The organism is Streptosporangium sp. NPDC023615, assembly GCF_040640155.1.
In the GTDB taxonomy this organism is placed as follows: Bacteria; Actinomycetota; Actinomycetes; order Streptosporangiales; family Streptosporangiaceae; genus Streptosporangium.
The window spans coordinates 1-47,256 of the sequence record NZ_JBFABE010000034.1 but is presented as its reverse complement, the minus strand read 5'-3'; the positions used below and the strand labels follow the sequence as shown (position 1 = coordinate 47,256).

The 47,256-nt window shown below is 72.9% G+C and carries 40 protein-coding genes; 19 read left to right on the top strand and 21 right to left on the bottom strand.

The genetic code is table 11. The annotated features are described in order from the left end of the window. Window positions 1-251 precede the first annotated feature (251 nt). Window positions 252-737, top strand: a complete 486-nt coding sequence (locus AB0G16_RS22945; RefSeq protein ID WP_362808312.1) for a general stress protein — start codon at window positions 252-254, stop codon at window positions 735-737. A gap of 75 nt (window positions 738-812) precedes the next feature. On the opposite strand, the gene AB0G16_RS22940 is transcribed toward AB0G16_RS22945, so the two are convergent. After that, the gene (locus AB0G16_RS22940; RefSeq protein WP_362808309.1) at window positions 813-2,198 is read right to left on the bottom strand and encodes a helix-turn-helix transcriptional regulator; all 1,386 of its coding nucleotides are present in this window, start codon (window positions 2,196-2,198) and stop codon (window positions 813-815) included. Between the two features lie 251 nt (window positions 2,199-2,449). Then, the gene (locus AB0G16_RS22935) at window positions 2,450-3,190 is read right to left on the bottom strand and encodes a GntR family transcriptional regulator (protein ID WP_362808306.1); all 741 of its coding nucleotides are present in this window, start codon (window positions 3,188-3,190) and stop codon (window positions 2,450-2,452) included. A 192-nt stretch (window positions 3,191-3,382) separates the two neighbouring features. Here AB0G16_RS22935 and AB0G16_RS22930 point away from each other — a divergent pair, with 192 nt between their 5' ends. From AB0G16_RS22930 to AB0G16_RS22920, 3 genes are all read left to right on the top strand, one after another. Next, window positions 3,383-4,186 (top strand): inositol monophosphatase family protein, encoded by an 804-nt coding sequence (locus AB0G16_RS22930; RefSeq protein WP_362808303.1) that lies wholly within the window; start codon window positions 3,383-3,385, stop codon window positions 4,184-4,186. Window positions 4,187-4,322: 136 nt separating this feature from the next. Then, window positions 4,323-5,720: a lanthionine synthetase LanC family protein gene (locus tag AB0G16_RS22925; RefSeq protein ID WP_362808300.1), complete on the top strand. Its 1,398-nt coding sequence runs from the start codon at window positions 4,323-4,325 to the stop codon at window positions 5,718-5,720. Window positions 5,721-5,947: 227 nt separating this feature from the next. Further along, complete coding sequence (locus tag AB0G16_RS22920) at window positions 5,948-6,838, top strand: hypothetical protein (RefSeq protein WP_362808297.1); 891 nt, start codon at window positions 5,948-5,950, stop codon at window positions 6,836-6,838. 80 nt (window positions 6,839-6,918) lie between these two features. Here the strand turns inward: AB0G16_RS22920 and AB0G16_RS22915 are convergent, their stop codons facing one another. Next, window positions 6,919-7,905, bottom strand: coding sequence for a sulfotransferase (locus AB0G16_RS22915; RefSeq protein ID WP_362808294.1), 987 nt, complete (start codon window positions 7,903-7,905; stop codon window positions 6,919-6,921). Between the two features lie 630 nt (window positions 7,906-8,535). Further along, window positions 8,536-9,531 (bottom strand): ABC transporter substrate-binding protein, encoded by a 996-nt coding sequence (locus AB0G16_RS22910; RefSeq protein WP_362808291.1) that lies wholly within the window; start codon window positions 9,529-9,531, stop codon window positions 8,536-8,538. A gap of 415 nt (window positions 9,532-9,946) precedes the next feature. Between AB0G16_RS22910 and AB0G16_RS22905 the strand changes: the two genes are divergently transcribed. Further along, complete coding sequence (locus AB0G16_RS22905) at window positions 9,947-10,255, top strand: hypothetical protein (protein WP_362808288.1); 309 nt, start codon at window positions 9,947-9,949, stop codon at window positions 10,253-10,255. A gap of 229 nt (window positions 10,256-10,484) precedes the next feature. On the opposite strand, the gene AB0G16_RS22900 is transcribed toward AB0G16_RS22905, so the two are convergent. Next, on the bottom strand, window positions 10,485-11,144 hold the full coding sequence (locus tag AB0G16_RS22900) for a DUF305 domain-containing protein (RefSeq protein ID WP_362808284.1): 660 nt from the start codon (window positions 11,142-11,144) through the stop codon (window positions 10,485-10,487). 318 nt (window positions 11,145-11,462) lie between these two features. Then, a complete protein-coding gene (locus AB0G16_RS22895; RefSeq protein WP_362808281.1) occupies window positions 11,463-12,932 on the bottom strand; it encodes a DUF1996 domain-containing protein in 1,470 nt (489 codons plus the stop codon). A 504-nt stretch (window positions 12,933-13,436) separates the two neighbouring features. On the opposite strand from AB0G16_RS22895, the gene AB0G16_RS22890 reads away from it, so the two are divergent. Further along, window positions 13,437-15,404, top strand: coding sequence for a sigma-70 family RNA polymerase sigma factor (locus tag AB0G16_RS22890; RefSeq protein ID WP_362808394.1), 1,968 nt, complete (start codon window positions 13,437-13,439; stop codon window positions 15,402-15,404). A 199-nt stretch (window positions 15,405-15,603) separates the two neighbouring features. On the opposite strand, the gene AB0G16_RS22885 is transcribed toward AB0G16_RS22890, so the two are convergent. Further along, window positions 15,604-16,182, bottom strand: coding sequence for a DUF4396 domain-containing protein (locus AB0G16_RS22885; RefSeq protein WP_362808278.1), 579 nt, complete (start codon window positions 16,180-16,182; stop codon window positions 15,604-15,606). Window positions 16,183-16,599: 417 nt separating this feature from the next. On the opposite strand from AB0G16_RS22885, the gene AB0G16_RS22880 reads away from it, so the two are divergent. Both AB0G16_RS22880 and AB0G16_RS22875 read left to right on the top strand, forming a co-directional pair. Further along, a complete protein-coding gene (locus AB0G16_RS22880) occupies window positions 16,600-17,229 on the top strand; it encodes a YigZ family protein (RefSeq protein WP_362808276.1) in 630 nt (209 codons plus the stop codon). A 327-nt stretch (window positions 17,230-17,556) separates the two neighbouring features. Further along, on the top strand, window positions 17,557-18,192 hold the full coding sequence (locus AB0G16_RS22875) for a DedA family protein (RefSeq protein ID WP_362808273.1): 636 nt from the start codon (window positions 17,557-17,559) through the stop codon (window positions 18,190-18,192). 289 nt (window positions 18,193-18,481) lie between these two features. Here the strand turns inward: AB0G16_RS22875 and AB0G16_RS22870 are convergent, their stop codons facing one another. Both AB0G16_RS22870 and AB0G16_RS22865 read right to left on the bottom strand, forming a co-directional pair. After that, on the bottom strand, window positions 18,482-19,036 hold the full coding sequence (locus tag AB0G16_RS22870; protein ID WP_362808270.1) for a GNAT family N-acetyltransferase: 555 nt from the start codon (window positions 19,034-19,036) through the stop codon (window positions 18,482-18,484). Window positions 19,037-19,312: 276 nt separating this feature from the next. Beyond that, window positions 19,313-20,542 (bottom strand): isochorismate synthase, encoded by a 1,230-nt coding sequence (locus tag AB0G16_RS22865; RefSeq protein ID WP_362808267.1) that lies wholly within the window; start codon window positions 20,540-20,542, stop codon window positions 19,313-19,315. A gap of 209 nt (window positions 20,543-20,751) precedes the next feature. Between AB0G16_RS22865 and AB0G16_RS22860 the strand changes: the two genes are divergently transcribed. Next, window positions 20,752-21,657 carry a GDSL-type esterase/lipase family protein gene (locus AB0G16_RS22860; RefSeq protein WP_362808264.1) on the top strand — a complete coding sequence of 302 codons (906 nt, stop codon included), beginning with the start codon at window positions 20,752-20,754 and terminating at the stop codon, window positions 21,655-21,657. A gap of 70 nt (window positions 21,658-21,727) precedes the next feature. Here AB0G16_RS22860 and AB0G16_RS22855 read toward each other — a convergent pair whose 3' ends face one another. From AB0G16_RS22855 to AB0G16_RS22835, 5 genes are all read right to left on the bottom strand, one after another. Then, a complete protein-coding gene (locus AB0G16_RS22855) occupies window positions 21,728-22,333 on the bottom strand; it encodes a response regulator transcription factor (RefSeq protein ID WP_362808260.1) in 606 nt (201 codons plus the stop codon). 31 nt (window positions 22,334-22,364) lie between these two features. Further along, window positions 22,365-23,534, bottom strand: a complete 1,170-nt coding sequence (locus AB0G16_RS22850) for a histidine kinase (RefSeq protein WP_362808257.1) — start codon at window positions 23,532-23,534, stop codon at window positions 22,365-22,367. Between the two features lie 22 nt (window positions 23,535-23,556). Next, window positions 23,557-24,282: an ABC transporter permease gene (locus AB0G16_RS22845; protein ID WP_362808254.1), complete on the bottom strand. Its 726-nt coding sequence runs from the start codon at window positions 24,280-24,282 to the stop codon at window positions 23,557-23,559. Beyond that, window positions 24,282-25,241, bottom strand: a complete 960-nt coding sequence (locus AB0G16_RS22840; protein WP_362808250.1) for an ABC transporter ATP-binding protein — start codon at window positions 25,239-25,241, stop codon at window positions 24,282-24,284. The genes AB0G16_RS22845 and AB0G16_RS22840 overlap by 1 nt, the downstream gene beginning before the upstream one ends. A 232-nt stretch (window positions 25,242-25,473) precedes the next feature. Beyond that, window positions 25,474-26,229, bottom strand: a complete 756-nt coding sequence (locus AB0G16_RS22835) for an alpha/beta hydrolase (protein ID WP_362808247.1) — start codon at window positions 26,227-26,229, stop codon at window positions 25,474-25,476. Window positions 26,230-26,309: 80 nt separating this feature from the next. Here AB0G16_RS22835 and AB0G16_RS22830 point away from each other — a divergent pair, with 80 nt between their 5' ends. Next, window positions 26,310-27,272 (top strand): YafY family protein, encoded by a 963-nt coding sequence (locus AB0G16_RS22830; protein ID WP_362808244.1) that lies wholly within the window; start codon window positions 26,310-26,312, stop codon window positions 27,270-27,272. 72 nt (window positions 27,273-27,344) lie between these two features. On the opposite strand, the gene AB0G16_RS22825 is transcribed toward AB0G16_RS22830, so the two are convergent. Together AB0G16_RS22825 and AB0G16_RS22820 are read right to left on the bottom strand one after the other, a co-directional pair. Then, entirely contained in the window at window positions 27,345-28,085 is a 741-nt protein-coding gene (locus AB0G16_RS22825; RefSeq protein ID WP_362808241.1) for a class I SAM-dependent methyltransferase, read from the bottom strand. Then, the gene (locus AB0G16_RS22820; protein ID WP_362808238.1) at window positions 28,063-29,607 is read right to left on the bottom strand and encodes an aminotransferase class III-fold pyridoxal phosphate-dependent enzyme; all 1,545 of its coding nucleotides are present in this window, start codon (window positions 29,605-29,607) and stop codon (window positions 28,063-28,065) included. Before AB0G16_RS22820 ends, AB0G16_RS22825 begins: the two co-directional genes overlap by 23 nt. 147 nt (window positions 29,608-29,754) lie before the next feature. Here AB0G16_RS22820 and AB0G16_RS22815 point away from each other — a divergent pair, with 147 nt between their 5' ends. The 3 genes from AB0G16_RS22815 (at window position 29,755) to AB0G16_RS22805 (ending at window position 34,386) form a co-directional block, all read left to right on the top strand. Then, the gene (locus tag AB0G16_RS22815) at window positions 29,755-31,116 is read left to right on the top strand and encodes an FAD-dependent monooxygenase (RefSeq protein WP_362808235.1); all 1,362 of its coding nucleotides are present in this window, start codon (window positions 29,755-29,757) and stop codon (window positions 31,114-31,116) included. Window positions 31,117-31,127: 11 nt separating this feature from the next. Then, on the top strand, window positions 31,128-31,946 hold the full coding sequence (locus AB0G16_RS22810; protein ID WP_362808231.1) for an NmrA family NAD(P)-binding protein: 819 nt from the start codon (window positions 31,128-31,130) through the stop codon (window positions 31,944-31,946). Window positions 31,947-32,256: 310 nt separating this feature from the next. Beyond that, a complete protein-coding gene (locus tag AB0G16_RS22805; protein WP_362808228.1) occupies window positions 32,257-34,386 on the top strand; it encodes a BTAD domain-containing putative transcriptional regulator in 2,130 nt (709 codons plus the stop codon). Window positions 34,387-34,637: 251 nt separating this feature from the next. Here AB0G16_RS22805 and AB0G16_RS22800 read toward each other — a convergent pair whose 3' ends face one another. Then, window positions 34,638-35,453: a siderophore-interacting protein gene (locus AB0G16_RS22800; protein WP_362808225.1), complete on the bottom strand. Its 816-nt coding sequence runs from the start codon at window positions 35,451-35,453 to the stop codon at window positions 34,638-34,640. Between the two features lie 138 nt (window positions 35,454-35,591). Between AB0G16_RS22800 and AB0G16_RS22795 the strand changes: the two genes are divergently transcribed. The 6 genes from AB0G16_RS22795 to AB0G16_RS22770 all read left to right on the top strand — a co-directional run bounded on the left by AB0G16_RS22795 (window position 35,592) and on the right by AB0G16_RS22770 (window position 42,394). Further along, window positions 35,592-36,323 (top strand): TetR/AcrR family transcriptional regulator, encoded by a 732-nt coding sequence (locus AB0G16_RS22795; RefSeq protein ID WP_362808223.1) that lies wholly within the window; start codon window positions 35,592-35,594, stop codon window positions 36,321-36,323. A gap of 26 nt (window positions 36,324-36,349) precedes the next feature. After that, window positions 36,350-37,111 carry an alpha/beta fold hydrolase gene (locus AB0G16_RS22790; RefSeq protein WP_362808220.1) on the top strand — a complete coding sequence of 254 codons (762 nt, stop codon included), beginning with the start codon at window positions 36,350-36,352 and terminating at the stop codon, window positions 37,109-37,111. Between the two features lie 291 nt (window positions 37,112-37,402). After that, on the top strand, window positions 37,403-38,815 hold the full coding sequence (locus AB0G16_RS22785; RefSeq protein ID WP_362808217.1) for an MFS transporter: 1,413 nt from the start codon (window positions 37,403-37,405) through the stop codon (window positions 38,813-38,815). A 243-nt stretch (window positions 38,816-39,058) separates the two neighbouring features. After that, on the top strand, window positions 39,059-39,886 hold the full coding sequence (locus tag AB0G16_RS22780) for an AfsR/SARP family transcriptional regulator (protein WP_362808214.1): 828 nt from the start codon (window positions 39,059-39,061) through the stop codon (window positions 39,884-39,886). A 67-nt stretch (window positions 39,887-39,953) separates the two neighbouring features. Next, complete coding sequence (locus tag AB0G16_RS22775) at window positions 39,954-41,384, top strand: cytochrome ubiquinol oxidase subunit I (RefSeq protein WP_362808211.1); 1,431 nt, start codon at window positions 39,954-39,956, stop codon at window positions 41,382-41,384. 17 nt (window positions 41,385-41,401) lie between these two features. Then, window positions 41,402-42,394 carry a cytochrome d ubiquinol oxidase subunit II gene (locus AB0G16_RS22770; RefSeq protein ID WP_362808208.1) on the top strand — a complete coding sequence of 331 codons (993 nt, stop codon included), beginning with the start codon at window positions 41,402-41,404 and terminating at the stop codon, window positions 42,392-42,394. A gap of 28 nt (window positions 42,395-42,422) precedes the next feature. Here AB0G16_RS22770 and AB0G16_RS22765 read toward each other — a convergent pair whose 3' ends face one another. The 4 genes from AB0G16_RS22765 to AB0G16_RS22750 form a co-directional block, all read right to left on the bottom strand. Next, window positions 42,423-43,577, bottom strand: a complete 1,155-nt coding sequence (locus tag AB0G16_RS22765; RefSeq protein ID WP_362808205.1) for an acyl-CoA dehydrogenase family protein — start codon at window positions 43,575-43,577, stop codon at window positions 42,423-42,425. 10 nt (window positions 43,578-43,587) lie between these two features. Continuing rightward, complete coding sequence (locus AB0G16_RS22760) at window positions 43,588-43,815, bottom strand: acyl-CoA carboxylase epsilon subunit (RefSeq protein ID WP_362808202.1); 228 nt, start codon at window positions 43,813-43,815, stop codon at window positions 43,588-43,590. Next, the gene (locus AB0G16_RS22755; RefSeq protein ID WP_362808199.1) at window positions 43,812-45,392 is read right to left on the bottom strand and encodes an acyl-CoA carboxylase subunit beta; all 1,581 of its coding nucleotides are present in this window, start codon (window positions 45,390-45,392) and stop codon (window positions 43,812-43,814) included. The genes AB0G16_RS22760 and AB0G16_RS22755 overlap by 4 nt, the downstream gene beginning before the upstream one ends. Beyond that, window positions 45,389-47,256: thioester reductase domain-containing protein (locus AB0G16_RS22750; RefSeq protein WP_362808195.1), on the bottom strand; the 1,868-nt coding region annotated here is incomplete at its 5' end. The genes AB0G16_RS22755 and AB0G16_RS22750, both read right to left, overlap by 4 nt.

Below are 47,256 nucleotides of genomic sequence, written 5' to 3'. Positions count from 1 at the left end.
TGCGGGGCGGGAGACAGCGGGGCCGGAGACAGCGGGGCGGGAGACAGCGGGGCCGGAGACAGCGGGGCGGGAGACAGCGGGGCCGGGGCGCGGGGACGGGGAGACAAGGGCCGGGGTGCGGGAGCCGGGCGCGCGCGGGCGGGGGGCCGGGCGGGAGAACCGTCAGGTCTGGGGATGTGGAAACGCCGCCGCGAGGCAAGGGTGATCCGAGTACGGGACCGCTCCGCGAGCGCCTGCCGAAGGGAAGTGCCATGCGACCTGACGTCACCCTGACCACCCACGAGACCGTGGCCGGTTTCAGCACCTACGCCGAGGCCCAGCGCGCCGTGGACCAGCTGTCGGACCAGAAGTTCCCGGTCGAGCACGCGATGATCGTCGGTGTCGGCCTGCGGCTCGTCGAGCAGGTGCTCGGACGGCTGACCTACCTGCGCGCGGCCGGGATGGGCGCGGCGACCGGTGCCTGGTTCGGCCTGCTGATCGGCCTGTTCTTCGCGATCTTCACTCCGGGGCCCTTCCCCTTCGTCCTGGCCCTGTGGGGACTGGTGTGGGGCGCGGTGGCCGGAGCGATCTTCGGGTTGATCAGCCACGCGTTCACCGGGGGCAAGCGGGACTTCCTCTCGTCGAGCGCGATCGTCGCCGACCGGTACGAGGTACTGGTCGCCGCCCCCCAGGCGGCGGAGGCCCGCAGGCTGCTCAACGTGGGCACCTCCGAGTCGATGCCCCGGCAGCAGATCTGACCGGGCGCTCACCACGGTGGTGCCCGTGCCGCGGAGGGGCCCCGGCGCGGGTTCTCGGCGAAGGCTCCGGAGAGGTCAGTGGAGGCTCCGGCCGTCCCGGTCGCCGTCCTCCTGCGCGGCGAGCCTGGCCAGCTCGACCCGTGAGCGGATCCCCAGCTTGCGGAAGACCTGGCGCAGGTGGAAGGCGACCGTGTGCTCGCTGATGAACAACTGCCCGGCGGCGTTCCGGTTCGTCAGCCCCTGCGCGACCAGGTCGCAGACGGCCCGTTCGGTGCCGGTCAGGCTGGCCCACCCCGACACCGGGCGGTCGGTCCTGCTCCAGTGGCGCCGCCGCTCGCCCAGCAGGCGGAGCCTGCCTCTCACCCGCGCGGCGTCGCGGGTGGCTCCCACCGCTCCGTAACAGGTCAGAGCGGTCCTGAGACTCTCCATGGCCGGTTCCCCGTGCCGGCCGCCCGCGCCGAGCAGCACGCCGAGGTCCTCCGCCGCCGACCCCCTGGCCCACGGATCGGCGTACCCGGCCACGGCGCGGCCCAGGGCCTCGGCGTCGCCCTCCCGCAGGCCCCGTGCGTGATCGGCGGCCACCGGCGGCCCCGGCAGGCCGGGGTTGCGCCCCGCCAGTCCTTCGGCCGCCTCGACCACGGCGTCGGCGCGGCCCGGCTCGCCCGCCGCCATCGCCACCCGTACCAGCCACGCCGCCGCGGCGGGCTCGCCGGTCAGCGTCGCGGTGTGCCGGGGCAGTGCGGCGTAGACGCCGCCGAGCGAGCCCATCGCACCGGCGGCCCCGGTGCGCGCCTCGGCGATCCGCCCGGCCGCCAGCTCCGACCGGAGCCGCGTGTACGCGGGCATGCCCCACGACCACCGGGCCGGCTCCCTCTCCATGTGCCTGACGGCCCCGGGCAGGTCGCCCGCCCGCAGTGACGCGACGCCGAGCACCGACAGGGCCGAGCAGGTCAGACCGGATGTGACGAGGCCGGACGCATCCCGGCCGCCCAGGCCGCCCCGGCCGTCCGAGTGGTCCCGGCCGTCCTGGTCGCCCCGGTCGTCCCGGTCGTCCCGGCCGTCCCGGTCGTTCAGGGCGCGGGCGGTGGCCAGCGCGGCCTCGGCGTGTTCGGCCACGCGGTCGAACCGGCCCGTGGCCAGGCACAGGCGCGCACGGAGCACGCCGATCTCGGCGGTCCAGGCGGGCTCGTCCACGGCTTCGGCGGAAGCGTCCTCCATCACCGCCTCCGCCTCGTCGAGCAGCCACAGATCGATCAGCATGGCGGCCAGGACGGCCCGGGGCTGCCGGTGCCGCCCGCGGGCGGGCCGGCCCACGGCCTCGCGGGCCAGGTCCAGTCCGTACGAGAGCATGCCGCCGTCCCAGGCCAGCAGGGCCAGGCCGGTCATCGGCCGCATGCGGGCGCCGTGCCCGGCCTGCTCCTGCGGTGCCCACCGGCAGGGCGGGCGCCTCCTCTCCCTCATCTCCCCGGCCGCGCGTCGTCCCGCCACGCGCCCGTGCGGGCACCCGTGAAGGTGCGGGTGCGGGTGAAAGCGCGGGTGCGGGTGAAAGCACGAGCGCCCGGGGGGCTGGTCCTCTCAACGGTGATCACCCATACGACATCCCCGCGGGACGAATCACCACGCGGTGGCGATCCCGGTTGCCCCGGTGCCTTGGCGGAGATTTGACCGTGAAACGGCACTCCCGTGCGAGGGTCACGCCGGGGCGCCGGTCCTCAGCGCTCGATGAGCGTGACCTCCAGGGAGTAGTGCGAGGCGCGGTAGACGTGGGAGCCGTGCTCGACGGCCCTGCCCTGGTCGTCGTAGGTGGTGCGGGCCATGGTGAGCAGCGGCGCGCCACGCCGCTCGCCGAGCAGCCGCGCCTCGGCCGCGGTGGCCGCCCGAGCCCCCATGCGCTGGTTCGCCACGCGCATCCGTACCCCGGCGGAGCGGAGCAGCTCGTACAGCCCGCGCTCCTGGAGGCTCTCGGCGGTCAGCGGGACGAGCGGCGCGGGCAGCCAGTTGCGCAGCAGGGCCAGTGGCTCTCCGGCGGCGTAGCGGATCCGCTCCAGGTGCGACACCTCGGTGCCGGGCGCCACGCCGAGGATCGCGGCGATCTCCTCGTCGGCCGGGACGTGCCGCAGCAGCAGCACCCCGGTCGCCGGTTCCTGGCCGGCCCTGCGCAGGTCGTCGTAGAGGCTGGTCAGCTCGACCGACCGTCTGACCTGGCCGTGCACGACCTGGGTGCCCACGCCCCGCTTGCGGACCAGCAGTCCCTTGTCGACGAGGTAGCGGATCGCCTGGCGCACGGTCGGCCGCGACACCCCCAGCCGGTCGGCGAGCAGGATCTCGTTGTCGAGACGGGAGCCCGGGGGCAGGTCACCACGGCGGATGGCCTCGGAGATCTGCTCGGCCACCTGGTAGTAGAGCGGGACCGGGCTGGACCGGTCCAGCTCGATGGCGAGCCGCGCCGTCATTCGCCCTCCTGGTCATCGCACCTCGCCGCCAGATTAGCGGACATCAGAATGTCATGACAAAAACCGGTCGCGCCGCGTCCGGGCGTGCCGCCGATGCCCGTACGGCCGCTCTCCTCCTGCAGGATGGGGGCGGGGCATCCCCGGCCCCGTCCCCGTACGACCGGCGCCCGGTTCGCGCCACTGGAGGAAGCCATGGACCCGAGCACCTCGGCCGATCTCGCCGCCGTCGCGGTGGAGGCGGCCCGCACCGCCGGAGAGCGGCTGCGCGAGGCGTTCAGATCACGTCCCGCCATCGAGACCAAGAGCGATTTCCACGATCCGGTGACCGAGCACGACCGTGCGTCGGAGGAGATCATCAGGGAGGTCATCGAGAGCCGCGTCCCGGGCAGCACGGTCATCGGCGAGGAGGGCGGCAGCGCGGGCTCGGGGGAGATCCGCTGGTACGTCGACCCGATCGACGGCACCGCGAACTTCGCGGTGGGGCTGCCGTTCTTCTGCGTGTCGATCGCCGCGGCCGTCGGCGACGAGGTGGTCGCGGGCGTGGTGTACGACCCGATGCGCGACGACGAGTTCCGGGCCGACCTCGGCGGGTCCTGGTGCAACGGAGAACGGCTGCGCAGCGCCGGGGCCACGCGCGACCGCGAGGCGGTGCTGCTGACCAGCTACCCCACCCCCTGGGAGGTGACCGAAGGCGGGGACGAGACGCTGCACCGGTTCGGCCGGATGCTGACGTCCTTCGCCTCCACCCGGCGTCCCGGCAGCACCGCGCTCAAGCTGGCACATGTCGCGGGAGGGTGGGCGGACGTCGCCTACGGCAGTAGGGTCAGTCCGTGGGACATGGCGGCGGGCTCGCTGCTGATCCGTCAGGCCGGGGGCGTCTTCGTCCCGCTGGACGGATCGATCTTCGAACCCGGCGGTTACCTCGCCCACGTCGGGGAGTTCGACCTGGCGGGGTCGGTCATGAGCGATCTGGTCATGAACGGCCGCCCGGGGTGAACGTGTGCCGGAGGGCGGGCGGCGGGCCGGGTGACCGGTTCCGGCGAGGCCGCCCGTCACATCCGTGACCGCATTACCAATTGATCCTGTAGGAAATGCGGGTAAGGTGGTCGTGTCGCCGTACGAAGGAGCCGCCATGAGCCTGGAGCCGGGGGACGAGAGCCCGCTGGCCACCGCCGTCGAGGCCGCGCGCTGGATCCGGGCGGCGGCCGTGGACGACGGGCGGGGGCGGCACTGGCGGGCCAACCCCGACCCGCACGGCCGGGCCGCCATGCCCGACCACCCGCTCTCGCTGTACTCGGGGGCCGCCGGGATCGTGCTGTTCTTCCTGGAGCTCGCCGCCGCCACCGGTGACGACGACTACCTCGGCGACGTGCGGGCCGGCGCCCGCTACCTGGTGTCCACCTGGCGCGAGCAGGCCGACCTCTCCCTGCACCAGGGCCTGACCGGGGTGATGTTCGCCCTGTCCGAGGCAGGGTGGGCCACCGGCGAGCAGGAGTTCGAGGTCGAGGCCGGCGCGATCGCCGACCGCGTCGTGCGCAGCGCCCGCCGCATCGACGGCGGCCTGGGCTGGACCGGCGACCCCGCCCAGCGGGGCGACGGCGGCACCATCCTCGGCCTGCTGCACGCCGCGGGCATCCTGGGGGTGCCCGCCTACCAGGAGGTCGCGGTCGAGGCGGGGAACCGCATCGCCGCGCTCGTCGTACCGGGGCACCGTTTCGGCGAGGAGGCCTGCGCCGACCTGCCGCTGGACGCGGTCACCCCGGGATTCCTCTCCGGTACGGCCGGGACCGCGTTCGTGCTCGCCCGCCTGTACGGGGTGACCGGGGAGAGCCGCTTCCTGGACGCGGCCCGCAGGGGGGCGGACTTCGTCCGGGCGGTCAGCACCGTGACCGAGCGGTGCGCGCTGGTGCCGCACCACCTCCCGCAGGGGCGGGACCTGCACTACCTGGGGTTCTGCTCCGGCTCCGCCGGGGTCGCCCGGATGTTCTACGAACTGCATCGTGTCTCCGGCGTTCCCGGCGCCCCCGGTCTCCCCGGCGGCCTCGGTGGCCTCGGTGTCTCCGGCGCCCCCGGCGAGGTGCCGGACGACGCCGGGGACCTGGACTGGGCCGAGCGCCTGGCCAGGGGGATCGTCCGCAGCGGCGCCCCGCCCGTGCAGAGCGGCGGCTACTGGAACTCGGCCTGCCAGTGCTGCGGCACCGCCGGGCTGGTGGAGCTCTTCGTCGGGCTCTGGGCGGCCACCGGCGAGCGGCGGCACCTGGAGTACGCCCGCACCCTGGGAGCGGACCTGGCGGCCCGGGCCACCCGCCACGACGGCCGGGGATCGCGCTGGTACCAGGCCTACCGCCGGCTGCGGCCCGGAGAGGTGACCGCCGACACCGGGTACATGGTCGGCGCGGCCGGCATCGGGGCCGCGCTCCTGCACCTGGACGCCACCGCGCACCCGAAGGAGGCGCGACGGCTCGTCCTGCCGCCCGACAACCCGTTCCCGGCCATCCCGGTGCCGAGCTCGACGCTCCGCCGCTCCTGAGAACCGGTCGTCAGGACGGTGAAAGACGGCTCCCGGGCGGGACCACCGCCCCCTCGCCGGCCGTATCCTGCCGCTCGTACCGGTCGGGGAGGAACGACGGGTCCGGCACGGTGCGTGCCGGAAGCTTCGGACGATATGCCCTTTGGCTGTCAAGGGGTGACAAAGCTCGTGATGATGATTGGTGATTCTCCGTGAGTGCTGCCCAGGGCCTGCCTAATCTCGGTCCCGTGACCATCCAGGATTTCCTTCCCGACCCCGACCGTTCCGTCGTCGCGATCGAGCCCGCCCGAGCAGGCGCGGGACACTGGGCCGGCGCCCCGAGCGCGGTGTACAGCGACGGGACGATCTACCTCGCCTACCGGCTGCGCCGCCCCGTCGGCGAGGGGCGCGGCTACGCGGTCGCCGTCGCCCGTTCCGACGACGGCGAGCGCTTCGAGACCCTGCTCACCATCGGCAGGGAGGAGATGGACACCGAGTCGCTGGAGCGGCCCACCCTGGTCCGCACTCCCGAGGGCCGGTGGCGGCTCTACCTCAGCTGCGCCACCTACGACACCAAGCACTGGAGGGTCGAGGTGCTGGAGGCCGACGACCCTTCGGGCTTCCGCGCGTCGCAGCGGCGGGTCGTGCTGCCGGGCGACCCCAAGACCGGCGTCAAGGACCCGGTGATCGTGGTCCGGGAGGGCGTCTGGCACCTGTGGGCCTCCTGCCACCCCCTGGACGAGGCCGACGAGGCCGACCAGATGGTGACCGACTACGCCACCAGTGCCGACGGCATCGAGTGGACCTGGCAGGGGACCGCGCTCAGCGGCCGTCCCGGCACCTGGGACGCCCGGGGCGCGCGGGTGGCGGCGGTGCGTTTCACGGACGGCCAGGTAGTGGCGTTCTACGACGGCAGGGCCACGGCCGCGGAGAACTACGAGGAGAAGACCGGGGTCGCGGTCGGCACCGATCCCGCCGAGCTCACCCCGGTCGGCACCGTGCCCGTGGCGGTCTCCCCCCACGCCGGGGGAGGCCTGCGCTACCTGGACGTGGTGGACCTGCCCGGTGGCGGGCGGCGGCTCTACTACGAGTACACCCGCGCGGACGGGGCCCACGACCTGCGCACCGAACTGCGCTGACCGCGCCCTGAGTGCTCCGGGTGCCCCGGGCGCTCCGGAGTGTCCGGAGCGCCCGGGATTCCCGCGGCCGCCTCCCCGCCTCAGGGCTGGGGGCGGCCGTTGCGCGCCTGACGCTGCCCGTTGGGCCGGACGCCCACCAGCCCGCCCGAGCGTTCGCGGGGGCGGAGCCAGTCGCTGAAGTCCTCGCCGGTCACCCGCTGGAGCAGCGCCACGTCCTCGGTGAAGTAGGTGATCAGCTTCTCCCGCTGGTCCCAGGTCAGCGGCTGGCGGGAGCGGGCCTGGCGCTGGAGCTTCCGCTCCAGCGGGTCGGTCAGCGCCACGCTCGCCCGGGGCGGCAGGAACCGCCCCACCGCCGCCCCCACCCGCAGCGCCCGCGACAGCAGCCGGTGTCCCCGGGTCGGCTCGGGATGGGCGGTCACGTTCTCCCGGGGCACCTCGGTCACCACGCCGCTCTCCACCCCGAGGAAGGTGAAGATCCGGTCGAGGGTCTCGACCGGCCGGTCGACCAGGTCGCGGTAGCGGTAGACGAGCACCTGCTCGCGGGGGAAGAGCGTGAACAGGTGCTCCAGCTGCTCGCCGTACCTGCCGAGCCCGAGGTAGTGCCAGAACGGCGCCCAGCCGGCCTGGACCCGTCGCTCCTCCTCGGCGCAGGCCTTCAGCACGTCCCCGACGGGTTCGAGCCCGGCCGACCACAGGTGCGTCCAGTTGGAGTGCGCGCGCTCCACCGGGTCGCGCAGCACCACGATGAGCTTGGCGTCGGGGATGGTCTCCCTGATCCGCCGCTGCGCGGCCCGATCGTAGAGATAGAACGGGGTGGACTCGCCGGTGAGCGTTCCCGGCGGCGCCGCGCCGAACAGCGCCTCGTAGTCCTCGCGCCGCCAGACGTGCTCGCGGTAGGTCTGGGCGTCCCCCGGCCCTCCCCTGGTCGGGGGAGGGCCGTCACTGAGGAAGAACTTGGGCTCCTTCACCGGGGACATGAACAGCTGCGGGTGCCGGGCCAGGGCGGAGTGCAGCGCGGTGGTCCCGGCCTTGGGGGCACCGATGGTGAGGAAGTTCGGCAGGGGCATCGTTATTACCCTTAATCCCTACTGTCATTATTGGTAAATATAACCCCTTCTCGGACGAAGGCAAGTGTCCGGCCGCAGGGTCGTGACATCTCGCGAGAGGTTCCCGGGACCTCAGCCGCCGGTCCCCGTCTCCGGGCGGTGGGGGACCGGGCGTGCGGCCCCGTCCGGTGAGCGCCGGTTCCCTTCCGGGTATTCATCGATCATGTGAAGATTCCGCACTCTCGTGATCGGGAAGAATACCGAGGCCGTGTTACCGGCTCGTTGCGAGCCGTCCCCGTTCGCGGTTCTCGTACCGGTGGTGCCCCCGCTTTCCGTCCGAGGTCTCCGTGTCGTGCCGGTGTGCTCCGCTCGCGGGTCTCACACGCGCCTTCCCGGCGCGAGACGGTCTACCCCGGCTCCCGCCGTACGAACGTCGCGGGCGATTCTTACCCGCTCTCCGGCGGCCGTCACCGGAAACGGCTCTTTCGGCATCACGCGGAATTGACGGTGCCACTTCGGGCCGATCACGCCGCTCGGCGCGGGGAGCGGCTCCACGCGGGGGCGATGAGGAAATCGCCCAGGGCGAATACGCGCCGTTGTTCGAAGGCGCCCTCGTCCCGCCCTTTCACCCGGCCCTTTCGTCAGGCCCTTTCACCCGGCGTTCCCGAGCAGGACGGTCTCGGCCGCGATCGGCCTCTTCAGGTACCCGTGCTCGACCATCAGGTCGGCGACCCGCTGCAGCCGGGTCTCGCCGAGGCGGGTGGGGAAGGCCCCGAGGGTGACGACCGCCGCGGTCGCGGCGTCGATCCCGATGTACGTCGGCAGGATCTCCTCGACCGCCCCGCGGTCGGAGGCGGCGACCCGCTGGGCCCTGTGCATCGCCCGCTGGAAGGCGGCGACGGTTCGGGGGTTCTCCTCGGCGAACCTGCCGGTGACGGCCACGCCGGCGATGGGGAGGTCGGCGGTGGAGCCGACCATCGTGTCGGCGAGCTTCTGGGCGCCGATGCCCTTCTGCGCCATGGTCAGGTGCGGTTCCGCCATCCAGGCGGCGTCGACGGCACCCCTGGCCAGCTTGTCCTGCATGTCGGGGAAGGGGCACTGCACGAAGGTGACGTCGTCCTCCTTCAGCCCGTGCGCCGTGAGCAGCGAGGTCACCGCCAGGGTGCCGACGTTCCTGCGGCTGTTGACCGCGATCTTCCTGCCCTTGAGGCCGGCGAGATCCCTGATCGGGGAATCCCGGGCCACCATGATGTTGAAGGAGTTCGGGGTCGCCTGGTAGAGGTCTGCGACGATCTTCAGCTTCTCACCCGCGGAGACGGCCAGGAAGGTCGAGACGTAGTTCGTCTGGGTGGCGTCCAGCGTGCCCGCGAGCAGGGCCTGCTGGGCCTGGGCCCCTCCGACCACCGTCTTGACGGTGACGTCGAGCCCCTCCTCCTCGAAGTAGCCCCTCTGCTCGGCGATGTAGAGCGAGGCCGCGTCGGGGATGGGCAGCGCGCCGATCGTGATGGCGGTCCTCTCCGGCCCCCCGGCACTCCCGGCGCTCGCCACGGCGGTCCCGCCCCGTTCCCCGGGGCCGCCGCAGGCGCTCAGCGCCAGGGCGGCCGCGACTCCCGCGACGACGGCCCGTCGCGCACGTGTGAACCGCATGAGTCTCCTCAGTTGCATACGACCGCCATGTTCGGGCCTCTTGTGAGACGTGTCGGGCGACGCCGGATGACACCGAGGCGATCTCGGGAAGCGTGCCGGTCAGGGGGACGCTGACCGCGGATCAGAATAGCGGAGAAGATCGGTGGGACCATGGACATCACTTCTTTCGTGACGGCCGGAAAAGCGGGCGCACGGGGCCGGCGGTTCGTATTACGCCAATCCTGTTATGCCGATCCCGGCCGAGCCGCCCGCCGACCGTGTTGAATGACGGCGAAAACCGTCCCGCGCCTTTTTGAATTCCCTCGCGAGCAGGCCGTGCTCGACGACACCGGCCATGGCGTCACGGCCGCGGGCCTTCACGCGCCTTTCTGGTACGTCCTGATGTCACGACAAATGATTGACACGTGGATGATGCTTGGTTACGAACCAGGGACGGGGGAGATCCGGCGAGGCCTGCCTCGACGGCGTGCTGACCCTGAACCCGGCGGTGGCCGTCGCCGCCCGCGACGCCATCGCCGACGGCGGCTCCAAGGCCGCGCCGGGCACCTTCGACCTCTCGGCCGACGTGGTGACCGCGATCGAGGACGGTGAGATCGCGTTCGCGGTCGACCAGCAGCGGTACGCGCCCATCCGATCGGCGACCGCTTCCTGCTGCTCGACCGGGGCGCGAGCCTGGGCGAGTACGCCAAGGGCGAGATCACCCGTGAGGAGCTCACCTCCCTGATGGCCGGCGGCGCCGAGCTGGAGAGGCTCGCCCACGAGCTGAGCCGTGCCGACGGCCCGCCGGGCTGAGCGTCCCGCCGGAGCCGGAGCCGGAGCCGGAGCCGGAGCCGGGGCAGGAGCCGGAGTCGGGGCAGGAGCAGGGGCAGGAGCCGAAGTCGGGGCAGGAGCAGGGGCAGGAGCCGGGGCCGCGGGCGGGTCCGCGGCATCGGCCTGCCGGCCCACGGTGGTGCTCAGGGGGCCAGGCGGGCGAGTTGGCCGGCGTGGGCCTCGGCGGTGGCGGCGGCGAACGCCCTGGTGGCCGGGTCTGCCCCGGATCGCCCCTCGCCCTTGGCCACCAGCACGGACTGGGTGAGGTACTCCCGCGCGTTCTCGGTGAAGAGCCGGTCGAAGGCGGCGCCGTCCGCGCGGTCCAGGGCGGCGAAGTCGGCGGGGGTCGTCATACCGGGCATGTCGTGTCCCTCGTGCTCGCGGCTCTGCGGCACCCCGGCCCGCCGCAGCAGGTCACGCAGCCCCCGCAGCGTCTCCCGGCGGGCGGACACGGCCTCGGCGGCGAACCGCGCGACCGCCGGGTCCGAGGTCTTGCGCGGGGCGAGCTCCAGCAGGCGTACCGACTGCTCGGTCATCGGGATCATCAGCTGCAGCCAGGCCAGGTCGGTGGCGTTGAAGGGGGCGGACGGGGTGGCGGCCCCGCCGGAGGGCGCGCCCGAGGAGGCGCCGGGGAGCGCCGCGGGGGACAGCGGGGAGGTCCGGGGCGAGGTCACGGCCGTGGCCGGTACGTGCCGGTGGTGACCGGCGGCCGGGTGGGGCGTCGGCCCGGCGGCGACGCAGCGCGAGATCAGCAGCACGGTGAGCACCGCGAGGACCGGGACACCGACGACGGACGCTCTCATGTCGCTCCCTTCACCCGGGCCGCGCCGGACGGGGGACCCGGGGTGGGGCGGGACCCGGGACCGGGCCCCGCCCGTCGTTCGGACGAGGGTGGGTGAGACAGACGTACGGTGCCGCATGCCCCGCAGTCAACCGGTCATGTCAACCGATCGCGGCAGACCTGGTCAACGGTGCCCGATCGCCGTGAACCGCTCACCGTGAACCGATCCCCGCGAACGGGGCCCCTGCGAATCGGTCACCATGAACCGGTCCGCCGGGACCGGCCATCATGAACCGGTCCCGGCGGACCGGTCACCGCCGGCCGGTCGTCACCGTCGCCGTCAGGGGGTGCCGTCGGCGCCGCACTTGACGATCGGGCGGATGCAGTCGCGCACGCGGCGCTCCATCTCGGCCTCGGGCCAGGCGTTGAAGAAGTCGCCGTGCATGGTGTAGCCGGGGCCGGACGCGAGCCGGAACCGCGCCGGGTCGCCGCTGACCGGGTAGCGCAGCACCTGGCGCAGCTTGGGCACGATCACCGGGTGCGAGGCCGGGCAGGCGCCGTTCACCGGGTAGGCCATGTGGCTCTTGTGGTCGGCCGAGTCGAGGTCCGTGCCGTTCCAGCAGTGCGGGAAGTCCAGGTAGGACTCCAGCATCGTGCCCGAGGGGCACTCGACGAAGTCCTTCGAGGAGCCCACGTGCCCGGCGTGCAGGCACGACCAGCGCGCGTTGCTGGAGGCGTCGGGCTTGGTGGCCCTGGCGTTGCCGGCCACGATCCGCAGTCCCAGCGGCAACGGCCGGGTCCTGGCCATCAGTTCGTCCCGCACGCCCTCGCCCAGGTAGTAGAACGTGGTGCCGGTCGGCTCGACCGGCTTGTCGCCGTTGTAGAGGGTCGGCACCCAGTACGACGACAGGTCGGTCTTCGGGTTGCAGGTGGTGCCGCCCTTGAGCAGGCTCGTGATGTCGGAGTCGGCGTCGGTGGTGGTGTTGCCGAAGAAGCTGTGCATGTGCGACCCGCCGGGCAGGCCCGGCACCACGATCGGGTCGTCGGGCAGCCGGTGGGTGTACGGGCACTCGGCGACGAACTCCGCCACCCGCACCGCGCCCGGCGGCACCGGCCCCTTGGGCAGGTCGCCCGTGGGCGTGGTCGGCGTCCGCGTGGGAACGGGCCTGGTCGGGGTGGCCGTGGGGGCGGGCCTCGTGGGGGTGGCCGTGGGAGCGGGCCGGGTGGGGGTGGCACTCAGCCCGGGGGTGGCGGTGCCCCCGCCGGTGCCTCCGCCCGTGCCCCCGCCGGTGCCGTGGACCTCGAACTCCCAGAGCGAGACCCCGTACCGCGAGGAGCGCTCGGTGGCGTTCAGTCGGACGTAGCGGCCGGTGGCCGAGACGTTCAGCGTCTGTACCCCGCCCCTGCCCGCGGTCGTGGTGTGGACCGTCCTCCACCGGCCGTCGCCGGCGGAGGTCTGGATCGTGAAGGCGGTGGCGTGGGCGTGTTCCCAGTTCAGCACGATCTTCTTGATCGACGCCGAGGCGCCCAGGTCGACCTGGAGCCACTGGGGGTCGCTGAAGGCGCTCGACCAGCGGGTGTCGTTCCTGCCGTCGATCGCCGCGGAGGGGGAGAGGTCGCCCCTCTCGGACGAGGAGGCGGTGGCCTTGCCCGACCGGGACAGCGGCGTCTCGGCCGCCTCGGCCGGTAGGACACCGTTCACCAGGCAGGCGCCCAGGAGGGTCGCGAGGGCGCCGGTGAGCGCGAGGCGGCGCGATCGCCGGTGCGGCCGGTGGCCCGGTGCCGTGGTGCGCGGAGCGGTCTCACTCATGTGGATGAAGGTCCTTAGGGGATCGGATGGCGATGGACGTAATGCCCTGTAGTGCCCTGTGGTGATCTGTAGTCTTATGCGTGCTTTGTGCTCTTCTGTGGTGACCGGGATGTCCCGTGCCGGTGCGGGCGGTGACCCACGGCCGGTGACGTCCCGTGCGGGAGCGGCCGGTCGCGCCGGGTGAGGGTGTCATCGCCGCGAACCTTCCCGTCGTCACGCCCGGCGGGAGCCGGGCGCGTTCCGCTCCTGCAGTGGAGACCGCGGGCCCGGGGGGGCGATAACGAAAAAAGCGGAGATCGCAGAGAAAAAAGAAAGATGCCTGGATTCTTGTTGTCCGGCCGCCCCGCCGCCGGTCTCCGTAGAGGGCGCCGGCCTTCGTGCGGGGGCGCAGGTCTCCGCGACGGTGACGGACGACGGTGACGGACGGCGGGCGACGGAGACGGAGACGGTGGCGGTGGCGGTGGCGGGCGACGGATGGCGAACGGGAACGGAGGCGGGGGTGTGATGCCGGAGACCGGCAGGGACGGACCCGACACGGGGATGGTGGCCGCGGCGCGCGCCGGGGACCGGCGGGCACTGGACGCCCTGGTCGCCGGCTCCCTCCCGCTCGTCTACAACATCGTCGGGCGGGCGTTGAACGGCCACGGCCACGGCGACGTCGACGACGTGGTCCAGGAGACGCTGCTGCGGGTGGTGCGCTCCCTGCCCGGCCTGCGGGACGTGGGGGCGTACCGGTCCTGGCTGGTGGCCATCGCGGTGCGCCAGGTGCGCGACCACGAGCAGAACCGCAGGGCCGCCCAGCACCGCAGGGCCGACCTGGAGTCCGCCGAGGAGGTGCCCGACCCGGCGTCGGACTTCGCCGCCGTGACCATCCTGCGGCTCGGCCTCACCGACCAGCGCCGCGAGGTGGCCGAGGCCACCCGCTGGCTGGACGGCGACGACCAGACGCTGCTCGCGCTGTGGTGGCTGGAGGAGACGGGGGAACTGGGCCGCGCCGAGCTCGCCGGGGCGCTCGGCCTGTCCGGCCGGCACGCGGCCGTGCGCGTCCAGCGGATGAAGGAGCAGGTACAGGCCGCCCGGACCATCGTGCGGGCGCTGCGCGCCGACTCCGGCTGCGCGGGGCTGCGCGCCCTGGCGGCGAACTGGAACGGGGTGCCCAGCCCGCTGTGGCGCAAGCGCTTCGCCCGGCACGTCCGCGACTGCGACCCGTGCCGGGGACGTACCGCGGGCCTGCTGCCCATCGACCGCCTCCTCGCCGGGCTGCCGTTGCTGCCGTTGCCGGCCGGTTTCGCCCTGCACCACCTCCAGGCCGTTCCCCCCGCCGCCGAGACGGTGGCGCACGCCACGTCCTGGGGCTCCTCGCACGCCTCCGCCGCGCACGGCTCGCACGTGTCCCAGGCCGTGGAGTCCACCGGCCGGCACGGCCTGGCGTCCCAGCTCCCCTCGGGTCCGGCCGCCGTGCTCGGCGGGGCGGCGGCCGTCGTCGTCGTGGCCCTGCTGGTGGTCGGCCGCCTGGTCGCCCCCGACGCCGCGCCGCCGCCCGTACCGCCCCGTGCGGAACCGGTCCGTACGGCCATCTCGACCGCGGCGGCCACGTCGGCCCCGCCGGCGTCCCCGGAACCTCCGGTACGGACGCCGTCGGCACGCGCCACCCCCCGGCTCTCCCCGTCGCCGTCCACCGGGCGGAGCCGGGCCACCCGGCCGCCCCGGCCCTCCTCGCCCCCGGCCGTGGTGTCCTCCACCAGGAAGGGCGTCGGCGTGTGGAGGATGCCCGGCCTCGGCGCGGCGCTCGCCGCCTCCGGGGCCGGCTGGTACTACAACTGGTCCACCCGCCCCGAGGGGGTCGGCGGTGCCGCGAGGGGCGAGTTCGTCCCGATGATCTGGGGACCGGGCAGCGTCACCCCCGGCAACCTCGCCCAGGCCAGGAAGGCGGGGCCGTACCTGCTGGCCTTCAACGAGCCCGACCTGCCCGCGCAGGCGAACATGACCGTGGAGGAGGCGCTCTCGCTCTGGCCGAAGCTCATGTCCGCCGGGCGGGTGCTCGGCAGCCCGTCGGTGGCGTTCGGCGCCGACACCCCCGGTGGCTGGCTGGACCGCTTCATGTCCGGCGCCGCCGAGCGGGGCTACCGGGTCGACTTCGTCGCGCTGCACTGGTACGGCGCCGACTTCCGCACCGAGGCCGCGGTCGGGCAGCTCAGGTCGTACCTCCAGGCGGTGTACGAGCGCTACCGCAAGCCGATCTGGCTCACCGAGTACGCCCTGATCGACTTCTCGAACGGGACCCGCTACGCCGACGACGCCCGGCAGGCCGCGTTCGTCACGGCCTCCACCAGGATGCTGGCCACCCTGCCGTACGTGCGGCGCTACGCCTGGTTCGGGCTGCCCTCCTCGGAGACCGAGCCGGGCAGCGGCCTGTTCCGCGCGGACGGGACCGCGACCCGGGCGGGCCGCGCCTTCCAGGCGGCCCGCTGACCGTCGGCCGCCCGCCGGACGTCCGGTGGCGGACCGTCAGGCCTGACCGGGCTCGCCGGGCTCGCGGAGCTCGCCGGGCTCGCGGAGCTCGCCGGGCTCGCGGAGCTCGCCGGGCTCGCGGAGCTCGCGGAGAGCGTCCCCGGCGACGTCGTCGACGCGGAGCCCACCCGGTCGTCGCCCTGGTCACCCGGTCACCCGGTCACGGGCGCGTTCCCTCGGGTCCGTGACCGTGGTGGTAGCGGTGGACGACCGCGTGACCCCTGCCGCGCGAGATCAGCCACCGGTTGACGGGGGTGGTCAGCACGAACGCCACCGCCAGGGCGAACGCCAGCGAGGCCCAGAACACCCCGCTGCCCAGGCCGGCGTCCATCGCGCCGGGAACCGCCAGCATCACGGCGTTGTCCAGGATCTCCATCACCGCGATCGACACGGTGTCCGCCGCCAGCGCCACCGTCAGCGCCGTCCGGAAGTCCACTCCCGCGCGCAGCACGCCCCGCATCGTCAGGGCGTAGCCGAAGACGAACGCCAGCGCGACAGCCAGGATCACGGTCGGCCACGCGGGCCAGCCCAGCGCGGTGCCGATGACCATGCCCAGCACCTCACCGATCGCGCAGCCGGTCAGGCAGTGCAGGGTCGCCCGCGCCGCCGCCCGCCACGACGTCCGCTCCGTCGTCCGCACTGTCGCCCGCCCTGTCGCCGTGACGTCGGCACCGTGGTGACGATCGTGACCGGTGTCGTGCCGGTGGCCGGGGTCGTGGACGTGCCGCCCGGGGTTCACGACGGCCTCCCTGAACGCCGGTGACGAACGGCCGTCATCCGTGGTGCCGTCGCGGCCACGGGCGGGACCGGGTGGTCGCCGGTCCCTGTCCCGGCGGTCCCCGGTGCGGTGTGTGACATCGATGCCTCCCTCGCTCGATCCCCGCGGAAGGGCCCGCGGGATGTCCACCGGCAGCAACGGTATACCCCTACGGGGTATTCCGGAGGAACGGCTCCATGACGGGACGACGTCACGGAGGGGCGGTTCCACGACGGGGTGGTTCCCCGCTGGAGTGACTCGACGGCGGGGCGAGGTCGCGACCCGGTGGTTCCACGGCGGGGCGACGGCTCCGCGGCGGGACGCGGCCGAGGGCCGGTGGTCCCGCGGCCGGGGTGGCCGCTCCGTGCCCGGTCCGGAGCTCGTCGGTACCCTGGCCGGGTGCCCGAACCGTACCTGACTCCGCGCGGGACCGTGGAACACGAGATCGAGATCAAGCGGTCCCGTTTCCTGTGCGCGGTCGGCCCGGCCGCCTCCGAGGAGGCGGCCAGGGAGTTCGTCGCCGGGCGCAGACGGCTGCACGGCGACGCCACCCACAACTGCTCGGCGTACGTGATCGGCGGTGACCGGGGCGTCCAGCGGGCCGACGACGACGGCGAGCCGGGCGGCACCGCCGGGACCCCGATGCTGGAGACCCTGCTGCGCCGGGGAGTGGCCGACGCGGTGGCGGTGGTGACCCGCCACTTCGGCGGGGTGAAGCTCGGCGCGGGCGGCCTGGTCCGCGCCTACGGTTCGTCGGTCGGCAAGACGCTGGACGTGGCGCCGCTGGTCGAGATGGTGCCCGCCCGGGTGATGACCGTGACCGTGGACCACGTCCGGGCCGGACGGCTGGAGAACGATCTGCGTGCCTCCCCGTACGAGATCAGGGAGGTCCTCTACGGCGCCGAGGTCGGTTTCCGCGTCGCCGTGCGCGAGCGGGACCTTCCGGTCTTTCCCGGCTGGATCGCCACCCTGACGGCCGGGCGGGCCGGGGTCGAGCCGGGCGAGGCGGTCCACCTCGCGTCCACCTGAGACGGGGCGGTGAGGCGCCTCCGGAAGGCGTGCCCGGCGCGACGTCAATGTGGGATAGGTCACAGTTGACCGGGGGTGACGGCGCGGATCGGCGGGTGAATCCGCCCTTTCCCGGCCGCCGCGAGGGGAGGCGCGGCCCTCCACGGCGCCCGCCGGGATCGCCGAAAAGCAGCCTGACGTGCGGAAACGCGAGAAAGTGCCGGGCCGTGGCGGGCCCGGCGGCGGGGGGTGCGGTTTTCCGCAGCCGATGGCCTGCGGCGGGCGTCAGGCCGGGTCGGGCGCGTTCCTCATCCACGCCGTACCCGTGCTCTCCGTAGCCTTGTCCCCATGAGTTCACCGAATCCCGACGGGATCGCCGGCTGGGCGATCAGCCTTATGGAAACCCTGGGCGCGCCGGGGGCAGGTCTGGCCATCGCGCTCGAGAACCTGTTCCCGCCCCTGCCGAGCGAGGTGATCCTGCCGCTGGCCGGGTTCACCGCGAGCCAGGGGGACATGAGGCTGTTCGACGTCGTGGTCTGGACGACGCTGGGGTCGGTGATCGGCGCGCTGGCGCTGTACGCGGTCGGGGCGCTGCTGGGACGCAACCGCGTGGTGGCCATCGCCTCCAAGCTTCCCCTGATCAACGTCGCGGACATCGAGAGGACCGAGGCCTGGTTCGCCCGGCACGGCAAGAAGACCGTCTTCTTCGGGCGGATGATCCCCATCTTCCGCAGCCTCATCTCGATCCCGGCGGGGGTCGAGCGGATGCCGATCACGATCTTCACGCTCCTGACCACGATGGGCAGCCTCATCTGGAACACGGTCTTCGTGATGGCCGGCTACCTGCTCGGCGAGCAGTGGGAGCTGGTCGAGCAGTACATGGGCATCGTCTCGAAGGCGGTGCTGGGCATCGTGATCCTGGCGATCGTCATCTTCGTGGTGGTCAGGGTCTCCGACCGCCGCAAGGGCAGGCACCACGCCTGACCGGGTGAGGGGCGGCCGGAGCCGCCGTCGCCCACGTCCTCGCCGGGCCCCGGTGAGGCCGGGGCGGCCGGGGCGGGGCCACGGGCCCGGGCCGGTGTGACCGGCCCGGGCCCGTCGCGTGCCGGGTCCCCGCGGGTCGTTCTCGCGAGGTGCCGGGTCTACGCGGATCGTCTCCGCGGGACGCGGGCTTCCCGCGGGTCGTTGAGAGCGGCCGGGGGTCGGCCGGACCGCTGGGGGTGAAGGCTTCGGGTGACCGGCACCTGATCAGGGGATCGGGCGGGGCCGCCGGTCAGAGCCGGAGCGCGTCTTCCTGGGCGGCGGTGAGGTCGCTGGGCCACAGGCGGTACACGTTCAGGCGCGTCTCGTAGTACTTGTCGGTCTCCCCGGCCCACTGCATGCCGATGCGCCTGGCCACCCCGGCGCCGCGCTCGTTGTTCACCCGCACGACCGCGACGAGCTCGTGGGCGCCGATGGAGAACGCCCACCCGGCCAGGGCGCGGCCCGCCTCGGTGGCGTAGCCGTTCCCCCAGGCGTCGGGGGCGAGCTGCCAGCCGATCTCGATGTCCTCCTCGTCGGGCGGGAGGTACCTCAGCGACAGGCCGCCGACGATGCGCTGGTCGGAGTTGCGGACGACCGCCCAGCGGCCCAGCGGGGGTGTCAGGGTCTGGCGGCTGCCCGCCCACGACTCCAGGGTGGCCCGCATGGCGTCCTCGCCCTCCAGGCGGTTCATCGCGGGGGAGAGCCAGCGGGTGACCTCGGGCACCCCGTAGATGGCCAGGGCCTCGCCGGAGTCGTCGGGACTCCAGTCACGCACCGTGAGGCGGTCGGTGGTCAGTAACGTCATGATCTTCCTCTCCCTGACGAGCGCGCCCGGCCGTGCGGCGACGAGAGAACATGAACCAGAAGAAGGATCATTCCTTGCCTGAAATGTCCGTTGTATTGCCCTTGTGAGGGTACGCCTATTCTCCTGTTCCCGGCCAGGCAGGGTCGGACCTCCGGGCACGGGCCCGGTGCCGGCGCCCCTCGAGGGCGCCGGGAGGGCGCGGAGAGGCGTGGATTCAGGAGGGGCGGGAGAGGCCCGGCGGGATCTCGGGCGGGTCCGGGCGGGTCGTGGGAGGGGTCAGCCCTCCAGGGCGTACTGCATCACCCTCAGCTTCGCCTGGGCCTCGGCGAGCTCGGAGGCGGGGTCGGAGTCGCCCATGATGCCGCAGCCGGCGAACAGCCGGGCGCGGGCGCCCTCGATCTGCGCGCAGCGCAGCGCGATCCCCCACTCGCCGTCGCCCCGGGCGTCGATCCAGCCGACCGGGCCCGCGTACCCGGCCCGGTCCATGCCCTCCAGGTCGCGGATGACGCCGAGCGCCTCCCCGGTCGGGGTGCCGCCCACGGCGGCGGTCGGGTGCATGGCCTCCACCACGTCCAGCACCGAGGTCCCACCGGGCAGCCGCCCGGTGACCGGGCTGGCCAGGTGCTGGACGTTCGCGAGCACCAGCAGCTCGGGCTCCTCGGGGATCTTCAGCTCGGCGCAGAGCGGTTCCAGCGCCTCGCGTACCGAGGCGACCGCGCAGGCGTGCTCGTGGCGGTCCTTCTCCGAGGCGAACAGGGCCGCGCCGCGCGCCATGTCGTCGGCCCGGCCGCTGCCCCGCGCGATCGTGCCGGCCAGCACCAGCGACTCCAGCGTCTCCCCGGTGCGCCGGACCAGCAACTCGGGAGTCGCGCCGACCAGGCCCGCGCAGGAGAAGGTGTAGCAGTCCGGGTAGCGGGCGGCCAGCCGGGTGAGCAGCAGGCGGACGTCGATCGCCCGCTCGGCGAGCGCGGTCAGGTCGCGGGCCAGGACGGTCTTCTCCAGCAGCCCCGACCGGATCCGCCGGACCGCGCGCGCCACGGCGTGCTGCCACTCCGGCGCGGTCAGGCTGCCGTCCCCGTACCGGATCCTGCCCGGGTCGCGGAACGGGGTGACGGCGTCGAGCCGTCGTTCGCCGACGGTGGTCAGCCAGGCGCGGCCGTCGCGGCGGGCCAGGATCGTCTCGGGGACGACCAGGAGCGACCCCCGCGCGTCCGGGTCGAAGGTGAACGAGCCGAAGGCGACCGGTCCCGAGCCGGGGACCGTCACGTCGTCGTCGACGTGCGCCTCGCCGAAGAGGCCGGAGAGCCGGTCGCGGGCCCAGTCGAACCGCCGGGGGCCGGGGGGGACGGCCAGGCGGACCGCCTCGCCCCACGCGACGAGTCCCTCCCCGCGCCTCATCCAGGCGTAGGGGGCGGCCTCGGGGAGCCGCGAGAACAGGTCGCCGGGGTCCTCGACGGGGGTGGTTCTCACCACGAGAGGACGAGTCGATCCGAGCGCTACACTCACCCCCGCCACTCTATGCGGGAAACTGAACGTGTTCGACTGTTGATCGCCTCACAGCACACCCGCCACGCCGTGTCAAGAAAACCAAGCCACTCGGTCAACGGAGTCTGCCTTTCCGACCTGCGGTGATACATCCGAAGTAGACGCGATCTCGCAGCGGAGGTGTCATGCTTCGCAGGACTGTGACAGCACTCACAGGATTGGCCGCCTTCATGATCGTCCATGCCGCCCCCGCCGGGGCGGCTCAGGTGACCCGGCCCGCCTCGGCGGCCGACGCCTGGCGGCCGAGGGTCATGGCCGCGCTCGGCGACTCCATCAGCGCGGGGTTCAACGCCTGTGGCTGGTACGTCCCCTGCGCCTCGCGTTCCTGGTCGACGGGGGACCACCCGAGCGTCCGCAGCCACTACCTGAGACTCGGCGATCTCGGCTCCGGCACCCCGCCGCGCACCGTGAACCTCGCCGTGCCCGGCTCCACCAGCGCCGGCCTCGCGGGCCAGATGGCGCGGGCGATCTCCCGCGGGGCCGACTACGTCACGATCCTGCTCGGAGCCCAGGACGCCTGCGTGCGCGAGGAACGGCTGATGACCCCGGTGGACCTCTACGAGAGCCGGATGGCCCAGGCCCTGGCGGCGTTCCGGGCAGGACGGCCCGGCGGCCGGGTGTTCCTGGCGAGCGTCCCCGACGTCGGGCGGCTCTGGCGGATCGGCAAGGGCAGCACGGTGGCGCGCGGATTCTGGGCGGTGGGCCGGATCTGCCCCACCATGCTGGCGCGGCCCACCTCGACGTCGCCGGCCGACCGGGCGCGCCGCGACCGCGTGCGCGCCAGGATCGCCGGCTACAACGCCGCGCTCGCCAGGGTCTGCGCCGCCTACGGCCCCGCCTGCCGGTACGACGGGGGCGAGGTGTTCGCGCAGCGGTTCACGCTGGGCCACGTCAGCAAGTGGGACTTCTTCCACCCCAACGCGGCGGGCCAGCGGCTGATCGCGGAGAAGACCTTCCGGATGATGGGCGACTGGTTCGCCGAGGACGGCGCCGATCCGGTCGCCGATCCGGTCGAGGAGCCGCTTTCGGCTCCTCTCCCGGCTCCTCCTCTCCCGGCTCCCTTCCCGGCCCCCTGAGGCCTCGGGAGGACGGGAACCACGGAGCCCGGGAGCCGGGGAAGCCGAGGAGCGCGGGAGCCGCCCCCGTTCAGAGCCAGCCGTTGTGCCGGGCCGCGCGGGCGGCCTCGATGCGGTTGCGGGTGCCGGTCTTGCCGATCGCGGCGGACAGGTAGTTGCGCACCGTGCTCTCCGACAGGTGCAGCCGGTCCGCGATGTCGGCGACCGTCGAGCCGTCGGCCGCCGCGGCCAGCACGTCCCGCTCCCGCTCGGTCAGCGGGCTGGCGCCGGTGCTCAGCGCCGCGGCGGCCAGCGCGGGGTCGATCACCTTCTCGCCCGCCAGGACCCGCCGGATCGCCGCGGCCAGTTCCTCCACGGGGCCGTCCTTGACCAGGAACCCCGAGGCGCCCGCCTCCATCGCCCGGCGCAGGTAGCCCGGCCTGCCGAAGGTGGTCAGGATCAGCACCCGGCAGCCGGGCAGCCGGTCCCTCAGTCCGGCGGCGGCCTCCAGGCCGCTGATCCCGGGCATCTCGATGTCCAGCAGCGCGACGTCCGGCCGCGCGCCCAGCGCGGCGGGGACGACCTCGTCACCCCTGCCGACGGTGGCGACCACCTCGATGTCGTCCTCCAGGTCCAGGAGCGTGGCCAGCGCGCCGCGCATCATGCCCTGGTCCTCGGCCAGCAGCACTCTGATCATCGGAACGCCCTCCTGTACGGGAGCCGGACGGTCATGGAAGCGCGACCTTCAGCAGGAAGCCACCGGACTCCGGCGCCGGACCGGCCTCCAGCGTCCCGCCGAGCGCGGCGACCCGCTCGGACAGGCCGCGCAGGCCGTTGCCGAAGGACCGCCCCGCGGCCCCCCGGCCGTCGTCGCGGATCTCCAGCGTCGTACCCCGCAGGGAGATCGAGCAGGCGCGGGCGGAGCTGTGGCGGACCACGTTGGTCACGCCCTCGCGTACGGCCCAGCCCAGCAGCGCGTCGGCCTCCGGCGTGGGCACCTCCCCGGCGACGGTCACCGTGGCCGTGACGCCCGCGTCGGCCAGGACCGTGCGCGCGGTGTCCAGCTCGGCGGCCAGGCCACGTCCCCGGTAGCCGGTGATCGCGGCCCGCACCTCCCGCAGCGCCTCCCGGCCGAGGGCCTCGATGTCGGCCGCCTGCGAGGCCGCCGCCTCCGCGTCCCTGGAGGCCAGCCTCCGTACGACCTCCGCCTTGACCACCATCACCGAGAGCGTGTGCCCGAGCAGGTCGTGCAGGTCGCGGGAGAAACGCAGCCGCTCCTCGGCCACCGCGACACGGGCCAGCTCCTCACGGGTGTCGTGAAGCTCGCCGATCACCGAGGACAGCTTCAGCACGATGCTGACCACCAGGCCGCCGATGGCCGTCCCCCAGCTCGTCAGCGAGAGGCTCTCCCAGCTCGCCCCCGCCCACCACATCACCGCGACCAGCGCGAGGGCCACCGCGCAGAGCAGGAGGTAGACCAGCCTGCCGCGCAGCACGACCCCGCAGGCGATCGTCATCAGCGGGGCGAGGAAGAACCAGTCGTGGGCGAGACCGGCCAGCAGCGGGAAGGTCACCCCCAGCAGCCCGGCCAGCGCCACGGCCGCCCCGCGCCGCCGGCCGGTGAACGACAGCCGGACGCACAGCACGTACAGGACGGCGAAGGCGGCCAGGCCCAGCGCCGCCGGGAGCACCGGCCGCACCTCTCCCTCCACCAGGTCGCTGAGCGGGGGGTAGGCGACCAGCAGCCAGGGGTAGAAGGCGAGCTGTCCCGGCCCTCCGCCCCTCGCCGGCCCCCGGCGGCCGTTCGGGTCCGCCACGCGCGAGCTCGGCCACGCGGCCCGGCGGACCCGGCGGGTCCACCGTCCCTCGCGCTCGCTCGCCGCAGGTCCTTCGCTCACCGGGAAACTCCTATCACGCGTCTCACGCCAGGCGCCCGGCCCGGCGGTAGGCGTACAACGCCAGGACGCCGAAGGCGACCAGCCAGCCGGCCAGGATCAGCGCCGTGCCCGCGTCGGGCGCCTGGCCGAACGCCACCCGGCGCGGCAGGTCGGCGTAGCCGAAGCTCGGCGTCCACCCCGACAGGGTCCTCATCCAGGCGGGGAAGCCCTCGACGGGCATCCACAGACCCCCGACGACCGCCAGCCCCAGGTTGGCGGCGATGTTGAGCACGGTGGCGGTCTGCCCGCTGAAAAAGTAGCCGAAGGCCAGGGCGAGCAGGATGAAGGGCAGCGACCCCACCCAGAGCAGCGGCACGATCGAGGCCCACTGCCAGGCCTGCAGGCGCACCCCGTTCAGCAGCGCCCCCGCCAGGGACACCCCGCAGATCGCGGGCAGCACCACGAGCATGCCGGTGACCGCCTTGCCCGTGACCACCCGCGCCGGGGCCAGCGGGGTGGTGCGCAGCATCCGCAGCCAGCCCGCCGTACGGTCCTCGGCGATGCCGGTGCCGTTGTTGAAGGCCGAGCCGATCGCCCCGAAGGCGGCCATGCTGACCATCACGTACACGGCGGCCGAGACGCGGTCGGCGCCCGTGACGCCGAGGTTGGTGAACAGCAGGTACATCGTCACGGGCATCACGAAGCCCATGATCACGTATGCCGGGTCGCGGAGGATCCTGACGATCTCCAGGCGTATGTAGGCGAGCATCAGGCGTCCACCTCGGTGAGTGCGATGAAGGCGTCCTCGAGCGCGGCGGGAGCCACCTCGATGTCCCGTACGGCCCCCATGCCGGCCAGCGCCGTCACGGTGGCGTCGCCGTCGCGGGTGCGCAGGTGCACGCGGCCGTCGCGGGCCCGCGCGGAGGTGACCCCGGGCAGGCGTTCCAGCCGGGCGGCCTGCCCGGGGTCGGCGGTGACGCTGACCGTGGTGAGGGAGACCAGGCGCTTGATCTCCCGGCTGGTGCCGTCGGCCGCGACCCGGCCCTTGTCGATCACCACCACCCGGTCGGCGTACTCGTCGGCCTCCTCCAGGTAGTGGGTGGAGAACAACACGGTCCTGCCGCGCGCGGCGAAGGCGCGCATGCTCTCCCAGAACTCCCGTCTGGCGCGGACGTCCAGCGCCGCGGTCGGCTCGTCCAGCAGGATCAGCTCGGGGTCACCGGCCAGCGCCAGCGCGAAGCGCAGCCGCTGGGCCTGGCCGCCGGAGAGCCGCTCCACCCGGCGGCCGGCCAGCTCCTCCAGCCCGGCGGTGGCCAGCACCTCCGGCACCGGGAGCGGCGCCCGGTAGGTCCGGGAGACGAAACCGACCAGCTCGCCGACGGTGGTCCGGGGCACCAGACCCCCCTCCTGGGGCATCGCCGCCAGCCGCCCGGCCCGGATCGCCGCCTCGGGCGCGCCCCCGAGGACGCGGACGCTCCCCGAGGTGGGGGTCAGCAACCCGAGCAGCAGCCCGATGGTCGTCGACTTTCCCGCGCCGTTGCGCCCCAGCAGGGCGACGGTCTGCCCGACGGGGATGTCCAGGCTGAGGCCGTCCACCGCCCGTACCGCCCCGAAGTGCTTGGTCAGATCACCGAGCGACACCGCGGTGCCCGCGGTGCCCGCGCCTTTCCCCGTGCCCGCCGCGTGCGCCGTGCCCGTCGTGCCTGTCGTGCTCGTCGTGCTCGTCATGGGAGAGACGCTACGGAAGGCCCGAAGGCGCAGGTAGATCCATCGATCCGGGTTCGGGCAGGACAAATGTCACCGCCCGTGCCCGCGGGCGGGGCGGGGCCCCCGTGGACGCGCCCCGCCCGCGATCTCCCGCCCGGCTCCCGCCCGGCTCCCGCCCGGCTCCCGCCCGGCTCCCGCCTGGCTCCCGCCTGGTTTCCGCCTCCGCCCGGCTCGGGCTCAGGCCGGTTCGGGCTCAGGCCGGGAGCTCGGCGAGTTCGGCGAGCGCGGCCGCGGTCTTCTCCGGCTCGGAGAACATCGGCCAGTGGCCGGTGGGCACGGCCGCGAAACTCCACTCGGGCCCGGAGAGCGCCGCGAAGTACGGATGACCGGAGGCGATCATGGCGTGTACCCGCTCCAGCGGGAACGAGCACGTCACGAGCGTCTTGGGCAGCGCGTCCGCGCCGCCGCCGAGCCTCAGGGGCGCGGTCATCGTCCCGTACGGCTGCGGGACCGCGCGTGAGGTGAACCACGCGCGCTCCGCCTCGCCCAGCCCTTCCAGGCTGACCCCGGCCCGCTCGTGCTCCTCCCAGGACGGGGGCGGGTAGCCCACGCCGCCGCCCTCCTCGGCGACCCGCCGCTCGACGAGCTCCCGCTCCCCGGGCTCCCTGACGTCCATCTGGGTCATGCCGTCGGCCAGCGGCCCGCTGTCGAGGTAGACGATCCGCGCGACGCGCCCGGGGACCCTGTCCGCCGCGCCGGTGACCGGCGCCCCGGCCCCGCTGTGGGCGACGAGGATCACCTCGCTCAGGTCCGCGAAGACGATCGTGTTGACGATGTCCTGGACGTGGGTCTCCAGGTCGACCCCGGGACCGGCCAGATGGGCGCGGTCGCCGACCCCGGTGAGCGTCACCGGGTGGACGTCGTGCCCGGCCTCGCGCAACGGCCGGGCGACCTTCTCCCAGGCCCATCCGCCGATCCAGAAACCAGGAACCAGGACGTACGTGCTCATTTCTCTCTCCTCTGCTCGCCTGGTCTCACCGTAGGATCGAATCCGGACAGAATCGGTCCGGATAAGGGAGGGATTTCCTCGTGACGGCCGCCCGGGTTCTCGCGCTGCTGGAGCTGTTGCAGGCCGCACCCGGCCTGACCGGCCCCGAACTCGCCGCCAGGCTGGAGGTGGACGAGCGCACGGTGCGCCGCTACGCGGTGCGGTTGTCGGAGCTCGGCGTGCCGGTCCAGGCCGAACGGGGCCGCCACGGCGGCTACCGGCTGCTGCCCGGCTACAAGCTGCCGCCGCTCATGCTCACCGACGACGAGGCCACCGCCGTGGTGCTGGGCCTGCTGGCCGGGAGGCGCACCGGGCTGGCGGTGGGGGAGGCGGCGACCGGGAGCGCCCTGGCCAAGATCCAGCGCGTGCTCCCCGGCCCGCTGCGCGAGCGCGTCGACGCGGTGTCCCAGACGCTGGACCACACCGGCCGGGCGGCGCCGAGGGCGGCCCCTCCCCGGGCCGCCCCGCTGCTCGCCCTCGCCGGCGCCGCCCGGCACCGGGTCACCGTGCGGCTGGCCTACCGCTCCTGGCGCGGCGACGCCTCGACGCGTGAGCTCGACCCGTACGGCATCGTCTTCCACTCCGGCCGCTGGTACGTCGCGGGGCTCGACCACGCCAGCGGGGAGGTGCGGACCTTCCGGGTCGACCGGGTGGAGGACGTCGCGCGCACCGGGCGCGCGTTCGGCGTTCCCGAGGGCTTCGACGCGGTCGCGCACGTGGTCGGCTCGCTGGCGGCGGTGCCCTACCGGCACGAGGTCCGGGTGCTGCTGGAGACCACCCTGGAGGAGGCCGCCGCGCGGATCCCCGCCACCACGGCGACCCTGACCGAGACCTCCGGCGGGGTGCTGCTCACCACCCGCGCCGAGCGGCTGGACGGGATGGCCCTGATGCTCGCCGGACTCGGGTGGCCGTTCAGCGTCCTCACCCCGGCCGCGCTGCGCGACGAGATCAGATCCCTGGCCGCCCGCCTCCTGGCCCGCGCCGACGAGGACCCGCCGGGATGATCGACGACGGCGCGCGGCGCCACGACGATCCCTCGCGGTCCTCGCGGTCCTCGCGGCGCGTCCTCCCCTCGCTCAGTCGGTCGCCGTGACGGCCCGGAAGAGGGCGACGCTGCCGCGGATCGTCAGCTCGTACTCGGAGAAGTGCTTGGCCAGCAGGCCCTCCAGCCCCGAGGGGTCGTCGCCCTGGTTGTGGAAGTGGCCGCGCTGCTGCTGCCGCAGGAACCAGCGGGTACGCCGGCTCATCTCCACCCCCTCGCCGAGCACGGTGGAGCCGAACAGCACGCCGCCGGGCCGCAGGGTGCCGGCGACGTGCCCGAAGACGACGCCCTTGCCCTCCCAGCCGCCGGGAACGGTGTGCAGCACCAGGTTCATCGCGGCCGAGTCGAACCGGTGGCGCGGCAGCGGCAGCGGACTCATCAGGTCGGCGCGGCAGGTGTCCGGCCGGTAGCGCGCCAGGCGCCTGGCCGACACGGCCAGGCACGGCGGGCTGAGGTCGAGCAGGGTGATCTCCGGCGTGTCCGTCGGGAAGCGGCACCGGTCGACGAAGTAGCCCGTGCCGGGCCCGATGTCGAGGTGGCGCCGCCCCACCGAGCGGTCGTAGAGCCGGAGCATCTCACCGGAGGGGCAGTGCCAGAACAGCGGGCACCCCAGGCCGAGCACCAGCCGATCGTAGATCGCCAGAGTGGCCCGGTTGTACGCCCGCTGCGCGCGGGCGACGCGCGGGTCGAGCCCGCCGGAGCGGGGCTCGTCGCCCGGCGCGCCCGCGGCGGGCGGCTCCGGCCGGGACGGTTCAGGCGAAGAGCGCTTGTTCATCCTGGGCCCGGATGATCGAGCACAGGTCCCGGAGGCCCGCCTCGAGCTGGGCGATCTCGGCGTCGGTCAGCCCGGCCGAGGGCGCGAAGCGCAGCGTGTTCACCGCGCTGGCCGTGGGGAAGGTCCTGACCCGGTGCCGGCGCAGGAGGTAGCCGGAGATGACGTAGCCGAGGATGTGCGCCCGCGCGAAGTCGCGCAGCAGCGCGGCCTGGGAGTCCGACTGGTCGTGGAGTTCGAGACCCAGCATCAGCCCCCTGCCGCGCACGTCCTTCACCACGTCGGGGAAGTCGGCGGCCAGGGAGCGGAGCATGTCCTTGAGTCTCTCGCCGCGCTCCGCGGCCAGCCGGTAGACACGCCCGTCGTCGGCCTCGAGCAGCTCCAGGACCTTGAGCGCGACGGCGGAGGAGAACCCGTCCTTGGCGAAGGTGGAGCTGTGGACGAGCTCGAACTCCTTGAGGTAGCACGAGTCCCGCACCAGGAGGACGGAGACCTTGGCCAGCCCGCCGCCCAGGCTCTTGGCCAGGGTGTAGTAGTCGCCGCGCAGGCCGATGGACGAGCTCGCCAGGAAGGCGCCGGTACGTCCCATGCCGCTCTGGATCTCGTCCACGACGACCGGGCAGCCGATCGCGTCGCACACCCGCCGGATCTCGGCGGCGAACTCGGCGCTCATCTCGTTGATGCCGCCCTCGCCCTGGATGGGCTCGACGACGAACGCGCCGAACACGGGAAGGTCCCGCTCCCGGACGCGGACGGCGCCGCCGTCGACGACCAGGTCGAGCAGGGACGCCCGCTCCCGCTCGATGATCTTCGTGAGCGCGCCCGGCTGGTTGAACGGGACGAACACGGCCTGCGCGGCCAGTGCCGCGAACGGCGTCCTGAACTCCCCGTTGTGGGTGAGCTGCACGCTGCTCGCCAGCTTGCCGTGGAAGGACCCCTCCAGCGCGAGGAACAGCGGAGGCCTGGTGAGGACCTCGGCGTTGTGCCGCGTGACGTGCCCGGCCAGGTCGTCGAACCGCTTGAACTCCTCGGGCAGTGACGCCTTCCCGCCGTCCACGGCGGCCCGCGCCGCCTCCACCGACGCCGAGATCTCGCCGGTCAGCGCCGATATCCTGGTCGCCCTGCCGAGCTCGGCGTGCTTGAGCGCCGCCTCGACGGCCTCGGCACCGGTGTTGGCGAAGACCGAGTAGAACCGCTCCTCGCTCCCCAGCTCCCGCCGCATGATCTCGTCGAGCCTCGCGGCGGTCCTGATGGCGGCGGCGTGACGGGAGAACTGCGCCAGGACGGGGGTCCGGTCGTTGAGCAGTGCGATCGCGTGCGCCGTTATCTCGGGATTGTTGTGCCCGAGCAGCAGCGCCCCGTACCCGCCGGCGTAGTCGACGACCGGCACTTCCTCGCCGTTCTCGTCGAGGAAGTACAGGGTGTTCCCCTCGGCGCGGACGTATTCGACGTCGAGCCCTGCCATCGCCAGGTTCTCGCGCATGTGCGGTTCGGCGAGGTCGATCTGGTCGCCGGCGGAACTCATGCAGCCTCCTCGTTCGCGTGAGTACGTGGAAGGTAACGGGATGGAGCGTAGGTTCGCGCCGGTCACCGACCGGTAATCCCGGTGATTAACCGCCGGTTGCCGCGTGATGTGACCGCGGATCTAGCGTCGGGTTTCACCATGAACCTGATGAGGGAGACCGCGGACGTGGTGGGCAACGCCGAAAGACACGCCGTCGTGCTGGGCGCCGGATTCGCCGGGCTGTTCGCCGCGCGCGTCCTCTCCGAGTTCTACGGCCGGGTGACCGTGCTGGACCGCGACGTGCTGGACGCCGGTCCCGAGGCGCGGCGCGGGGTTCCCCAGCGGGACCAGGGCCACGAGCTGCTGGCTCGCGGCCAGCTCATCGCCGAGGAGCTCTTCCCGGGGCTGACCGCCGACCTGGTCGCGGCGGGGGCCCACACGGGCGACCTGTCGGAGAACGCCCGCTGGATCCTGGAGGGGCGGCGGCTGGAGAAGGTCCGGTCGGGGTTGTCCATGGTGACCTGCACCCGGTCCTTCCGCGAGCGCCACCTGCGGGCCAGGGTGGAGGCGCTGCCGCAGGTCACGGTGCTGGACGGTGTCACCGTCCTGCGCCCGGTCGCGACGCCCGACGGGCGCGCGGTCACGGGCGTGGTGATCGCCCGGGACGGCGCGGAGGAGACGCTGGGCGCCGACCTCGTGGTCGACGCCACCGGGCGGGGCTCCCGCGCGCCGGTCTGGCTGGAGGAGCTGGGCTACGGCCGGGTGGAGGAGGAGCGGCACAGGGTCGACCTCGGCTACGCCACCTGTTACTACCGGACGCCGCCCGGGGCCTTCGGGGACGACATCTCGATCAACACGTTGGCCTCGGCGGAGATCCCCCGCGGCGGCAGCACCCAGAAGGTCGACGAGGGCAGGACGATCGTCACGGTGTACGGCATCCTGGGCGACTACCCCCCCGTCGACCGCGAGGGCTTCCACGCGTTCGTCGCGTCCCTGGCCACGCCCGACATCGCCGAGATCGTGGCCGTCTCCGAGCCGCTCACCACCCCGGTGCGCTACCGCTTCCCCGCGAACCTGCGCCGGCACTACGAGCGCATGACGGCCTTCCCGGACGGCCTGCTGGTCATCGGGGACGCGGTCTGCAGCTTCAACCCCCGCTACGGGCAGGGCATGACCGTGGCCGCGCTGGAGGCGCTCACCCTGCGCGCGCACCTGTCCGGGCGCGAGCGGCCCGCACCCGTGGCGTTCTTCGACGAGCTGTGCGCGTCGGTCGTCAACGACGTGTGGGACATCGTGATCACCACGGACCTCGTCTTCCCCGGCGTGGAGGGCGACCGTGACGACGGTGTGCGGTTCATCCACGAGCACGTCGCACGGCTCCAGGCCGCCGGTACCCGCAACGGCGACATCGCCGTCGCGTGCCTGCGCGTGTTCGGCCTGGTCGACCCGCCCGCTGCCCTGTTCGACCAGGGGTTGCTCGACGCGGTCGCCCGTGAGGAAGAGCACGAGAAGACCACCGCAACCGCCTGAGAAGAGGACTCATGACTGATGACACGACGCTGGTGATCGGCGGCACGGGCAAGACCGGCAGCAGGGTGCTGTCCAGGCTCCAGGCCCTGGGCGTGCCGGTGCGCAACGGCTCCCGGTCGGCGTCCCCGGCCTTCGACTGGTCCGAGCCCGCGACGTGGGGGCCCGCGCTGGAGGGCGTCCGGTCGGCGTACATCGCCTTCTACCCCGACCTGGCGTTCCCGTGGGCGGCCGAGTCGATCGGCGGGCTGACGGCCATCGCGGCGGAGAAGGGCGTGCGCCGGCTGGTGCTGCTGTCGGGCCGGGGCGAGGACGAGGCGCGGGTCAGCGAGGACATCGTCAGGAACTCCGGCCTGGAGTGGACCATCCTGCGCGCGGACTGGTTCTTCCAGAACTTCAGTGAGGGCATGCTGCTGGAGCCGGTGCTGGGGGGGACCGTCGCGTTCGTCGGCGGGGACGTGGCCGAGCCCTTCGTCGACGCCGTCGACATCGCCGAGTGCGCCGTGGCGGCGCTGACCGAGGACACCCACGTCGGCCAGGTCTACGAGCTCAGCGGCCCGCGGGCGATGACGTTCGCCGAGGTGGCCGCGGAGATCTCCCAGGCGGCCGGGCGGGAGGTCTCCTACGTACCGGTCACGCCCGAACAGTACTCCGCGCTGCTGGTGGAGCACGGGGAGCCCAAGGAGGTGGCGGACCAGCTCGCCACGATCTTCGCGCAGCTGCTCGACGGGCGCAACGCCGCGCCGACCGACGACGTGCGGCGGATCCTGGGGCGCGAACCGCGCGACTTCGCCGACTTCGCCAAGGAGGTCGCGCCCGCCTGGCAGGTGTGATCCCGCAGTGACCGGTCCGGCCGTCCCCACGACGGCCGGACCGGTCGCATGTCCGGGGAACGGCACGCCGGGCAGGCGGTTCACCACCCGGTTCCCCCCACGTCAGGACGGAATCAGGCCGACGTCAGCGCCGTACACAAAGATGGGATAAAAGGCGATATTTGCACACGACCGCTCAGGGTGAGGAGCCTCACCGAGGTCGACACAGAGAAAAGGGGCCGACCACGGCGCCAGGTTCCCATCCGGCCAACATCCATCGCGGGGCCAGGTCCGTGGCCTTTCGTCTGGGGGGAGAACGATGCGGTTTCGAATGCTCGGTCCACTGGAGGCGGTCGACGGCGATCAGCGGATCGCGCTGGGAGGGGTCAAACAACGGGCCACACTGGGATTCCTGCTGTTCCACGCCAACCGGGTGGTGCCGACCAGCCAGCTCATGGAGGCGCTGTGGCCGATCGAGCCTCCCGTGACGGCGCGGAAGATCCTGCAGAACGCCGTGTGGAGCCTGCGCGGGGCCCTCTGCGCGCGACCCCGCCCGCCCGAGACGGTGGCGCTGCTGACCCAGTCGCCCGGATACATGCTCCGCGTCGACCCCGACGACATCGACCTGTACCGCTTCAACCGCTGGGTCTCGGAGGGCCGGGCCGAGCTGGCCGCCGGATCGCCCGCCACGGCCGCCGCACGCCTGCGCGAGGCGCTCTCGCTGTGGCAGGGGTCGGCGCTGGCCGACCTCGTGGAGGCCGGCGTCGACTGGCCGGAGATCACCTCGGCGCAGAACGCCCGGCTGGACGCCACCGAGGACTGCTTCGAGGCGGAGCTGGCCTGCGGCCGTCACCAGTCCGTGCTGGGCGCGCTCGAGGCGATGATCCAGGCCGAGCCCCTGCGTGAGCGCCTGTGCGGCCAGCTCATGCTCGCGCTCTACCGCTGCGGCCGCCAGGCGGACGCGCTGAGCGTCTACGGCCGGGTGCGCGCCGCGCTCGTGGAGGACCTCGGCCTGGAACCCGGGCGCGAACTGCAGATCCTGCACCAGGCCATCCTCGCGCAGGACGCCGTGCTGGACCTGCCCGACGGGTGGGAGTCGCCGGAACCCGTCACGCTCACCGGCCCGGTCGCCTCCCTGGCGCCCAGGGACCCGCTTCCCCGGCAGGCGCCGCGCGAGACGGAGCGCAGCCACGTGAGCGTGCTGCTGGTACGCGCCCAGCACGACCCCGGCGAGCACGGCCGGCACGGCGGGCCGCGCCCCGGCCTCACCGAGAGGATCAAGGAGGTCGTCACCTCGCTGGACGGGACCACCGTGGTGACGATCGGTCAGGTGACGCTGGCGCTGTTCGGGACGTCCGACGACCACGGGGTGGACGCCGGGCGCGCGGTGCGGGCGGCCGTGGAGATCCGCGACACCCTCGGGGCGGGGCAGGGCCCGGCCGCGCCGGCGGTGACCGTCCAGGCGGCGGTGACCACGGGGGAGGCCGTCGTCCACCACCACCCGGCGACGGGCGCGCTGCTGTCGGCGGACGGGCCCGTGCTGGACGAGTGCCAGCTCCTGCTCTCGTCGGTGCCGCCCGGGGAGATCCGGGTCTGCGACGACACCATGCGCGCGACCGCCGCGACGATCGGCTACTCGGCCGCCGGTGACTCCCCCCGGTGCTGGAAGGTCAAGGACGCCGAGCCCGAACCGGTCGTGCAGGCCGTGCCGATCAACAGCCACGAGCTGGAGCTGAGCGTGCTGCAGGGCCTGCTGGAGCAGGTCCGGCACCGCCGGGCGCCCCACGTCGTGACGTTGCTGGGCGAGGCCGGCACCGGCAAGAACCGCCTGGTCGTGGAGTTCGAGCGCCGAGTCATGGGGCAGCCGGGCAAGACCCAGTTCCTGGTGGGGCACGCCCCGCTCTTCGGCCCGAACAACGCGCTGGCCCTGCTGGAGTCGGTCGGCGGGATCATGCTGGGCGACCTGGCCAGGACGGCCGGGGGCAGGGCCGCCAGGACCCTGGAGCAGCTCATGAACGGCGAGCGGAAACCGGCCGGGGGGTTTTTGTCCCTGCTGAACCCGCTCGTGGGGCCGCAGAAGGACCGCAGCACGCAGGGCATCGGCGACACGCTGGCCGCAGTGCTGCAGTTCATCGGGGAGATCGCCAGGAACTGCCCGCTGGTGGTGATCGTCGAGGACCTGCACCGGGCCGACGACGTCGTGCTGGACTTCGTCCACGACCTGGCCGATCGCACGGGGCCGGTGTCGCTGCTCCTGATCGTCACGGCCCGCCCCGATCTGCTCAACCGCCGGCCGGGATGGGGCGGGGGCAAACGGCGGTTCACGACGATCACCATGGACCCCCCGGTGGAGTCCGCGGTGTCGCGGCGGGAGGAGTTCCTCCGCTTCACGACACAGGACGACGCGATCGACTCGGGCAACTGGCTGCGCGGCACGCTGCTGCGCAGCATGTCCTCCTGAGGACGCGCCGCGGAAGGCGGGGTCGTCTCCGGCGGTTCCCGGGGGGCGCGTGCGGGAGGCGGCGTCCTCTCCGCGGGCACGGCCTCGCGGCGGGGCCGTGCCGTCTGCGGCACCGATCCGTCCCCGCGCGACATGACCCACCGCAGTGCCACGATCACATTCCACTAAATGGTCGTATGCCATAACATCAGGTGCCATCTGTATATATCTCACTGATGTTTCCGATATTCGCGCCCGTCGACCCCGTGCCCTCAGTGGAGACCCCGCCTGCCCGGGGTCCAGAACGGCTTGGTCCTGATGGCGGTCTGCGGCCACCCTCGCTCGTGCACCAGGAAGTCCCGCACGAGCTGGAGGGTCCTGGCCTCGCCCGCGAGATACGCGACGCCGTGACGGCCGGGCAGGTCCAGGTCGGCCACCCCGCGCAGCAGCGTCCGCGAGGCCACCGCGGAGGCCCCGTCGCGGTGCACGCGGTGCAGCCGGTGCGGGCCCGGGATCTCCAGCTCGTCGGCGGCGCTCTCGCTCTCCAGCACGCCGAACACCCGGGCGTCCGGCCCGGCCGCTCTGATCATCGGCCCGAACGCGCAGGTGGCGCTCTCCTCGCCGACGAACAGGTGGTAGGGCGCGGGCTGGAGCACGAAGTCGCCCTGCGGGCCCCAGAACGTCACCACGTCGCCGACCTCCACCGTGCGGGCCCAGCTGAGCCCGATGCCGTCGCCGCCCGCGCCGTCGAGGTGGCCGCGGAGGTGGCGGTGGAAGTGGTCGTAGAGGTGGACGCACAGGTCGATGGCCCGCTCGGCGGCCGAGAAGTCCCAGATCGAGTACGCGCGCAGTGTCTCGACCGGCCGCAGCAGGCCGTACAGCGACATGGGGTCGCCGATCTGGACGCGCAGGTGCTGGCCGGGGGAGTAGGCCGTCAGGAGGGGCTGGTCGGCCACGATGCGGATCCGCCGCATCGTGGGGGTGACCATCGCGACGTCGGACACGGTGCCGGTGGCGTAGAACCTCGCGAACACGTTCGTGAACGGACTGCGCGAGGAGCGCCGGCGTGGTGCCGTCCGCTCGTTCATCGTCGGCCTCCCGATGGTCCGCCCACCCTCGATGAGAGTAGGCTTCATGTTTGTTAGTAGCTCTAACATATGATACTAGTAGTAATTAACCATATATCGTCTATCATGTCAATGAAGCCTTAAGGGAAAGCAGGACTCATGGCTGTTCACGCGAGCACTCGTCGGGAAAGGGTCCGGCAGAACACGCTGCAGGAGATTCGCTCGATCGCCCGTCAGCTGCTCATCGCGAGCGGTTCCTCGGGGGTCACGGTCAACGCCGTGGCGCGTGAGATGGGGATGAGCGGACCCGCGCTCTACCGCTACTACCCCAGCCACGAGGAGCTGGTGGAGGCGGTGACCGCCGACTTCTTCCTCGAGCTGACCGAGGTGATGCGTGCGACCCGCGACGACGTCGCCTACGACACGCCCTCCCGCCGCCTCCTGGCCACCTGCCGCGCGATGCGCTCCTGGACGATCGCCCACCGGGCCGAGTTCGAGTGGATGTTCGCCAGCCCCACCTCCGGCTCGCGCGAGCTGAACTCCACCTCCGTCCGATACCGGGCCAAGCAGGACTTCGAGCGGGTGTTCTTCGACCAGATCGTGGAGCTGTGGCGCACGCGGCCGTTCCCCGTGCCCGACCTGAGCGAGCTGCGCGCCCCCCTGCGCGAGCAGTTGCGCGCCTACTCGGCGGCGATGGAGGGCCTGCTCCCCCCGGAGGCGGCACACGTGTTCCTGTCCTGCTGGATCAGGCTCTACGGCCTGCTGTGCATGGAGGTGCTCAACCAGCTGGAATTCTATTCCGACATGGAGTCGTTCTTCGAGGAGTGCCTGCGTGACCTGTGCACGATGCTCGACCTGGAGTACGAGCCGGTCCCGGCTCGCTCGGCGTAGCGGGGACCTGATGGGGGAGGAGTCGCGTGGCCGGGACGAGTGACGCCGACCTGTGGATACGCCGCTTCCACCCCGCCGGCGAGGGCGCTCCGCGGCTGATCTGCCTTCCCCACGCCGGAGGCTCGGCGAGCTACTTCTTCCCCCTGTCCAAGATGCTCTCCCCGGCCGTGGAGGTGTTGTCCGTCCAGTACCCCGGCAGGCAGGACAGGCGGGCGGAGCCCTGCGTCGACGACCTTCGCGAGCTGGCCGCGCGGCTCCTGGCGCGGCTGGAGGGGTGGACGGACCCCCCGCCGGCCCTGTTCGGCCACAGCATGGGCGCGACCCTCGCCTACGAGGTGACGCGCCTGCTGGAGGCCCGCGGGGACGCCGTGCGGCACCTGTTCCTGTCCGGCCGGCGCGGGCCCCGGTGCCGCCGGGAGGACCGGATGCACCGGATGGGCGACGACGAACTCGTCGCCGCGATGGCCGCGCTCGACGGCACCGACCCCCGGCTCCTCGCCGACCCGGACGTCCGCGCCATGCTGCTGCCGGCCCTGCGCGGCGACTACCGCGCGATCGAGACCTACGTCCACCGCGCCGGGCCCGAGCCGTCCTGTCCGGTGACCGCGCTGGTGGGCGACGACGACCCTGTCACCACGCCGGCCGAGGCCGACGCCTGGCGTTCACACACCGGTGGCCCGTTCGAGCTGCTGACTTTTCCCGGCGGACATTTCTATCTGGCCTCCCATCGGGCGGAATTGACGAGGTTGATCACCTCCAGGCTCCTCGCGGGCGCACTCGAACAATGATCTGTGCGAACCGGCCAGATCATCTCCGCGCAAGCGTTGACAGACAGAGCCCGTCAATTTAGTTTAAGCATGTAGCTAGAGTTAGAGGTTAAAGCGCTGAAGTGCGTGGCGCGAGCGGCTCGGCTGCCCATCGAACAACGGGGTCATTTTCATGTCCGGTATATCCGGCATGCCCGGAATCTGTTTGGTAGCGATCGTCTCGATCACCGACCACCGTTTCAGCGAATTATCCGTGCGAAAGGACGGCCGGCCGATATGCCCAAGTCGCGGTATGGCGGAATTCCCGCCATCATGGCTACGGCCATTCCCATGTTCATGGTCGCGTTGGACCATCTGGTGGTCACCAACGCGCTGACGCAGATGGTGGAGACCTTCCGGCCGACACAGGCGCAGTTGCAGTGGGTGGTGAACGCCTACGTGCTGGCGTTCGCGGGCCTGCTGCTGGCCGGCTCCGCGCTCGGCGACCGGTTCGGCCGGCGCCGCGTCTTCCTGTTCGGGGTGCTGCTCTTCACGGTCGCCTCCGGGGCGTGCGCGATGTCGGAGTCGATCGAGTTCCTCATCTTCGCGCGCGTGCTGCAGGGCCTGGGCGGGGCGGCCGTGCTGCCCATCTCCCTCACGCTGGCGGTGGCCGCGGTGCCGCAGGCCAAGCGCGACATGGCGGTCGGGATCTGGGGCGGCATCAACGGCCTGGGGATCGCCGCGGGCCCGTTCGTCGGCGGGCTGGTGACCGAGGGCTTCGACTGGCACTGGGTCTTCTGGATCAACGTGCCCGTCGGGCTCCTGGCGCTGCCCTTCGCGCTGCTGGCCGTGCGGGAGAGCAAGGGCGAGGACCGCACCATCGACCTGGCGGGCACCTGCCTGATCACCGGTGCGGTCGTGCTGTCGGTCTGGACCGTCGTCAACGTCACCGACCTGGGCTGGACGCACCCGGGAATGCTGCTCTCCTCGGGCTGCGCGCTGCTGTTCCTCGCGCTCTTCCTGTGGTGGGAGCGCAGGGCCAAGGAGCCGTTCGTGCCGATGCGGCTCTACCGGGTGCGGCCGTTCATGCTCAGCAACTTCGTCTCGCTGACCATGTACTTCGGTGTCTTCGGCGCGGTGTTCTTCCTGATGCAGTACCTGCAGGGGCCGCTGGGCTTCTCCCCGCTGGAGGCCGGCCTGCGCACCCTGCCCTGGACGGCGATCCCCATGGTGGCCGTGCCCCTGACGAGCCTGCTCGTCAAGCGGATCGGCGGCGGGATCCTCCAGGCCGTCGGCGCCGCGTTGCAGGCGGTGGCCCTGGGCTGGCTCGCCGTCGTCTCGACGGTGGGCACGTCCTACACCTCCATGATCCCGGCGCTGGTGATCGCGGGGTTCGGCATGGGCATGGTCTTCGCGGCCAACCCGGCGGTGGTCGTGGGCTCGGTGCCCGACCGCGACCACGGCAAGGCCACCGGGGTCAACAACACGATCCGCGAGTTCGGCGGCGCGCTCGGCGTGGCGGTGCTGACGATGGTCTTCACCAGGGAGTACATCACGCATCGCGTCGGGAACCCGGCCGAGGCGGCCGAGGCGTTCGTGTCCGCCCTGCGCCCGGCCCTGTGGCTCGGCGCGGCGGTCGTCCTCCTCGGCGCCGTGGCGGCACTGTTCATCAAGAGGCCCGAGGCGCCCGTCCCGACCCTCTCCCCCGAGGAGAGGGCAGCCGCGAACCCCGCACCCATCGGATGACCGGGGGCGGGACACGGATGCGGCCCCCGCCCCGAGTCCCGCCCCGAGTCCCACCCCGAGTCCCGGACGGTGTTCCGCACCGGATCCCCGGTGAACGGCACCGAAGCCCCTTTCCGCAGGACGCCGGTCCGCCGGGTCCACACAGATCACGACAGACATGACGCCGCCGGCGCGCCGTGTCCTCGGCGGCACGTCGTCAGAAAGGCACGATTCCAGGAATCGGTGAATCCAATGAAGATTGCAGTGCTCGGCACACTTTCCCTGTGCGAGGCGGGAATTTCGTTCATGCCCACGGCGGCGAAACCACGCCAGGTCCTCGCCATGTTCGCCACGCACGCCGACCGCGTGCTCCCGGTCGCGACCCTCGTGAAGGAGCTGTGGGGCGACACGCCGCCGCCGAGCTTCCAGACCACGCTGCAGACGTACATCGCGCACATCCGCAGCCATCTCAGGGCCGCGCTGTTGCAGTCCGACGAACACCGCCACCGCTCGCCCAAGGACGTGCTGGTCACCCACCCCGGGGGGTACCTGCTGAACACCGGGGGCGGCTCGGTGGACGTACGGGAGTTCGAGCGGCACACCTTCGCCGGGTACCGGGCGATGGACTCCGGCGACCACGTCGTCGCCTCGCGGAAGCTGCGCTCGGCGCTCGCCCTCTGGCGGGGGCCGGCACTGGCCGACATCAACGCCGGGCCGCTCCTGCGACTGGAGATCCAGCGACTGGAGGAGGCCAGGCTGTGCGCCGTCGAGCGGCGCATCGAGGCCGACCTCCACCTGGGCCGCCACCGGGAGGTCCTGAGCGAGCTCACCGTGCTCGTACGCCAGCACCCGGAGAACGAGAGCCTCTGCGGGCACTTCATGATCGCGCTCTACCGGTCGGGGAGGTGCGGCAACGCGCTGGAGGCGTTCCAGAGACTGCGCGGCACGCTCATCCGCGACCTGGGGATCGAGCCGTCCGCGGCGCTGCGGGAGCTGCACCTGGCGATGCTCGGCGGCGCCTCCGGGCTCGACCTCGCCGGGCTCAGGACAATGCGGCCCGGCCCGCACCGGATGACGCGGGCGGCGTCCTGACGAGACGGCGGGGCCACGGGGCCGCGGGCCCACGGCCGGGGCCGGGCGACACGGAAGGTTAGGCGGCATGGACACACTCGACCTGGCTCGGCTGCAGTTCATCGGCACCACCGGGCTGCACTGGCTGTTCGTCATCTTCAGCCTGGGGCTGGCGCCCCTGGTGGCGGTCGTGCACACCCGCGCGGTGCTGGCGCGGGACCCCGGCAGGCGGGCGGGCCTGATGCGGATGACCCGCTTCTGGGGCCAGCTCTACGTGATCAACTACGCGATCGGCATCGTCACCGGGCTGATCGTGGAGTTCCAGCTCGGCCTGTCGTGGAGCGGGCTGAGCAAGTTCGCCGGCAACGTGATAGGCGCTCCGCTCGCCCTGGAGGCGCTGGTCGCCTTCTTCGCCGAATCGACCTTCCTCGGCATGTGGATCTTCGGCTGGGGGAGGCTGCGGCCCGCGGTCCACGCCGGCCTGATCTGGCTGGTCACCCTCACCGCGTACGCCTCGGCGTACTGGATCCTGGTCGTCAACGGGTTCATGCAGGTGCCCACGGGCCTGGAGGTGCGCGACGGGGTCGCCTACCTCGCCGACTTCGGGGCGCTGCTCACCAACTCCAACGTGATCCTGGCCCTGATACACGTCACCTCCGCCGCCCTGGTCGCCGGCGGCCTGTTCCTGGCCGGGGTCAGCGCCTACCACCTGCGCCGGGGCACGGCGGACCGCGAGCCCTTCCTCGGCTCCCTGCGGATGGGGGTCGCGGTGGCCGCGGTGGCGGTCATCCCGACCGCCGTCGTCGGCAACATGCAGTTCCCGATCCTGCAGGAGATGCAGCCGATGAAGGTGGCGCTCTTCACCCACGCGCCGACCGACGCGCTGCAGGCGCGGATGCGTGCCGCCTACGGGCCGGGCGACTACGTCCCGCCCTACTGGGCGGAGATCGGCGAGGAGGTCATGCTCTACCTGGGCTACACCCTCGGCATGGGCGCCATCTGCGCGCTCCTGATGGTCTTCCGCGAGACGCTGGTACGCCGCCGCGCCGTCGCCGCGGTGGCCGCGCTCGCGGCCGGCTCGTCCATGGGCGAGTTCGCGGGCGGCCTGGTGTTCGGCGCGCCGGGACCGCACCGGGTGGCGGTCTACGTCGCGTGCACCGTCCTGGCGGCCGCGCTGCTGGTCTTCCGCCCCCGGCGCAGGCGCGCCCTGGCCCTGCTCCTGGTCGTCGCGATCCCGCTGCCGTTCGTCGCCTCGCTCGCCGGATGGGTGATGCGCGAGGTCGGCAGGCAGCCGTGGCTCGTCTACGGCCACCTGAAGGTCGAGGACGGGCTCTCACCGGTCGGCTGGGGCATGATGCTCGCCTCCACGGTGACCTTCATCGCGGTCCTGGCCGGCCTGGCCGTGGCCGACTGGGTGCTGATCACCGTGTTCGCCCGCCGGGGCCCCGACGGCGCGCACCTGGGAGCCGTCGCGACGGCCCCCGAACCGGAACCCGAGCCGGTCAAGCTGCCCCTCTGAACACCCCTGGAGTCACCATGAACCTGGCCGTCCTCTGGCTCGCGCTGCTGGGGTTCCTCCTGGCGGGCTACTTCGTCCTCGGCGGGGCCGACCAGGGCGTGCAGATGCTCTCCTCGGCCGCCCGGGACGAGCGCGCGCGGACCGGCCTCCTGGCCTGCCTGGGGCCGTTCTTCTTCGGCAACGAGGTCTGGCTGGTCGGCGCCGTCGCCGTGCTGATCGGCGCCTTCCCGTTCCTGGAGGGCAGCCTGCTGCCCGGCCTGTACCCGCTGTTCGTGGCCCTGGTGGCCGGTCTCGTGCTGGGCAAGGCCGCCGTCCAGCTGCGCGGCCGCGCGACCGGCCGGTGGAGCAGGCGCGTGTGGGACGGCTGCGTGGCCGCCGGCGGGGCGATCTCCGCGGTGGGCTGGGGGCTGGTCGTCGGGGTGCTGCTGGCCGGGGTGCCGATGCGCGACGGGCGCACCTTCACCCTGGGCTGGCCCATGCTGCTGAACCCGTTCGTGCTGAGCTGCGGGCTGGCCTTCGGCGCGGTGTTCGCCGCGCACGGGCTCATGTTCGCGTGGATGCGCGTTCCGGAACGCATACCGGTCCGCCCGGCACCGGTCCTCGCCGTCGCGACCGCGGCCGTCGCGCTGGCCGTCGTCCTGGGCGCGGGCACGGGCGCGGTGCGGCCGGTCAACCCCGCCCCGGTGTGGGCGCTGACGGGCGTGACGGCGCTGGCGCTGGGCGCCGCCTGGTGGGCGGTACGGGCGGGACGCGCCGGGCGCGCCTTCGCCGCCACGGGGGTCGTGGCGGCGCTGCCGGTCCCGCTGCTCGGGGTGGGGAACCACCCGTACGTGCTGCTGGCCACGGAGGGGCCGGGGATGACGGTCGCCGAGGGCGCGGCCGACGAGGCCTCGCTGGGGATCCTGACCGCCTTCGGCGTGGTCGTGCTGCCGCTGGTCCTGGCCTGCCAGGTGTGGAGCTGGTGGGCGTTCCGCGGCCGGGTCGACCGGGGAACGCCCACCTACCTCTAGCCTCCGGGGCCGCCGCCCCCGCGGCGGCTCACGACCTGCGCGCGGCGGACATCACGTACCGGCCGTAGAGGAGTTCCCGCAGCACGTCGTCGCCGCCCTCGACGATCGACACGTACCGCATGTCGCGCAGCAGCTTGCCGATCGGGGACTCGTCGGTGTAGCCGAGGCCGCCGAACATCTCGGACCCGGCGCTCACCACCTGCCACCCGGCCTGGCCGCAGAACATCTTGGCGGTCAGCGCCGACTTGAGCGTGCCGAGCCTGGCGAAGGCCTCGGCGGCGTCCGGCCGGCCCATCAGCTCGTCGTACTCGCGCGCCGCGCTCAGGCAGTGGCTCCTCATCACGTCGATCTGCATCTCCATCTGCCCGAGCTTGGCGGCGAACACCGAGCTCCTGGCCAGGGTCGCCCCCTTGAACGGCTTGCCCTTGGCGTACTCCAGGCACAGGTCGCGGACCCGGCGCGAGATGCCCAGGGCGGTGGTCGCGATGAGGATGCGGCTGGCGTTCAGGCCGATCTCCAGCAGCCTGAGGCCGGAGCCGTTCAGCCGGTTGGCGGCCGGGACCCGGCACCCGTCCAGGCTGACCTGGTAGGTCGCCGACGCCCGCAGGCCGATCAGGTCCCAGCGCTTGACGATGCGGACGCCGGGGGTGTCCCTGGGCACGAGCACCGCCGCGTAGGTGTCCGGCGCCTCGGCCGAGCGGGCGACCACCACCAGGAAGTCGGCGAACCCGGAGTTGGTCGAGAAGTACTTCTCGCCCGTGACGACCAGGTCCGCCCCGTCGCGCGCCACCACCGTCTCGATCTTGGTGAGCTCGCTGCCCGCGGTCTGCTCGCTGCCGAGCGTGGCGCAGAACGTGCCCTCCTTGGCCATGGGCGTCAGGTGACGCTCCTTGAGCTCGGGCGAGCCGTACAGGGAGACCATGCTGGTGCCCAGCACGGAGATGAACAGGGTGAAGGCCACGCCCGCGTCACCGTAGGAGAGCTCGTTGACGATGTTGACGCTGTCGGCCAGGCCGAGCCCGCGCCCGCCGTGCTCCTCGGGCAGCCACCAGTTCGCCAGGCCGGTGCGCCGGAACCGCTCGTGAACGGGCTGGAGGGGTTCGGCGAGGGTGTCGAAGGCGGCGTGGCCGCCCAGCAGCTCCTCCGCGGCGAACGCGCGTACGGTCTCCAGGACGTCTGACATCTGCTGCTCCTCATGGGGGTGTCGGCCGGTCGCCCGCGGTCCAGGCGCCCGGGGGGACGTAGCCTTTCCGGAACCGGTGCCAGGGCGCCCGCTCGGCCGCCCGGGGGCCGGGCGGCCGTTCGTCGGCCGCCCGGTGGCGGGCGTCCCGCGCGCCCGCCGCCAGCAGGACGGCGACGACGGCGGCCAGTTCCTCGTCGGTCGGCCCGCCGCGCAGGACCGTGATGCCCGGCCCGTTCACTGCGGCTGGTTGCCGTGCTTGCGGTCGGGCAGGGCGGCGTGTTTGGCGCGCAGCATCTCCAGCGACCTGATGAGCACGGCCCGTGTCTCGGAGGGGTCGATGACGTCGTCGACGAGGCCGCGCTCGGCCGCGTAGTACGGGTGCATCAGCTCGGACCTGTACTCCTTGACCAGGCGTTCGCGCGTGGCGTCCGGGTCGGACGCGGCGGCGAGCTGCCTGCGGAAGATGACGTTGGCGGCGGCCTCGGCGCCCATGACCGCGATCTCGTTCGTCGGCCAGGCGAAGGACAGGTCGGCGCCGATGGAGCGGGAGTCCATCACGATGTACGCGCCCCCGTACGCCTTGCGCAGCACCAGCGACACCCGGGGGACCGTCGCGTTGCAGTAGGCGTACAGGAGCTTGGCGCCGTGCCGGATGATGCCGTTGTGCTCCTGGTCCACGCCCGGCAGGAAGCCCGGCACGTCGACCAGGGTGACGAGGGGGACGGCGAAGGCATCGCAGAACTGGACGAACCGAGCGGCCTTCTCACTGGCGTGGATGTCCAGGACGCCCGCCATGGACATCGGCTGGTTGGCGACGACGCCGGCGACCTGGCCGCCGAGCCGCACCAGCGCGCAGACGATGTTCGTGGCCCACTCGGGCTGGATCTCGAACAGCTCGCCGTCGTCGGCGATCTCCTCGATCACCCGGCGCATGTCGTACGGCCTGCCGGGGTCGGTGGGGACCAGGTCGAGCAGGGCGTCGGTGCGGCGGTCCGGCGGGTCGGTGACCGGCACGGCCGGCGGCAGCTCGCGGTTGTTGGACGGCAGCAGCGACAGCAGGTGGCGCACGTCCTCCAGGCAGCTCTCCTCGTCGTCGTAGACGTCGGTCGCCACGCCCGACACCCTGGCGTGCACGTCGCCGCCGCCGAGGCCGATGTGGGTGATCTCCTCGCCGGTGACGGCCTGGACGACGTCGGGGCCCGTGATGAACATCTGCGCGATGTCCCTGACCATGAAGACGAAGTCGGTGAGCGCCGGGGAGTAGGCCGCGCCCCCGGCACAGGGACCCAGCATCACGCTGATCTGCGGGATCACGCCCGAGGCGGCGGTGTTGCGGCGGAAGATGCCGCCGTACCCGGCCAGCGCCGTGACACCCTCCTGGATACGGGCGCCGGCGCCGTCGTTCAGCGAGACCAGCGGGGCGCCGGCGCCGAGCGCGAGGTCCATCACCTTGTGGATCTTCTGGGCGTGCGCCTCGCCGAGCGCCCCGCCGAAGATCCGGAAGTCGTGCGCGTAGACGAAGACCGTCCGCCCGTGGACCGTGCCCCAGCCGCCGACCACCCCGTCCGTGTGCGGCCGACGGTCCTCCATGCCGAAACCGGAGGCGCGGTGGCGGCGCAGCGGCTCGATCTCCTGGAACGAGCCGGCGTCGAGGAGCAGGTCGATGCGCTCGCGCGCCGTCAGCTTCCCCTTGGCGTGCTGGCGCTCGGTGGCCGCCGGGTCGGGGCCCTGCCGCACCCCCTCCCTGATGACCTGCAGCTCGGCCAGGCGCTCTTCGATGGTCGGTTCCTGCGAACGTTCGTGAATGACGGTCACGATGTCATCGACTCCTCGACCGGCCGCCGGAGCTTCTCGTCCGCCGCGACGGGAGGGGCCGGAAAATATCCCACTTCGCGGAAGAAGTTCACATATGTCGTGAAGAGGTCTCTGCTGATCGGGGGACAGTCGATCCCCGTGCCCCGCAGGGCCAGCTCGGTGTCGGTGACGTCGATCTCGGGGTAGAAGTCGTCGCCGTCGGTCGCCATCAGCTCGAAGGCGTCCAGCAGCGGGATCATCGCGTTGCCCCGGTCGGCGTTCACCAGCTCGCGCCAGCCGTCCCAGTCCCGCTCCCGCAGGGGGTGGCCGAGCGCGCGCAGGTGCTCGACGCAGTCGTCGAAGCCCACACCGTTCCGGTTGTAGAGGTGGAAGGTACGCCCGGCCGTGTCCGGACGGGCCGACAGGTTGACGATCGCCGCGCTGACGTAGTCCACGGGCACCAGGTGGAGCGTCCCGCCCACCCCCCGCGGGAAGGCCCCGGCCTGCAGCAGACCCTTCAGGCTCAGCCAGACGAAGTCCCTGGTCTGGCAGGCGCCGTTGACCCGGTCACCGCAGATCACGTCCACCCGGAACACCGACACCGGTAGCCCGCGCTCCCTGGCCAGGCCGATGAGCCGCTCGGCGACCCACTTGCTCTGCACGTACCCCGTCGGCAGCGCCTCGCCGGGACCGGTCGGGGCGTCCACGGACAACGCCGTCCCGTCCGGCGACGCGCCGGCGAACACACCGGTGCTCGACACGTAGTGGACCGGGACCGTGCGGTGCCGCGACGCCAGCCGCAGTACCTCCTCGGTCCCGCCCACGTTCGGCGCCCTGAGCTCGGCGTACGGGTAGAGCCAGTTGACCGTGGCACCCGCGTGGTAGACCACGTCGACCGTCTTGGCCAGGTCGTCGAAGTCCTCCTCGGACAGGCCGAGCCTGGGCGCCGCGAGATCACCCAGGACGACCGAGATCCGCTCGCGGTCCACCTCGTCCCAGACGCGGTACCACTCCAGGTTGGCCCGCAGCCGCTCCCGCGCGGTGGCCTCGTCGGGCGCGCGCACCAGGCACCGCACGGTGGCCCTGGTCGAGCGGAGCAGGTCCCGGACCAGGAAGGCCCCGAGGAAACCGGTGGCACCCGTGAGCAGGATCTCGTCCGGATCGTCGGCCACCCGGACCACCTCGTCCGCCGGCCGCACGTCGTCGGGCAGGCGGATCTCGGCGGCGAAGTCCACCTCCCGACGGGCGGACGTCCCGTCCGCCGAACGGGCGGACGTCCCGCCCGCCAGGAGCTCGCCCCGCAGGAACTCGGCGAGCGCGCCCGGCGTGGGCCGGTCGAACACCAGCGTGGCCGGCAGCCGCCTGCCGATCGCGGAGCTGAGCCGGTTGCGCAGCTCGACCGAGGTCAGCGAGTCGAACCCCAGGTCGGGGAACTGCTGGTCGGCGCCGACACCGCGGCTCTCCTCCAGCCCCAGGACCGCGGCCACCTCGGTGGTGACCACCCCCAGGATGAGGCGGCGCTGCTCCTTCTCGTCCAGCGAGGCCAGCCGCCCGGTCAGGGAGGCCAGCCCCGAGTCGGTGTTCTGCGCCACCCGCCGCGCGGGCGTGCGCACCAGTTCGCGCAGCACGAACGGGACCTGGTCCGGGTTCTCCCGCAGCGTCGAGATGTTCAGCGGCGTGGCGACCACCACGGGGTGCCCCGAGGCGAGCGCCGCGTCGAACATGGCCAGACCGTGCTCCCGCTCGATCGGCCGCAGTCCCGCGCGGGCGATCCGCCGCAGATCGGCCTCCTCCAGGTGCCCGGTGATGCCCGTCGCCTGCTTCCACAACCCCCAGGCGATGCTGGTGGCGGGGAGTCCTTGGGTGTGGCGGTGGTGGGCGAGGG

What these genes read in the sequence shown, in the direction of transcription:
- AB0G16_RS22945 (WP_362808312.1), top strand. Translation starts at nt 252, where the DNA reads ATGCGACCTGACGTCACCCTGACCACCCACGAGACCGTGGCCGGTTTC.
- AB0G16_RS22940 (WP_362808309.1), bottom strand. Translation starts at nt 2,198, where the DNA reads ATGAGGGAGAGGAGGCGCCCGCCCTGCCGGTGGGCACCGCAGGAGCAG.
- AB0G16_RS22935 (WP_362808306.1), bottom strand. Translation starts at nt 3,190, where the DNA reads ATGACGGCGCGGCTCGCCATCGAGCTGGACCGGTCCAGCCCGGTCCCG.
- AB0G16_RS22930 (WP_362808303.1), top strand. Translation starts at nt 3,383, where the DNA reads ATGGACCCGAGCACCTCGGCCGATCTCGCCGCCGTCGCGGTGGAGGCG.
- AB0G16_RS22925 (WP_362808300.1), top strand. Translation starts at nt 4,323, where the DNA reads ATGAGCCTGGAGCCGGGGGACGAGAGCCCGCTGGCCACCGCCGTCGAG.
- AB0G16_RS22915 (WP_362808294.1), bottom strand. Translation starts at nt 7,905, where the DNA reads ATGCCCCTGCCGAACTTCCTCACCATCGGTGCCCCCAAGGCCGGGACC.
- AB0G16_RS22910 (WP_362808291.1), bottom strand. Translation starts at nt 9,531, where the DNA reads ATGCGGTTCACACGTGCGCGACGGGCCGTCGTCGCGGGAGTCGCGGCC.
- AB0G16_RS22900 (WP_362808284.1), bottom strand. Translation starts at nt 11,144, where the DNA reads ATGAGAGCGTCCGTCGTCGGTGTCCCGGTCCTCGCGGTGCTCACCGTG.
- AB0G16_RS22895 (WP_362808281.1), bottom strand. Translation starts at nt 12,932, where the DNA reads ATGAGTGAGACCGCTCCGCGCACCACGGCACCGGGCCACCGGCCGCAC.
- AB0G16_RS22890 (WP_362808394.1), top strand. Translation starts at nt 13,437, where the DNA reads ATGCCGGAGACCGGCAGGGACGGACCCGACACGGGGATGGTGGCCGCG.
- AB0G16_RS22875 (WP_362808273.1), top strand. Translation starts at nt 17,557, where the DNA reads ATGAGTTCACCGAATCCCGACGGGATCGCCGGCTGGGCGATCAGCCTT.
- AB0G16_RS22870 (WP_362808270.1), bottom strand. Translation starts at nt 19,036, where the DNA reads ATGACGTTACTGACCACCGACCGCCTCACGGTGCGTGACTGGAGTCCC.
- AB0G16_RS22860 (WP_362808264.1), top strand. Translation starts at nt 20,752, where the DNA reads ATGATCGTCCATGCCGCCCCCGCCGGGGCGGCTCAGGTGACCCGGCCC.
- AB0G16_RS22855 (WP_362808260.1), bottom strand. Translation starts at nt 22,333, where the DNA reads ATGATCAGAGTGCTGCTGGCCGAGGACCAGGGCATGATGCGCGGCGCG.
- AB0G16_RS22845 (WP_362808254.1), bottom strand. Translation starts at nt 24,282, where the DNA reads ATGCTCGCCTACATACGCCTGGAGATCGTCAGGATCCTCCGCGACCCG.
- AB0G16_RS22840 (WP_362808250.1), bottom strand. Translation starts at nt 25,241, where the DNA reads ATGACGAGCACGACGAGCACGACAGGCACGACGGGCACGGCGCACGCG.
- AB0G16_RS22835 (WP_362808247.1), bottom strand. Translation starts at nt 26,229, where the DNA reads ATGAGCACGTACGTCCTGGTTCCTGGTTTCTGGATCGGCGGATGGGCC.
- AB0G16_RS22825 (WP_362808241.1), bottom strand. Translation starts at nt 28,085, where the DNA reads ATGAACAAGCGCTCTTCGCCTGAACCGTCCCGGCCGGAGCCGCCCGCC.
- AB0G16_RS22820 (WP_362808238.1), bottom strand. Translation starts at nt 29,607, where the DNA reads ATGAGTTCCGCCGGCGACCAGATCGACCTCGCCGAACCGCACATGCGC.
- AB0G16_RS22815 (WP_362808235.1), top strand. Translation starts at nt 29,755, where the DNA reads ATGAGGGAGACCGCGGACGTGGTGGGCAACGCCGAAAGACACGCCGTC.
- AB0G16_RS22810 (WP_362808231.1), top strand. Translation starts at nt 31,128, where the DNA reads ATGACTGATGACACGACGCTGGTGATCGGCGGCACGGGCAAGACCGGC.
- AB0G16_RS22805 (WP_362808228.1), top strand. Translation starts at nt 32,257, where the DNA reads ATGCTCGGTCCACTGGAGGCGGTCGACGGCGATCAGCGGATCGCGCTG.
- AB0G16_RS22800 (WP_362808225.1), bottom strand. Translation starts at nt 35,453, where the DNA reads ATGAACGAGCGGACGGCACCACGCCGGCGCTCCTCGCGCAGTCCGTTC.
- AB0G16_RS22795 (WP_362808223.1), top strand. Translation starts at nt 35,592, where the DNA reads ATGGCTGTTCACGCGAGCACTCGTCGGGAAAGGGTCCGGCAGAACACG.
- AB0G16_RS22785 (WP_362808217.1), top strand. Translation starts at nt 37,403, where the DNA reads ATGGCTACGGCCATTCCCATGTTCATGGTCGCGTTGGACCATCTGGTG.
- AB0G16_RS22775 (WP_362808211.1), top strand. Translation starts at nt 39,954, where the DNA reads ATGGACACACTCGACCTGGCTCGGCTGCAGTTCATCGGCACCACCGGG.
- AB0G16_RS22770 (WP_362808208.1), top strand. Translation starts at nt 41,402, where the DNA reads ATGAACCTGGCCGTCCTCTGGCTCGCGCTGCTGGGGTTCCTCCTGGCG.
- AB0G16_RS22765 (WP_362808205.1), bottom strand. Translation starts at nt 43,577, where the DNA reads ATGTCAGACGTCCTGGAGACCGTACGCGCGTTCGCCGCGGAGGAGCTG.